The following is a 46,124-nucleotide window of genomic DNA, read 5'->3' as shown; positions in this document are numbered from 1 at the left end:
ATCACGTGCAGAGCGACCGACGGATCCGGCCCGTAGTCCATCACTCGCTCGGGCGGCGCGAGTTCCCATGTCTTTTAAAATTATTTAAACCCATAAACGCCACTATAAAACCCGCTTCTAGTCGGGGGGTTTTATCGTTGTACCGATCGGCGCAAGCGCGCGAACGCCTCCGCAAACCGCCGACCGGGGTTACCGGCTCCGCTCCAGACCGCGGCTGCGGCTGAGTTCCTGTTCCCGGGCCCGCTGGACCGCGGGTGTGCGGTCCGGGCGGTTGCGGGCCGCTTCGCTGGCGGGACCCGCCTGGCCCACCTCGACCAGCATCCGGGCCGCCGCCAGTTCCGGGGCGATCCCGATCTTGGCCAAATGCGCGGCCAATGCGGCCCGGCGCTCCACCGAGTCGTAACTCACCGCGGTGGCGGTACCGGTCAGCTGTTCGGATCTCTCCGTGAATCGTTCCAGCGTGACGCGGTCCTTCTCCAGCTGCACCCCGCGGTAACCGCTCGTTTCCCGTTGCGGGACGGAGGAGCCGGGTTTGACTTCGGCCGCCGCCCGCGAAATGGTCTGGGCCAATGCGAGGTTGCGTGGATCCTTGGACTTGGCGTCGCGCGCCTCGCGGATCTGCAGTTCCCGGGCCTCTTTCACCCGTGCCTCGGTGAGCTTCACGCGGGCCTCGGCCTCACGCTGACCGCGTTCCCGGGTTTTCAACGCGACGAGGGTCGCGATCTGCAACATCGTCTTCATCATGGCCGCGGTTTCCCGGCCGATATCGTCGATATCCTCGGACATGGCTGCTCCCGATACTGCGGTGGTCACTATGGGTGTTCATGGTGCCCGGCGGCAGCGGGTGCCGCGCCGGGCGGATCGGGATTCGCCACCCGACCCGCGAACGGTCCGCCGGGATCCGCTCTCCGGAAGATCCCGCCGGCAGCGCACCGGCCCGAACGGCGACCGATGAGCGCGACATGGTCACGCGCACTCCCGCTTTCGAGATTACCCGAGAGACAGGGGCACAGTCTGTACTACGTAACGCCGACCAGCATATATCTACGGGATCGCCGCGGGGGCGAACCCGCCCGGCCGATCTCAGTCGATCCGTACCGAATTCAGCGTCACGGACTGGTTCGGTTTGCCGTCGCCCGGACCGTTGGATTCGTCCTGGCCGATCCCGGCGATAGTATCCAGCGTGGCCAGACCGGCCTCGTCTACAGTGCCGAAGATCGTGTAGTTGGGCGGCAGCATCGAATCGCCGTAGACGATGAAGAACTGGCTACCGTTGGTGCCCGGTCCGGCGTTCGCCATGGCCAGCACACCGCGCTTGTAGCTGATCGGCTCCGACAGGGCCGGATCGTTCGGCGGGTACTGGTCGGTGGGGTACTCGTTGTCGAACTGATATCCCGGCCCGCCGGTACCGGTGCCGGTCGGATCGCCACACTGCAGGACCTTCAGCCCCTCGCCCTGGGTGAGGCGATGGCAGTCCGTACCGTCGAAATAGCCCTGGCCCGCCAGGCTGGCAAAACTGTTCACGGTGCACGGCGATTCGGCATTGTTCAGCGTCAGCCCGAGCGGGCCGTGGTTGGTATCCACACTGAGGCTCAGCGTCGCGTTGGCGTCGCCGGTCTGGATACCCTCTGCGCGCGGTTTCTCCACCGGTTTGGCCGCCGGCTCGGGGGTGGCGTTGTAGACGCAATTCACACTGGCCGGTTTCGCGGCCGCGGGTGGCGGCGGTGCGGCGCCCGGCGTGCTGGACAGCGAGGCGTCGGGTGTCTGCGAGGCGGCGGAGTCGGCGTTGTCCTCTCCTCGGGTCAGGAAATACACACCGGTCACCGCGGCGATCACCACGACGACACCGAGCGCGGATCCGGCGATGGTGAGTTGCTTACGCTTGCGCGCGCGTTCGGCCCGGTTGGCGAGCTGTCGTTCCAGCTTGCGTTTCGCCGCAGCTCGGCGCTGTTCGTTGCTCGGCACTACCACGTTCCTCCCGTGCGGCGGCCGGGCCCGGGCCCGGCCGGTCGCTTCTGGTCTGTTGGTTCCGGGACTAGAGTCTGCCATCTCCGGCTGTGGGCCCCCGGATATCACCCGGGACTCCCCGCGCGGGCGCCGTGGCCGCCGTAACCGGTTGGACGCGACCGGGCCGGGTGGTGGAAACTGGTTCACCGTGACCAAGACCAGCAGCTTCTCCGCCCCGAAGGGGGTGCCGGATTATGTCCCGCCCGGTTCGGCCGAGTTCGTCGCGGTACGCGACGGCCTGCTCCGCGCCGCCCGACTCGCCGGGTACGGGCATATCGAGCTGCCGATCTTCGAGGACACCGAACTGTTCGCGCGCGGCGTCGGCGAGTCCACCGATGTGGTGAGCAAGGAGATGTTCACCTTCTCCGACCGCAGCGAACGCAGCGTGACCCTGCGGCCGGAAGGCACCGCCGGAGTGATGCGCGCGGTGATCGAACACGGCCTGGACCGTGGTCAGCTACCGGTGAAACTGAGCTACGCGGGCCCGTTCTTCCGCTACGAACGACCCCAGAAGGGCCGCTACCGGCAGTTGCAGCAGGTCGGGGTGGAAGCCATCGGCGTCGACGATCCCGCGCTGGACGCGGAAGTCATCGCGGTGGCCGATGCCGGGTTCCGCGGGCTGGGTCTCACCGGGTTCCGGCTCGAGATCACCTCGCTCGGCGACGAGACCTGCCGCCCGCAGTACCGCGAGCGGTTACAGGAATTCCTCTTCGGTCTCGATCTCGACGCCGAGACCCGGCGCCGCGCCGAGATCAACCCGCTGCGCGTACTCGACGACAAACGACCCGAAGTGCGCGAGATGACCGCCGACGCCCCGCTGATGCTGGATCACCTGTCCGAATCGGCGAAGAACCACTTCGACCGGGTTCTCGCCCACCTGGACGCGCTCGGCGTGCCGTATGTGCTGAACCCGCGGATGGTGCGCGGACTGGACTACTACACGAAAACGACCTTCGAATTCGTGCACGACGGCCTCGGTGCGCAATCCGGGATCGGCGGGGGCGGCCGCTACGACGGTCTGATGGCGGAGCTGGGCGGGCAGGCGCTGTCCGGTATCGGCTTCGGGCTCGGGGTGGACCGCACCGTCCTGGCGCTCGCCGCCGAAGGGGTCGGCGCGGGCGATCCGGCACGCTGCGAGGTATTCGGGGTTCCGCTCGGGGACGCCGCGAAACAGCGGATGGTGGTGCTGGCCGGCGAACTCCGGGCCGCCGGTGTGAGCGTAGACCTGGTCTACGGCGACCGCGGAGTCAAGGGGGCCATGAAGGCCGCCGACCGGTCGGGTGCCCGCTACACCTTGATCCTCGGTGACCGCGATCTGGCCGAGCAGACCATCGGGCTGAAGGATATGCGCACGGGCGACCAGCGGCAGGTCCCGCTGGCGGATATCGTCGCCACGCTGTCCGACCGCCCGTAGTACTCTGCGGGCGACCCCCTGCCCCTCGGACCGAAAAGCGCCGCCGTGACCGATTCGCCCCCGCCCGACGACGACCAGCGAATCGGGCTGGACCTGGTAGCACCCGAGATGTACGCGCCTGTCCTTCGCCGCTTGGCATTGGTTGCGGTATGTCTCGCCCTGGTTGCCGGTCTCGTGGCCGGATTGTTTCTGGATCCGGTCACCGGAGTCGTGGCAGCTCTCGTGGTGGCCGTGCCGGCCGCCGGATATGTTCTGGCGGTCCGGCGACGCCGCCTGTGGCTGGCCGGGAACACGCTGAACGCCCGTACGCTGTGGCGGACCCGGCAGCTACGGGTTCCCGCCGTGACCGGTGTCGAATTGCTGGTCCACCCCGGCCGTCTCAGCCGGGTGATCCTGCGGCTGACGGCAGGTCCGGATCGTCAACTGGTACCGCTGGCCATGTACACCGACGCGGGCAGCGGCCGTGAACTGCATATCCTGGGCCTGCGCCGGCTGGCCGACGCCTTGTCCCGCAGCGAACTCGCGGCCGGTGTCGCGGTCGCCGACCTGCTGGTGCACCAGTTACGCGCCGAAGCCCGTGATGCCGCCCTTCCGGAGCGTCCCCTGTACCGGGCGGTCGCTGCGGCCCGCGCCAAGGACTACGTAGCCCAGATCGTGCTCACCGACGAGGAGATCGTCGCACTGTACTGATATGAGCCCGAGGAAGCCACCGTGACGATCTGCGGTGGCCGGCGGACCGCTGCAGGTTCCCGGAATGGGCAAGAGCGAGCGATGCCGAAGTAATCGCTCGGATCACCGAACACCCGGAGCAGCCCGCGCACCGGCCGGTATCGCCTACTGCTCTGGCGGCAACGCCCCGCACGAGCGTGGGGCCCCGGTACGCCGGATCCGGATCAGCGCCCGGTTCCCGGACACGGAGCGAGGCGACGAGCTGTGTCCACCGTCGCGAACGGTGTGAGCGGCATAGTCGACGAGGAAGCTCCGCCGAGGCGCCGCGGCAACGAAACTCGCACCGACCACGCAATCCCGCACAGCCAGGTTTTCTCCCGGACCGCCGATAACCCGATGCGCCGGGCCGGCCATCGGTGTCGTCCATACGGACGAAACCGCCGAGTGACCCGGCAGCAGAGTCGTGATTCCGCAGATCGCCCGCCATAGTGCGACTCGTCCTTGTTCGGGCAGGGCCGATTGCGCCGATCAGACCGTCCAGGTCTCCGGCCCGGTGAGCAGACGCTGTAGCGCGTCGGGACCGACCGGGTTCTTCTCCTGGGCGGCTGTGCTCTGCGCCCGGACGCCGTCGTCGTAGGTCGGTCGCCGCACGGCCCGGAAGATACCGGTGACCACGTGGTCGAGATCTTGGTCGGAAAGGCGCGACAGGGCGTAGGCGTATTCGGGGTCGTCGCGGTGGGCGTCGTGGACGACGATATCGTCCTCCGCGACCTCCGTCGCCGGTGCCACGGCCAGCCCGAAACCTCGCTGTACCACGGCGTATTCGCCGTCGGCGCCGAAACGCAGGGGTTCGCCGTGCCGGAGCGGTATCAGGCGGGACTCGCTGTCGCCGCGCCGCAGCACATCGAAGGAACCGTCGTTGAAGATGGGGCAGTCCTGCAGGATCTCCACGAACGAGGTACCGCGGTGTTCGGCAGCCGCGCGCAGCACCTCGGTGAGTCCCGCACGGTCGGAGTCCAGAGCGCGGGCGGCGAACGTCGCTTCCGCGCCGAGAGCGACCGACAGCGTGTTGAACGGATGATCGACCGAGCCCATGGGCGTCGATTTGGTGACCTTGCCGGCTTCGGACGTGGGGGAGTACTGGCCCTTGGTGAGACCGTAGATCCGGTTGTTGAACAGCAGGATGGTCATGTTCACATTGCGGCGCAGGGCGTGGATCAGGTGGTTTCCGCCGATGGAGAGCGCGTCCCCGTCTCCGGTGACCACCCAGACCGACAGATCCGGACGGGTCACCGCCAGGCCGGTGGCGATAGCGGGTGCCCGGCCGTGGATCGAGTGGATCCCGTAGGCGTCGAGGTAGTAGGGGAATCGGCTGGAGCAGCCGATCCCGGAGACGAACATGAGGTTCTCCCGGCGCAGGCCGAGTTCGGCCAGGAACCCGCGCACCGTGGCGAGGATGACATAGTCACCGCAGCCGGGGCACCAGCGCACTTCCTGGTCGGAGGTGTAGTCCTTGGCCTTCTGGGGGCCGTCTGCGGTCGGCACGCCGGTCAGTCCCGAGACCGGCGTGATGCCGAGGTCCGCCCCGGCCGGCGAGGTTTCGATGATGGTCATGCTGTGCCTTTCGCGCATGATCGAGGGCCATTTGTGGTCCGCTCCGCCACCGCATCCGGGCCTGATCCGATCATGCGGTGTCCCCGTTCCTCCGATAGGTCGCTCGAGCTCGGGCGGTGAATGCCTTGCTCTGCTCCAGTTCGGCCAGTGTGCCGTCCAGGGCCGCGTCGATCACGCCGACCAGTTCCTGGGCGGAGAATGCCGTTCCCGCCACCTTCGTCCATGGTTGCACGTCCACGAGGTACTTCGCCCGCAGCAGCCAGGCCAGCTGTCCGCCGTTCATCTCGGGCGCCACCACGGTGTCGTATCGGCGCAGGATATCGCCGAGATCCGGTGGAAGCGGGTTGAGATGGCGCAGATGCAGCTGGGCGACCCGCGCGCCACGGCGGCGGACACGGCGGCAGGCCTCGCCGATCGGCCCGTAGGAGCTGCCCCAGCCGGCGAGCAGGACCCGTGCCGCGCCGTCCGGGTCGTCGACCTCGGCCGGCGGCACCGAGATACCGTCGATCTTGGCCTGGCGCAGCCGCACCATCAGCTCGTGGTTGGCCGGATCGTAGGAGATGTCACCGCTGCCGTCGGCCTTCTCCAGGCCACCGATCCGGTGGGCCCGGCCGGCGGTCCCCGGTACCGCCAAGGGTCGGGCGAGGGTTTCCGGGTCGCGGGCATAGGGCTGGAACTCACCGTCGCCGGCGGGCTCGAACGCTGGGTCGATAGGTTCGAGTTCGCTCACTTCGGGGATGGCCCACGGCTCGGAACCGTTGGCGATCGCCCCGTCGGACAGCAGGAGAACGGGCGTCCGGTACGTGAGCGCGATCCGGGCCGCCTCCACCGCGGCGGCGAAACAGTCGGCCGGTGAGCGCGGCGCCAGCACGGCGACCGGGGATTCGCCGTTGCGGCCGTACAGTGCCTGCAGCAGATCGGCCTGCTCGGTCTTGGTCGGCAAACCGGTGGACGGGCCCCCGCGCTGGACGTCGACGATCACCAGCGGCAGTTCGGTCATCACCGCGAGCCCGATTGTTTCGCTCTTGAGCGCCAGCCCCGGCCCCGATGTGCTGGTGACCCCGAGGGCACCACCTATCGCGGCGCCCAGGGCGGCACCGATCCCGGCGATCTCGTCCTCGGCCTGGAAGGTGGTGACACCGAAGTTCTTGTGCTTGCTCAGCTCGTGCAGGATGTCGGAGGCCGGTGTGATCGGGTAGGTGCCGAGGAACAGCGGGATACCCGCCAGCGACCCGGCGGTGATCAGGCCGTATGCCAGCGCGGTGTTCCCGGTGATCTGCCGGTAGGTGCCCGCGGGCAGGGCGGCCGGGGCGACCCGGTAGGTGGTGGCGAAGGCCTCGGTGGTTTCGCCGTAGTTCCAACCCGCCCGGAAGGCGAGGATATTGGCCTCGGCGATTTCGGGTTTCTTCGCGAACTTCTCCCGCAGGAACTTCTCGGTACCGCCGATCGGCCGCCCGTACATCCAGGACAGCAGGCCGAGGGCGAACATGTTCTTCGCCCGCTGGCCGTCCTTCTTGCCGACACCGGCCGATTCGGTGGCGGCCAGGGTCAGCGAGGTCATCGGTACCTGGTGCACGACGAAATCCGTCAGGTCCTCGCCGGTCAGCGGATCGGCGGCGTAGCCGACCTTGGTGAGGTTGCGTTTGGTGAATTCGTCGGTGTTGACGATGAGGGTGCCGCCGCGGGGTAACTCGGCCAGATTGGCCTTCAGCGCCGCCGGGTTCATCGCGACCAGCACATCCGGCTGATCGCCGGCGGTGAGAATATCGTGGTCGGCGATCTGGATCTGGAACGACGACACACCCGGCAGGGTGCCCTGCGGGGCCCGGATCTCGGCCGGGAAGTTGGGCTGGGTGGCCAGATCGTTGCCGAACGCCGCGGCCTCGTGGGTGAACCGGTCGCCGGTGAGCTGCATACCGTCACCGGAATCGCCCGCGAACCGGATGACGACGCGATCCAGTACCGCTGCGCCGGAGGAATTCTCGGCCGGCGCGGCATCGGACGGGGCGATGTTGTCGGGGTGCGAAACCATACGCGTGCTTCACTTCCTCGTCGAAATGAGCTACCAGCCGCCAACCTACCCCTGCCGGGGGCCGCCGCGCCGAGAAAGTGCGCGTCCGGTGCGCCGCGGGCGCGGTCCGGTGAGGTGGTCCGGAGGCGGCGGCCGGCCAGGCGGTGAGGCAAAACCGCAGATAGCGGGCTTGTCGAGCAGTCTGTTGCGTGGTGATCGCGTCGAGACACCCGCCCGGACCCCTGTCCGGGCGGTTGTCCGGCGGAATCGACGACATCACCGCGCGAATGCGCCGTGCGTGTGCTTCGCGTCCGGGGAAACCGGCACCGGCCTGCCGAACCCGCCGCACAGGTTCAGGCGAACAGCTCGAGCTGCGGCGTAGCGGCGGGCTCCGGTACCGGACGAGCCTCGGCGGGGCGCGGTTCTGCCGGGTACAAGCCGTGCTCGCGCAGCAGCGGATCGACCCGCTCCCGGAGCCACGATGCGTATTCGGGTGCGACCGTCGCACCGCGCCGGTAGAGCTGGCGGTATCGGCGCAGCAGCGCGGGGTGGGTTTCGGCGAGCCAGCCCAGGAACCAGCCACGCGTACTACCGCGCAGATGCAGGGGAAGCAACGCCGCCGACTCTGCTCCGGCGGCGGCGAGTTCGCCGAACAGTTCGTCCAGCTGGGCCCGGCCGTCGGTGAGATACGGGATCACCGGCGCCACCATCACATCGACGGCGAAACCGGCATCACCGCAGGCGCGGACCAGGTCGAGACGGGCTCGCGGTGCGGGTGTGCCGGGTTCCAGGCCACGCTGCAACTCCGGGTCCAGCAGGGCCAGCGAGATCCCGATATGTACCGGGACCTCGCGCGCGGCCAGGCTCAGCAGCGGCAGATCGCGGTGCAGCAGGGTGCCTTTGGTGAGGATCGAGAACGGCGTACCGGAATCGGTCAGGGCCCTGATGATTCCGGGCATCAGCCGATATCGGCCCTCGGCGCGCTGGTAAGGGTCGGTGTTGGTGCCCAACGCGACCTGCTCCCGATGCCAGGAACGGCGGGTGAGCTCGCGTCGCAGTACCGCCGCGATATTCGTTTTCACCACGATCTGGGTGTCGAAATCCGTTCCGGCGTCGAGTTCGAGGTATTCGTGCGATCCGCGGGCGAAGCAGTAGCGGCAGGCGTGCGAACATCCCCGCATCGGGTTGATCGTCCACTGGAACGGTAGATTCGACTGCTCGGGAACCTTGTTCAGTGCGCTTTTGCAGAGCACCTCGTGAAAGGTGATGCCCTCGAATTCGGGAGTCTGTACGGTGCGGGCGAATCCGGCCCGGCCGAGGCCGGGCAGTGCGCCGTCGTCGGCGTCCAGGGTCTGGTTCTGCCACCGCACGCGACCAGTCGAACACGCGTTCTAACTACTGTCAAGCAGTCGGGGTGAAATCCGGTAACGGGGCGTGTGGGTCGGCGAAGAAGGCCACCAGATCGCGCACGGTATCGTCGATCGGCCGGGGCCGATACCCCAGTTCACGGGTGGCTTTACCGTGGTCGACCAGCGGCGCCGAAACCAGTGCGCCGAGCGCCGCCTTGGAGACGACATCGGTACCCAGGCGTTTGCCGATCGGCTCCATCACCGGAATGAGGCCCGCGACCAGTTTCGGTGAGATGGAGAAGCGCGGCCCCTTCTTCCCGCCGTGCCGGGCCGCCATCCGGCAGAGCTCGAGCATGGAGATCATCTCGCCGCCGAGCAGGTAGTTCTCCCCGGTGCGGCCGTGTTCCCCGGCGAGCAGCAGGCCGCGCGCCACATCCCGGACATCGACCAGGTCGAAGCCGCCGTCGATCATGGCGGGAATGCGCCCGCGGGCGGCGTCGCGCAGGGAACGGTTGATCCGGGAGAGCGGAGTTCCGTGGTCGGCGGGCCCGAATACGCCGGTGGGGTTGCAGAGAACCGCGTCCAGGCCGGACTCGATCACCTTGCGGAGTTCGATCTCGCCGGCCCATTTGGACCGGTCGTAGACGGGCAGGCCGGTGTCGGTGGAGCGCAGGGTGGTCTCGTCGATCGAACCGCCGCAGCTGTACTGGTCGAAGGCGTGGATCGAGCTGGCGTGCACGAACCGGCGGGCGCCGACCGCGTGGGCTGCCTCGGCCACCACGCGTACACCCTCGGTGTTCACGCGCCAGGCGAGATCGTTCTTGTCCGCCAGGGTGATCACCGCGACCAGGTGGTACACCACCTCGGCGCCGTCGAGGGCCGCCCGCATGGATGCCGGATCCAGGACATCGGCGCTCACCCAGGTGACGTTCGGCGTGCCGGATTGCCGAGGTGCCACCCGGTCGATGGCGGTGATCTCGTCGCCGCGCTCGGCGAGCAACGGGAGCAGATTCGTACCCAGGTAGCCGGCTGCGCCGGTCACTGCGACCTTCATGCGGACGAGAATATAGAACTCGTTCTAATTTGCAACCTGTTCTAGTTTTGTGCCGGGGTTGGGTCTCGTCGGTGACCGGCGAGGTGGGCTATATTCGGGCGGCAACCATTTGATGCCGCAGGGGCGCGTGTCGTTGTGGCACACGAGAAGTTTCACGCGGTAGCGATGATGTTCACGATGAACCAGGGGGGAGCCCGATGAGTAATACCTCGGTGGAAACCGAAGCGCTGCGGGTATTCGGTACCACGAACGCCGGTATCGGCACGGAGATCGCCGGCGTCGCCAATATCGACGCCCTGCGCAACGTCGCCGCGCTGACGCCGGTGTTCGGTCTGATCGGCGCCGACTACCTGGCCATGTTCGCCGCCGCTCAAGTACTGCAGACCCGCGATATCAACGACCTCGCGGCCAAGTACCAGCATCTGTCCCAGGCCGCGTTCTCCTCGGCGATCGGCTACGACCTCACCGACGACGGCACCGCCGGTGCGCTCGGTGCGGTGGGAGGCGCGCTGTGAAACCGCTCGACACCGGCGCCGGAACCGCCGGCCTCATCGCTCCCGAGTTGCAGCACGCCGTTCCCTCCGGCAGCCCTGTGACCGCGGCCCCGGCGACCACACCGGATCCCGGTGCGGCGATCCAGGATATTCCGCTGGGTCAGCTTCCGGAGGGGGAAGCACCGGTCGAATCACCCGAGTTCGTGCTCTCGCAGCGGGTTTCCGAGGACGCGCCCGCGACCGCCGGAATGCCGGGCGGGATGCCGGGACTTTCCGGGCTCGCCGGCGAGGCGCCGGAGGCCCAGGACATCCTGTCGGGCGCCGTCGACGACGTGTCCGCGCAAGCGGACCATGTACTGGGTGTCGTGAACCAGGCGGCGGCCCCCGTGATCGATACGGCCCAGGGCCTCCTCGGTCAGGCGGCAGCGGCCGCCGGCGTCGGCGCGCCCGCCGGTGCCGCGGCGGGCGTTCCCGCCGCCGCGGCCCCCGCACTGCCGTCCGACCCGGTGGGCGCCCTGCTCAACGGCGCCGCACTGCCGGCGCTGCCCGGAATCGACGTGCTGTTCGCGCCGATTCGCGATCTGCTCAGCAGTTTCGGAACCGGTGTCATCGGCGCACTGGATCCCACCGCCATCCTCAGCCAGGCGTCCCAGGTCATCGAGGTGGCGATGGGTGTGGGTAAGAGCAGCCTGTCCGCCATGGGCCAGTCGTGGGAGAGCGAGGCCGCCCAGACCGCTCAGACGGCCGGGCAGGAAGCCAACAATTCCGGTGTGCAGACCAGCCAGCGCGGGTTCGATATCTCGGCGATGACGCAGGCCGCGGCCGCGGTGGTGCAGCAGGGCAACGCGCAGCTCACCACCATTGCCGCGTCCTTCCTTACCCAGGCCACAGCGCTCGCACCGGTGGTGATGACCCCGCCCGCGCAGACCGCGCTCATCGCGTCGGCCACCGAACACCTCGGCCAGGCCGTCACGGTCACCAACATCACACGCGGGGACCTCGCGGGCCGGACCGCGGAACTGAGCGGTGTGGTGCAGCAGATGCTCGGTGTGGACGGCCAGCAGGCCGCGCAGGCCGCCCAGCAAGTGGCGCAGAGCGTCGGCGAACCGATGTTGCAGCAGGCGCAGAGCCTTGCCTCGGATCCGTCTGCCCTGGAGTCCGTGCTCGGTTCGACCGCCGGTGAGCCGGCCGCGACCACCGCAGCCGGGCTGAGTACCGGAAGTCCCGGTATGCCGGGGAGTCCCGGAATGCCGAGCGGGAGTCCGGGTCTGTCGACCGGTGGCACGCCGGGCGTCCCCGGTTCGCCGTCGGTGCCGGGCGTTCCCGGTGCGACCACGCCCCCGATCGGCAATGTGATGCGGCCGGGCATGCTGCCCACCGGGATGACCCCTGCGGCCACCACTCCCGCGTCCAGTGGCTTCATGGGCGGTGGTGCACCGGGTGCGGCCGGTCAGCGCAACAACGACGAGGAACACGGCCGGACCGTCGAGTCGTATCGCAGCGCGACCGGTAACGACGACCTCACCGGTCCGCTGGGTGAATCGGCGCCGGAGGTCATCGGAGCGGTCGATCCCGACGAGGACGCCGGCTACGACAGCCAGTTCTGATCCACCGGGTCAGCGCGAGCTGTCCGGGTTGTTCAGATCGGTGGCCGAATGGGTATCGCAGGCCCGCACCTCACCCGTGCGGTATCCGGCGAGGAACCACTTCTGCCGTTGTTCGCCCGCGCCGTGCGTCCATACCTCCGGGTTCACCCGGCCCTGCGCCGCCTGCTGGATCCGGTCGTCGCCGACCGCTGCCGCCGCGGACAGGGCGTCGCGGATATCGGCATCGTCGAGCGGTTGCAGCAGCGGTGTGTTCGAACCCGGTGCGGGTGTGCGGTCGGCGTAATGAGCCCAGATGCCGGCGTAACAGTCGGCCTGCAACTCGGTGCGTACCGCCCCCGATTCCGGGCCCTGCGGATCCCGCTGGGCCCGGCCGATATCACCGAGCAGGGTCTGGATGTGGTGGCCGAACTCGTGCGCGACGACGTACTCCTGCGCCAGCGGTCCGCCTGCGGCCCCGAAACGGTCCACGAGCTCCTGGAAGAACCCGACGTCGAAATACGCGGTCCGGTCGGCCGGGCAATAGAACGGGCCGACCTCGCTGGTGGCATACCCGCACCCGGTGGACACCGAGCCGGTGAACAGGCGCAGGCCGGGTTGTTCGTATGTGACACCGGTCTGGCTGGGCAGTTGCTCCGCCCAGACGGCGTCGAGGCTCTGTGCGGTGAGCACGACCCGGCAGTCCACATAGGTGTTGGCGTCGGCTCCGGTCCGGCAATGCTGGGGAGTGCCGGCCGTGACCTCCCGCTGCCCCGTGTCCTGAGTGCCGGTGAACCGGCCGAGCACCGACCCGGGATCGCCTCCCATGAGCAGGGCGACGACCAGCACGATCAGCCCGCCCGCACCGCCGCCGAGGGCCAGCCTGCCGCCGCGGCCGGGACCGCCGCCGGAGGAGGCGCGGCCGGGGTCGATCTGCACGCGTTCGTTGAAAGTCATGCGAGCATCCCGTCTGAGAACGTATTTGCTGCGACTTTGCTGGTGCTGGCAATATATCCGTTTCAGCCCGCCCGCCGGGGCACACTACGATGGCAACCGCATCCGGTGGCCGTCCCGGTGTGCTCCGAACGTCGAAAGGAATCCCGTGCTGCGCACCCACTTGGCCGGTTCGTTGCGAGGCGAACAGGCCGGTCAGACCGTGACCCTCTCCGGTTGGGTGGCGCGGCGGCGTGACCACGGTGGCGTGATCTTCATCGATCTGCGTGATGCCTCCGGTGTGGCGCAGGCGGTCTTCCGGGAGGGTCCGGCGGCCGAGCAAGCGCACCGGCTACGGGCCGAGTACTGCGTTCGGATCGTCGGTGTGGTCGAAGAGCGGCCCGAGGGCAACGAGAACCCCGAATTGCCGACCGGCGCCGTCGAGGTGAACGTCAAAGAACTCGAGGTCCTCAACGAGAGTGCCCCGCTGCCGTTCCAGCTCGACGAGCAGCCCGGCGAGGAGGCCCGGCTCCGGTACCGATACCTCGATCTGCGCCGCGAGGGCCCGGCCCATGCCATCCGCCTGCGGTCGAGAGTGAACGCCGCCGCGCGCGCGGTGCTGGCCCGGCACGAATTCGTCGAAGTGGAAACCCCGACCCTGACCCGTTCGACGCCCGAGGGCGCGCGCGATTTCCTGGTACCGGCGCGTCTGCAGCCCGGGAGTTTCTACGCGTTGCCGCAGAGCCCGCAGCTGTTCAAACAGCTACTGATGGTGGGCGGTATCGAACGCTACTTCCAGATCGCGCGCTGCTACCGCGACGAAGATTTCCGGGCCGACCGCCAGCCCGAATTCACTCAGCTCGACCTCGAGATGAGCTTCGTGCGCCAGGAGGATGTGATCCTGCTGGCCGAGGACATCCTGGTGGCGCTGTGGGAACTCATCGGCTATCGGATCCCGACCCCTATCCCGCATATGACCTATGCCGAGGCGATGCGCCGGTTCGGCAGCGATAAGCCGGATCTGCGTTTCGGGGTGGAGATCACCGAATGCACCGAATACTTCGCCGAGACACCGTTCCGGGTATTCCAGGCGCCCTATGTCGGTGCCGTCGTCATGCCCGGCGGGGCGAGCCAGCCGCGCCGCCAGCTCGATGCCTGGCAGGACTGGGCCAAACAGCGCGGCGCCAAAGGACTGGCATATGTGCTGGTCGGTGACGACGGCACGCTCGGCGGCCCGGTCGCCAAGAACCTCAGCGAGGCCGAACGGGAAGGGCTGGCCGTACATGTGGGCGCCCAGCCGGGGGACTGCGTGTTCTTCGCGGCCGGACCGGCCAAGGCTCAGCGTGCCCTGCTCGGTGCGGCGCGGTCGGAGATCGCGCAGCGGGTCGGGCTGATCGACGAGAATGCGTGGTCGTTCGTCTGGATCGTGGATGCCCCACTGTTCGAACCCGCCGCCGACGCCACCGCCAGCGGCGATGTGGCGCTGGGACATTCGTCGTGGACGGCGGTGCACCATGCCTTCACTTCGCCGAAGCCGGAGTCGATCGACACCTTCGACACCGATCCCGGTTCCGCCCTCGCCTACGCCTACGACATCGTCTGCAACGGTAACGAGATCGGCGGCGGCAGCATCCGTATCCACCGCAAGGATGTGCAGGAACGGGTCTTCCAGGTGATGGGGATCAGCGAGGCCGAGGCACAGGAGAAGTTCGGCTTCCTGCTGGATGCCTTCGCCTTCGGTGCCCCGCCGCACGGCGGTATCGCCTTCGGCTGGGACCGCATAGTCGCGCTGCTCGCCGGTCTCGACTCGATCCGCGAGGTCATCGCCTTCCCCAAGACCGGCGGTGGGGTGGACCCGCTCACCGATGCGCCCGCCCCCATCACGGCGCAGCAGCGCAAGGAAGCAGGGCTGGACGCCCGGCCGCAGAACAAGGGCAAGGCCGATACCAACGGTGCGACCGGGGCCGCGGTCACCGAGGCGGGCGCCGGCTAGACAGCACGGATGCGACGTCCGGCCACTGATGTCATCGACGGTGGCCGGACACGCCCGTGCGGTAGCGGACTAGTCCGTCGCGGGGGCCGACGGAAGGCAGAGGTCCGGTTCGTCAGACGGGCGATACCGGGCCACCGGTGAGGGTGCGGTACGCGTAGGTGACCGCGATCGCCGCCACCGGGCCGGCCACCAGGAGGCCGAACCCGCAGGCGAGCAGACCGAGACAGGTGACCACGACGACGGTCAGCACCAGCAGGAACACCCGCCACGGATCCCGCAGTGCCAGCAGGAAACTGGATTTGATCGCCTCGACCGGAGTCTGCCCCTGGTCGATGGCGAAATGCAGCGAGAACATACAGCCGATACCGACCAGCATTCCCGGAATCAGGCACAGCGCGGAGGCGAGGGTGGTGGCCAGGAAGGCCAGTAACGCGGTCAGGAACGCGTTACCCAGGTTGCCGATATAGAAATACGAGCCGAAACCCGGCCGGTAGCCGTCGGCTTCGTACAGCGCGCCGCGTACCAGGGCGGCCTGGAGTACCCAGAGCCCGGCCATGACGACGGCGAAAAGCACCAGCAGCGCCGTCGCCGACCGTGGTTCGGTGATCCGAACCACCAGAAAGAACAGCAGGTAGATGATGAAGCCGAGTGAGGTCGCCGCGATCCAGGGGCCCGGATTGAGGCGAAACTTCTCGAGCCCGTAGCTGAGCGCGTGCCCGACATCGAGCCGTCCGGGGATTCCGGTGCCGAGCGCCTGATAGCCGTAGACCGGTGTCTCCGGCCCGGGACCCGTGCCGGGTGGGCCGTAGACGGGCCGACCGCCGGCCGGATCGGGAACGGTCCCGTCCGGCTGAGGCCGTTCCGTCGCCGCGGGCTGTGCGGGACCATCGGTGACCGTGCGGGCCGCGGGATCGGTGCCGGGGCCCGCGGTGGTAACCGGTTTCTCCATTCCGGGCGGGCCACTCCGGCCCGGGTCGTGGACGACACCCCCGGGGAAATCGGCGGTCCGCGGGCTGCCCGCGGCCGGGCCGCCCTCCGCCGTCGGCCGCGGTTCGCCGGGAGTGGGCTGCCTGCCTGCCGTGTCCGGGGCACCGGGGGAGTCGGGGGTGGAACTCGGTGTGTCGGTCACGCTGGCATACCTTTCGGCTCAACGGGTTTCCGGTGCGGCGCACAGCAGTTCAGATCGAGAAAACCCGACCTGCGCAGCGCTGTCAAGCAGGCCGGAAATACGCCGGAGAACACGCCTGACACGCCGGGCGACACGGAAAGGTTGTGCAACCGGTCGCTAGAAGTGACCGAATGCGAGTAACTTGAGATGCGATGACTGCACTACTGGCCGAACGAGCCACCGAAGTCGTATCCGCAGCACAGCAGTTGCTCACAAAGCGCATGGGTGCTCCGGTGAAGCTGAGCGATCCCACCGAACTCAGTGGCAGCGGACGGACGACCGTCCTACGGGTCCGGGTCGCGGAGAACGCTTTCTCCCTACCGCGCACCTTGATCGTCAAGCAGGTGCGTGGTGCCGTCGCGGACCCCAAGAACGTGACGATCATGCCGGGTGTCGCCAGCGTCGATTCGGCCTTCCTCCGGGAAGCGGTGTCCTATCAGTTCACCACCGCGCTGAGCCGTGGCGAACGGCCGGGCGCGTACCTGATCGCGCACAGCCTGCCCGACCGGTTGCTCGTGCTGAGCGATCTGGGGGAGAACACCAAACTCACCGATGTGCTGCGCTCCGGCGCCGAACCGGCCGCCCAGAACGCGATGATGGCGTTCGCGCAGGCGCTCGGCCGCATGCACGCCGCCACCGTGGGGCGGGAACTCGATTTCGTCGCACTGCTCCGCCGGGTCGACGTGCTGCACCGGGTGGACGGTATCGCCCAGCAGGCCGAAACCGCCGTCACGGAGGTGCCCGGGTTGCTGCGGCGCGAACTCGGTATCGAGGTACCCGACGAGGTGGCCGAACAGGTCGCCCACGGGGCCCGGCTGTTCGGGGGCGGCCGGTTCCGGGCGTTCAGCCCCTCGGACCTGTGCCCGGACAATGTGATCATCAACGACGAGGGCGCCCGCATCCTCGACTACGAATGGGGCGGTTTCCGCGATGCCACCCTCGATATCGCGTACGCGCTGGTGTCCTTCCCCGGTTGCCTGTGCGATATCGAACTGTCCCGCGAACTGGCCACCCAGATGGTGGAGGCCTGGCGGGCCGAGGTGGTCGGCGTATGGCCGGCCCTCGCCGACGACGACCTGCTCGCCGAGAAGATCCTCGAGGCGCGACTGATCTGGGTCTGGCTCAGCACGTACTGGTTCCTGCCGGCGGATCACACCCGGATCGCGGCGGCCCGCGAACACGGGTTGTCGGTGCCGCGATCGGACGCTCTGCTCAACCGGTGGGCCGGTCTCGCCGAGGATGCGCGGTGCCTCGGCAACGACGCCGTCGGCGATTTCGCCGAAGGCGTCTGCGCCTTGCTCGACGAACACCTCAGCTGATCTGTGCTTCTGCACCGCCGGGTGTGGTGTCCTGCTACGGTCCTGCGCGGGAGCGGGTGTCGGGGGTGGGCGGTACGGTCGCAGCCATGAGTGAGTCAGGCATGGTGGCGGTAGCGGAGCGCAACCACGCAGGGCCGTCGCTCGTGCCGCACAAGGACACGGAATGAGCGACGGCCTGTTCGATATGCCCGGCGCGGAACCGGGCGCACCGGATTTCGCGGGGCCGGATCGGGCCGGCCGGATCGGCGATACCCGCGCACCACTTGCGGTGCGGATGCGCCCGGCTTCCTTGGACGAGGTGGTCGGGCAGCAGCACCTGCTCGGTCCCGGTTCACCGCTACGCCGCCTCGTCGAGGGCTCGGGGGCGGCGTCGGTTCTGCTCTATGGGCCCCCGGGAACGGGCAAGACCACCCTGGCCTCGCTGATCTCGTATGCCACCGGGCGCCGGTTCGAGGCGCTGTCCGCACTGTCGGCGGGTGTCAAGGAAGTGCGCGCGGTGATCGATGTGGCCAGGCGGCGGCTCACCGCGGGTGAGCAGACCGTGTTGTTCATCGACGAGGTGCATCGGTTCTCCAAAACCCAGCAGGACGCACTGCTGGCCGCGGTCGAGAACCGGATCGTGCTGCTGGTGGGCGCGACCACGGAGAACCCGTCGTTCTCGGTGGTGGCGCCGTTGCTGTCCCGGTCACTGGTGCTGCAGCTGCATTCACTGACGGCCGACGATATCCGGACCGTGCTGACCCGCGCTCTGACCGACCCGCGCGGGCTGGACGGTCAGTTCACCGTCACCGACGAAGCGATCGACCATATCGTCCGGATCGCCGGAGGCGATGCCCGGCGCGCGCTCACCGCCCTGGAGGCTTCCGCGGAATCCTCGCTCGACGGCCGGATCGACCTCGACCTGGTCGCCGCCAGCGTGGACAAGGCCGCTGTCCGCTACGACCGGGCCGGTGATCAGCACTACGACGTGATCAGCGCGTTCATCAAATCCATTCGCGGCTCCGACGTGGATGCCGCGCTGCACTACCTCGCCCGGATGTTGACCGCGGGAGAGGACCCGCGATTCATCGCCCGGCGCCTGATGATCCACGCCAGCGAAGATATCGGGATGGCGGACCCCAGTGCGCTGCAGACCGCGACCGCCGCGGCGCAGGTGGTGCAGCTGGTCGGGTTGCCGGAGGCCCGGCTGGCGCTGGCCCAGGCCACCATCCATCTGGCCACGGCCCCGAAATCGGGCGCGGTGGTGGCGGCCATCGGCGCGGCCATGGCCGATGTGGCGGCCGGTAAGGCAGGCGCGGTGCCGCCGCACCTGCGCGACGGCCACTACTCCGGCGCCGCGGCGCTCGGCAACGCGCAGGGCTACCGGTACCCGCACGACGATCCGGACGGCGTGCTCGCCCAGCAGTACCCGCCGGACGAACTGGTCGGGGTGGACTACTACCATCCGACCGATCACGGCAACGAGCGGACCGTGGGCCCCCGGGTGAGTACCCTGCGCCGGATAGTCCGCGGTTTACGGAGCCAGAACGGACGTAGCCGGACGTAGCGTCCCGCAGCGCCGCGCCGGATTCGAACAACCGGGGTGGTACGCCTAACCCGGCTCGGTGATAATTCACGTGCACCGCCCCGGTAGGCTGGATATCTGTGCAGACCCACGAGATCAGACGGCGATTCCTGGACCATTTCGTTCGTGCCGGGCATACGGAGGTGCCCAGTGCATCGCTGATTCTCGACGACCCGAACCTGCTGTTCGTGAACGCGGGCATGGTGCAGTTCAAACCGTATTTCCTCGGTCAGCAGACGCCGCCGTATCCGCGCGCGACCAGTGTGCAGAAATGCGTGCGCACCGGTGATATCGAGGAAGTCGGCGTCACCACGCGGCACAACACCTTCTTCCAGATGGCCGGCAATTTCTCCTTCGGCGATTACTTCAAGGAAGGCGCGATCCGCTTCGCCTGGGAACTGATCACCAAATCCCAGGAGGACGGCGGTTACGGGTTCGATCCCGAACGCATCTGGGTCACCGCGTACGAGGCCGATCCGGAGGCCGCCGAACTGTGGCGCAAGGTGGCCGGTATCCCCGACGAGCGGATCCAGTTCCGCGACGGCAAGGACAACTACTGGGATATGGGTGTGCCCGGTCCCGGTGGGCCCTGCTCCGAGATCTACTACGACCGTGGCCCCGAATACGGGCGCGACGGCGGGCCGGTCGCCGACGAGGACCGCTACCTGGAGATCTGGAACCTGGTCTTCATGCAGGACATCCGTGGTGAGCAGAGCCCCAAACTCGGGCATCCGCCGGTGGGCGTGCTGCCGAAGAAGAATATCGACACCGGAATGGGTATCGAGCGCATCGCGCTGCTGCTCCAGGGCGTGGACAACGTCTACGAAACCGATCTGCTTCGCCCGATCATCGACAAGGCCGAGGAGCTCACGGGCCGGTCCTACGGTGTCGAACACGCCGACGATGTGCGCTTCCGGGTCATCGCCGACCATGCGCGCACCTCCGCGATGCTGATTGCCGACGGTGTCAACCCGGGCAACGACGGCCGCGGTTACGTGCTGCGGCGACTGCTGCGCCGGATCGTGCGCTCGGCCCGGTTGCTGGGCGCCGAACAACCGGTGATGAGCCAGTTCATGCGGGTGGTGAGCGAGCTGATGGCTCCGTCCTATCCCGAACTGGCCACCGATTTCGCGCGAATCGAAACCGTCGCGGTCGGGGAGGAGACGGCATTCCGTAAGACGCTGGCCACCGGGTCGCGGCTGTTCGACGAAACCGTCGAGGAAGTCAAGGCTGCCACTCCGGCCGGTAAGACCGGCAGGATCTCCGGTGCCGACGCCTTCACCCTGCACGACACCTACGGTTTCCCGATCGACCTCACCCTCGAGATGGCGTCCGAAGCCGGGCTGTCCGTGGACGAGGCGGGCTTCCGGTCGCTGATGGCCGAACAGCGGCAGCGGGCCAAGGAAGACGCGCATGCCCGGAAGCACGCCCATGCCGACCTGTCCGTCTACAAGGAACTGGTCGACCGGGGTGATACCGAGTTCACCGGATTCGACGAGCTCACCTCCGAGGCGCGGGTACTCGCGCTCATCGGCGACGGTGTCCGGGTGCCGACCGCGGTCGCCGGTACCGATATCGAGGTGATCCTGGACCGCAGCCCGCTCTACGCCGAAGCGGGCGGTCAGATCGCCGATCGGGGCACGATCACCGCCGCGGGTACCAAACTCACCGTCAACGATGTGCAGAAGATCGCGAAGAAGCTCTGGGTACACCGGTGCACGGTGGAGCAGGGCCAGATCACCGAGGGCGATGTGGTGCTCGCTCAGGTGGATCCTGCCTGGCGGCGCGGTGCCACCCAGGGCCATTCCGGTACCCATATGGTCCACGCCGCGCTGCGGCAGGTACTCGGCCCCAACGCGGTGCAGGCCGGTTCGATGAACAAGCCCGGCTATCTGCGGTTCGATTTCAACTGGCAGGGCCAGCTCTCCGAACAGCAGAAGGCCGATATCGAAGCGGTGTCCAACGACGGTGTCGGTGCCGACTATCCGGTGAACACCTTCGTCACCGAGCTGCCGAAGGCACGCGAAATGGGGGCGCTGGCCCTGTTCGGCGAGAACTATGGTGACCGGGTGCGGGTGGTGGAGATGGGCGGACCGTTCTCCATGGAGCTGTGCGGTGGCACGCATGTGGGGCATTCCTCGCAGATCGGTCCGATCACAGTGCTCGGGGAGTCGTCGGTCGGTTCGGGTGTGCGCCGTGTGGAGGCGTTCGTCGGGCTGGACTCCTACCGGCACCTGGCGAAGGAGCGGGCGCTGCTGGCCGGTGTCGCCTCCATGCTGAAGGTGCCCTCCGACGAAGTTCCGGGACGGGTGGAACAACTTGTGGACCGGCTGAAGGTCGCCGAGAAGGAACTCGAGCGGACCAAGGTCGCGGCGGTGCTGTCCTCCGCCGGTTCGTATGCCGATGCGGCGCAGCGGATCGGTGAAGTACTGCTGGTGGCCGCGGCCGCGCCGGAGGGCGTCGCGGCCGGCGATCTGCGTACCCTGGCCACCGATATCCGCGGCCGGCTGGGCTCCACCCCCGCCATTGTGGTGTTGCTCGGAAATAACGAGGGCAAGGTGCCGTTCGTCGTCACCGTGAACAAGGCGGCCCAGGAACTCGGTTTCGCCGCCGGCGCGCTGGTCGGTGTCTTCGGTCCGAGTATCTCCGGCCGCGGTGGCGGTAAGCCCGAGATGGCCCAGGGCGCGGGTTCGGACCCCTCGGGTATCGAGGCGGGCCTGGCGGCGGTCCGGGACCATATCGGCGCACACGCCGGCTGATGGCGGCTGCTTCCGGCGCGGATACCCCGGTCGACCGGCCGCACCCCGATTCCGACCCCGGCCGCGGCCGGCGGCTGGGTATCGACGTGGGCAGCGTCCGGATCGGGGTGGCGGCCAGTGATCCCGACGGCGTTCTCGCCACCCCGGTGGAGACCGTGCCCCGGGCCGGTTCACCGGGCCGCCGGTCCGGACGCAATCCCGGAGGTGCCGCCGCCGGTGGAAAACAGGCCACCGGCGCGGATATCGCGCGGATCGCCGCGATCGCGGCCGAATACGAGGCGGTGGAGATCATCGTCGGGCTGCCGCGCACACTGCGCGGCGAAAGCGGGACCGCGGCACGGCTGGCCGTCGAGTTCGCCGGAAAGTTGCGCGACTCGCTGCCCGAAGTGCCGATCCGCCTTTCCGACGAACGTTTGACTACGGTGTCTGCTGCACGCGCTCTGCGGGACAGCGGTGTCCGAGCACGCGGACAGCGGCAGGTGATCGACCAGGCGGCTGCCGTTTCGATCCTGCAGAGCTGGTTGGACGAACGGAGTTCGATGATGAGGTCGGCCGAGGACGCGGAACGGACCGCGTTGTTCGGAGACGATGAATGACGGATCGGTGGGCGCAGGCGGAAGCGCGGTTCCGGCAGCGTGAGGCCGAGCGGCGATATCGTCGCGACGACAAGGCCTGGGAGAGATCCCGCCGGTCGGCCGCCACGCCGGTAGCCGACGATCCCGAATGGGACGATGAGCCGGACGCCGGCTGGGACCCCTACGAGGACGACGACACCGCGGTCATTCCCCGCTACGTCGACGAGGACGAGTACATCGACGACGAGGACGATTACGACGCCGCCGAGCCCGAGCCGCGACCGCGGTCCCGGGCGCGCACCCGCGCCGGTGCCCGGCCGGCGCCCCGACGTGGTGGCCGGGCCGCCGCCCGCCGGGCCCGTGAGCAACAGGGCGGGGGCCGCCGGAAGCTGCTGTGGGCGGCCGCCGCGGTCGTGCTCGTCCTGATACTCGGTGCCGGTGTGTACAAACTCGTCAATCGCTACACCCCGCCGGAGGATTTCGCCGGGCCGGGTGGCGCACCGGTGGTCGTCCATGTCGCGGCCGGCGATACGGCCACCGAGATAGCCACCGCCATGGCGGAGGCCGGTGTGGTGGCCAGTTCGGCCGCCTTCTACGAGGCGGCGGTACAGAACGACGGTATGAGTTCGGTACAGCCCGGTTACTACGCCATTCCCGAGCGGAGCCCGGGCCGCGACGCCGTCGCGGCGCTGGTATCCCCGGAGGCTCGCGTGGGCAATCTGGTCATCTCCGAAGGCCGGCAGTTGCACGATCAGCACGACGTGAACACCGGCGCGCGCAAGGAAGGCATCTACACCAAGATCGCCGCCGCCAGTTGTGTCGGCGGCGACGCCGAACGCCGATGCGTCACCTACGAACAACTCGAAGAGGCCGGCGCCGGTACCGATCTGGCCGCCCTCGGGGTGCCGGAATGGGCGATGGATGCCGTCCGGAAGGTACCCGACCGGCGACGTCAGCTCGAGGGTTTGATCGCCGCGGGGAGCTGGGATTTCGACCCCAACAGCACCGCTCAGGAGATCCTGCGGAAACTGGTCAGCGAAAGTGCGGCGAGCTACGAGTCCACCGGGCTGCTCGAATCCGGGAGCGCCAACGGGCTGAGTCCCTACGAAACGCTGATCGGGGCCTCCCTGGTGGAACGTGAAGCGCTGCCGCAGGATATGAGCAAGGTGGCCCGGGTGATCGTGAACCGGCTCGATATCGGCCAGCCGTTGCAGTTCGACTCCACGGTCAACTACGCGCTCGACAAAACCGAGGTCGCCACGACCGACGCCGATCGCGCGCAGACCACCCCGTGGAACACCTATGCCATGGCCGGGCTGCCCGCCACCCCGATCGCCGCTCCCTCGATCGGGGCGCTGGAGGCGATGGAGAAACCCGAGCCGGGTGACTGGCTGTACTTCGTCACGGTGGACAAGGAAGGCACCACGTTGTTCACCAAGAGCTACGGCGAGCATCTGGAGAACATCGAATTGGCAATGGAAAGCGGGATTCTCGACAGTGGGCGCTGAAACCGGCCCGGGTATCGGGTCGCCGGTGCATTCGGCAACGGAGGGCACCGGCGCGACAGTGGGCTCCGGATCGGCCGTGGCCGGTCGGCGGCGGGCGGCGGTACTCGGCAGTCCCATCACCCATTCCCGCTCTCCGCAGTTGCATCTGGCCGCCTACCGGGCGCTCGGTCTGGACTGGTCCTACGACCGGATCGAATGCACCGCGGCCGAGCTGCCGCGGCTGGTGGACGGATTCGGCCCGGACTGGATCGGCCTGTCGGTGACCATGCCGGGCAAGGAAGCCGCGCTGGCATACGCGAACGAACGCACCGAACGAGCGGTGCTCGTCGGGTCGGCCAACACCCTGGTCCGGACCGAGTCGGGGTGGCGTGCGGACTGCACCGACGTGGACGGTGTGCTGGGCGCGCTGCGGGGCGGCGGTGTGACCGAGTTGTCCGAAGCGGTGGTTCTCGGCGCCGGCGGAACCGCCAGGCCGGCGCTGCTGGCGCTGACCGGACTCGGTGCCCGGCGGGTCACCGTCGTGGCGCGGGACGCGGGCCGGGCAGCGGGTGCGCGCGAACTCGCCGCGCAACTCGGTGCGGATACCGAAGTGATCGGCTTCGATTCACCCGAGCTGGCGCGCCGCTGCGCGGCGGCCGGCGCGGTGGTCAGCACTGTCCCGTATCAGGCGGCGGCCGGTGTCGCCGGCGCGGTGGCGGCGGCGCCCGTGGTACTCGATGTCCTGTACGACCCGTGGCCGACACCGCTGGCGGAAGCGGTGGCGGCGGCCGGTCACACCGTGATCGGTGGCCTGCAGATGTTGCTGGAACAGGCCTACGGGCAGGTCGAGCAGTTCACCGGTAAACCCGCCCCGCGGGCGGCGATGGCGGCAGCGGTGTCCGACCTGGGCTGATCGCCCGGTGGGCCGCCGTTTGCCACCGATATTCTGCAACCGGTTCTAGCTTTGTGCTCGAGCGGGTTATGGTGATCGGCATGACTGCGTGGTTGTTGCGGGCACTGGCGCTCGGCGGACTGGCCGTCGTGCTGCGAGTACTCCTCGGGTTCGCGATGGGGTTCGTCCCGACCTATGGGGTGTGGCTGCGGCTGCTCTGCCTGGTGGTGTTGATCGGGGCCGCGGTCGCGTGGGGCATGGCGGACGGCCGGGCCGACCGGCGCGCCAACCCCAACCCGGAACGCGGCGCCGATCTGACGATCCTGTGGCTGCAGGCGGCGGTGGCCGGCGGTATCGGCTGCGGTCTCGTGTCCTGGCTGCTGGACTTCGTTCCGCGGGTCGATCTCGGCGACGCCGGCCTGCTCTTCGAGGCGACCGCCGCCTCCGCATTCATCGTGTTGCTGATCTTCGTCCCAGCCCTTGTCGGTGTGGCCGTGGGCCGGAAGCGGGCGCGCGGAGGACGAGGCGGGACGGCCGATACCGCGGGATTCCGGCCGGCCGGCTCAGCGGCCTGAGACCGACCGGTCGCCGGGCTGGAAGAGTCCGACCACATAGGCGTTCGCGACAGCCGGCGCAGCCGCACGCCTCCGGTCTGTCCCGTAATCTGCCGGTCTCAGAGCAGGATTGCGCTGCCACCACTGGACCCGGACCCGGCGACCGCCGAGTACGCGGCGGCGAGCAGTGCGGGATCCGGGCCCTCGAGCCGGCCCGGTTTGGCCAGCCCATCCAGCACGACGAACCGCAGCACCCCAGAGCGGGTCTTCTTATCGGTCTGCATACCCTCCAACAGCTGGGGCAAGGCATCCGGATCGTAGGTGGTGGGCAGGCCCACGCTTTCCAGAATGCGGCGATGGCGGTCGGCGGTGGCATCGTCGAGGCGACCGGCCAACCTGCCCAATTCGGCGGCGAAGACCAGGCCGACCGCTACCGCCGCACCGTGGCGCCAGCGGTAGCGTTCCCGGCGTTCGATGGCATGGCCGAGGGTGTGGCCGTAGTTGAGAATTTCCCGCAGGGCCGATTCCTTGAGGTCGGCGGCGACCACCTCCGCCTTGACCGCGACGGCGCGCCGGATCAGCTCCGGCAGCACCTCGCCGGTCGGGTCGAGCGCGGCCTGCGGATCGCGTTCGATCAGATCGAGGATCACCGGATCGGCGATGAAACCGGCTTTGATGATCTCGGCCATACCGGCGACGATCTCGTTGCGCGGCACCGTTTCCAGGGTCACCAGATCGACCAGAACGGCCGACGGTTCATGGAAGCAGCCCACCAGGTTCTTACCGGCCTCGGTGTTGATCCCTGTCTTACCGCCCACCGCGGCATCCACCATCGCCAGCAGGGTGGTGGGCACATGTACGATCTTCACCCCGCGCATCCACGTCGCCGCGACGAAACCGGCGAGATCGGTGGCCGCACCGCCGCCGAGGCTGATCACCACATCGCTGCGGGTCAGGCCGATCCGGCCGAGCACCTCCCAGCAGAATCCGGCGACCGCGAGTTCCTTGCCCGCCTCCGCGTCGGGAATCTCGATCCGATGTGCGTCCAGCCCGGCCTCGGCCAGCGACGCGCGCACCACCTCGGCGGTTTCGACCAGTGACGGCTGATGGAAGAGGGCGACGGTGCGCACCCCGCCGGCGCCGGTCACGGTCTCGACGAGATCACCGAGCAAACCGCGGCCGATGATCACCGGATAGGGCTGTGCGGTGCGGACCTCGATACGCGTCGGTTCTGTCACCTGGGCTGCTCCGTTCCTGTCTTTGCCTGCTCGGTATGGGTGTGCTCGGCCTGTTCACGTTGTTGCCTGCGGGCCCGCGCGCGTCTGGCCCGCGCCCGCCGGGAGCGGCCGGGCGTGCGCAGACCGGTATCGGTGGATTCGGTCCGGCCCGCCGGTGTGCCGGGCGTATCCGAACCCTTGCCTTCCGCCGGCTCCGCCCGCCCGGCGTTGTTCTCCGTTACGGCGTCCTCCGTCGCGGTGTGCACGGGGGAGGTCCCGGCTGTCTTCTGCTGTGCGGCGGCCGCCCGCCGGGCCCGTGCCCGGGCGCGGCGCCGTGCCCGCGACCGGCTTGTACGCTGCGGGGTCGTGCCGGCGGGGAGCCCGGTCTCCGCTGTTTCGGGATGAACCGGTTCGAGGCCGAGCTTGCCCATGATCGCGCGGACGACCCGGCCCGGACTGCGCCCGTCGGTGCGTACCCGCACCGAGGCGACTTCACGATAGAGCGGTCGCCGCAGGCGCATGAGCTCCCGGTATTTCGCGCCCGGATCGGCACCGCCGAGCAGCGGCCGGGTGTTCGTGGCACCGGTGCGGCGCAAGCCCTCGGCGATACTGATCTCCAGATACACCACCGTGCACTCCCGCAGCAGGGCCCGGGTGCTTTCGGACAGCACCGCGCCACCACCGAGGGAGACGACACCTCGTCGGGTGTGCAGCGCCCGGCTCACCACCTCTTCTTCGAGGCGGCGGAAAGCGGGTTCGCCGTCGGCGGCGAAGATCTCGGGGATGCTGCGTCCGGCGGCCTCCTCGATACCGGCGTCGGTGTCGTAGAGTTCCACGCCCAGTTCGCGGGCGAGTTTGCGGCCGATCGTCGTCTTACCCGCGCCCGGCGGCCCGATCAGCACCACCCGCGGGCCGTGCGGATCGGTGTGCGCGGACATTACGCCGGGTCGGCGACGTGTTCGCCCGGGCTCAGGTGCGGGCGAGCGCTGATCCGCTTCACGTAGCCGTCGAGGTTGCTCACCGTTTCGGCGATCGAATCTCCGCCGAACTTCTCCAGTACCGCCTGGGCCACCACCAGCGCGACCATGGATTCGGCCACGACCCCGGCCGCCGGAACCGCGCAGACATCGGAGCGCTGGTGGATCGCCGAGGCTTCTGCACCGGTGGCCATATCGACGGTGGACAGCGCGCGCGGCACGGTGGAAATGGGTTTCATCGCCGCCCGCACCCGCAGCGCCTCGCCGTTGGTCATCCCGCCCTCGAGACCGCCCGCGCGGTTGGTCGAGCGCAGCACACCGTCGGGACCCGGCCGCATCTCGTCGTGAGCCTGGCTGCCCCGGCGGCGCGCCGTCTCGAAACCGTCGCCGACCTCGACACCCTTGATGGCCTGGATTCCCATGAGCGCGGCCGCGAGCCGCGAATCCAGCCGGTTCTCCCCGCTGGTGAACGAGCCCAAGCCGATCGGCAGCCCGTCGACGACCACCTCGACGACCCCGCCCAGGGTGTCGCCGTCCTTCTTCGCGGCCTCGATCTCGGCGATCATGGCCGCCTCGGCGGCGGTATCGAAGGCCCGCACCGGGCTTTCATCGATCGCGGCCAGATCGCCCGCGGTGGGCACCACCCCGGTGGTGTTCGCCGCGGTGCCGATGGCGACCACGTGCGAAATCACCTCGACCCCGAGCGCCTGGCGCAGGAATGCCCGCGCCACCGTGCCGGCCGCGACCCGGGCCGCGGTTTCCCGGGCGCTGGCCCGTTCCAGCACCGGGCGGGCGTCCTCGAAACCGTATTTCAGCATCCCCGAATAGTCGGCGTGGCCCGGGCGGGGCCGGGTGAGCGGCGTGTTGCGGGCGAGATCGGCGAGTTCCGCCTCGTCCACCGGATCGGCCGACATCACGATGGTCCATTTGGGCCATTCCGAATTGGCGACCTCGATGGCGACCGGACCGCCCATGGTGCGCCCGTGCCGGACGCCGCCGATCACGGTGACCTTGTCGGCCTCGAACTTCATGCGGGCGCCGCGACCGTAACCGAGCCGGCGGCGCGCCAGCTGTGCAGAGATCTCCGTCGAGGTCACCTCGACTCCGGCGACCATTCCTTCCAGAAGGGCGACGAGAGCGGGTCCGTGGGATTCTCCAGCAGTTATCCAGCGCAGCACGCCGACCATCTTCCCATGTCGGCGCCGCGCCCGGGGCAGGCGGTCGGCGGTGTTCATCGGGGCTGCCGCGCGCGGCTGTATCGGATTGCCGGATGATCACCACAGGGCCAGGCCCAGAAGTGTCGCGGCACACATGGAGGGCCCGTGTGGTACGGCGGCGATCGGGCCGCCGGGGGAGCGCGCATGTGCCGGAACAGGTAGGCATCCGGGCGTCCGGGCGTTGCGGAACCGCGGTGCGGTGATGCGGTGCCCGAGCACCAGTCCGGTCGCGGCCGCGGCAGTGAACAGCGGTGCCGCGAGAGCCGACCAGATCCAGACCTGCGCACCACCGAGCGCGGCCGCGGCGCCGAGTCCCACCGCGAGTTTCACATCCCCGGCACCCAGCGCCGCGGGCCGTAGTAGATGCACAACCAGATAAGGAACGGCCAGCAGCGCCGCGCCGCGGAGCGCGGCGCCCAGGTGCCCGGCCGATGCCGCGTACGCCAGCACGCCCAGCGACCCCGTAACGGTGAGCGGATTCGGCAGTCGCCGGGTTCGGATATCGAAGCCGGCCAGCAACCCGCACCAGCCGGTCAGAACGAAGAAAAAGAGTGCCGTCACACCGTTCACGATTCCGGTGATATCGGCCCGGCGGGCGGCTCCACGGCAATCTGTGGACAACCGAAGCCGCGGTCGCGCACTGTGAATACGGTGTCTTCCGGATCGTGTTCGCCGAGATCGCTCCGGCCGGGCCTGTGTGGCGCGTGGGGGTCGGCGGTACTTTTGTCCCATGTCTGCTGATTCCGGCCGTGGTACCCAGGAGCGGCCCGATTACGCCGCGCGGCGGGGCCTGCTGCGCAACCTGCTGGTCGAGAACGAGATCGACGGCCTACTGGTCACCGACCTGGTGAACATCCGCTACCTGACGGGCTTCACCGGTTCCAACGCCGCGCTGCTGGTGCATTCGTGGGATGCGGCAGGTGCGGAGGATCGCACCGTGATCGCCACGGACGGCCGCTACGACACCCAGGTGGCCGAGCAGGTTCCCGATCTGCGGGCCGAGATCGCCCGCGCGGTCGCCCGGCGGGTCGTGGAACTGGCCGGAGAGTGGCAGTTCGGCCGATTGGGCTACGAAAGTCATATCGTCACCGTTGATCAGCACCGCGGTCTCGTCGAGCTCGCAACGGGACTCGATTTCGTCGCCACTCCGGGGCTGACGGAGCAGTTGCGCATGGTCAAGGACGACTACGAGGTGGACCGTTTGCGTGCGGCCTGCACGGTCGGCGACGAGGCGCTGGCCGCGCTGCTGGAGACCGGGAGACTCCGGCCGGGGCGCACCGAACGTCAGGTCGCCCGGGATCTCGAATGGGCCATGTTCGAACGTGGCGCCGCCGGGATCGCCTTCGAGACCATCGTCGCCGCCGGGGCGAATTCCGCGATTCCGCATCATCGGCCCACCGACGCCGTACTGGCCCACGGCGATTTCGTGAAGCTGGATTTCGGCGCTGTCGTGGACGGCTACCACTCCGATATGACCCGCACCTTCGTGCTCGGTGAACCCGAGGACTGGCAACGCGAGGTCTACGACCTGGTGTATGCCGCGCAGCGTGCCGGCCGCGAAGCGTTACGACCCGGTATCCCGTGTGCCGATGTCGACGCCGCCGCCCGGGAGGTGATCGCCGCGGCCGGGCACGGTTCGTTGTTCGTGCACGGATTGGGGCACGGGGTGGGGCTGCGTATCCACGAAGCGCCCGGCATCGCGAAAACGGGCACGGGTACACTGCTGTCTGGCGTGGCGGTGACCGTCGAACCAGGTGTGTACTTTCCCGGCCGCGGCGGGGTCCGGATCGAGGACACGCTCGTGGTGCGCGAAGGGGGCCCCGAACTGCTCACCAACACCAGCAAAGACCTGACCGTCGTCGGATGACGCCGGTCGCCCGAGAACCGAGGAGACCCGAACACAGTGGCGGACACCAGCGACTTCAAGAACGGCCTCGTGCTGAAGATCGACGGTAATCTCCAGCAGATCGTCGAATTCCAGCACGTCAAGCCGGGTAAAGGTCCTGCCTTCGTGCGAACCAAACTGAAGAACGTGCTGTCCGGCAAGATCGTCGACAAGACCTTCAACGCCGGTGTGAAGGTGGAAACCGCCACCGTCGACCGCCGGGATATGACCTACCTGTACCACGACGGTTCGGACTACGTGTTCATGGACGGCGAAACCTTCGACCAGCTCTCCATCGCCGAGCCGACCATCGGTGAACAGGCTCGCTTCCTGCTGGAGAACATGACCGTACAGGTCGCCATGCACGAGGGCGCGCCGCTGTACGTGGAACTGCCGGTCACCGCGGAGCTCGAGGTCACCCATACCGATATCGGCCTGCAGGGTGATCGCTCCACCGGCGGTACCAAACCGGCCACCGTGGAGACCGGCGCCGAGGTCCAGGTCCCGCTGTTCATCAACACCGGTGACAAACTCCGTATCGACACCCGCGACGGCAGCTACCTGGGCCGAGTCAACTCCTGACCGTGGCCGACCAGCCCGCGGACAAGAAGTCCGCCTACAAGAAACTCGGCGCCCGCCACAAGGCCCGGCGCCGCGCGGTGGACCTGCTGTTCGAGGCCGAGGCCCGCGATATCGACCCGTCAGATCTGGCCGATGAGCGGATCGAGCTCGCGGCGCGGGATCAGGCGGTGGCTCCGGTCCACGCCTACACCCGCACCCTGGTCGACGGTATCGCCGAGGAGCTCGACCGGGTCGACGGCACCATCGAGTCCTATCTGCACGACTGGACACTGTCCCGGCTGCCCGCGGTGGACCGGGCGATCCTGCGTGTGGCCGTATGGGAACTGTTGTATGCCACCGACGTTCCGCCGATCGTCGCGGTGGACGAGGCGGTGGAGTTGGCCAAGGAGTTGTCCACCGACGATTCCCCCGGATTCGTCAACGGGGTGCTGGGCCAGGTGGTACTGGTGGCGCCGCAGATCCGCGCCGCCGCCTCCGCGACCCGGTCGGCCGAACCGGAAACAGATGACTGACGTGCGCAAATACCTGGTTCTGGCGTTTCGGACCCCCGCGTACGACCCGGCGGTCGGCGAACCGCACCGGCAGTTCTTGGGGGAGCTCCGCACCCGGGGCATGTTGCAGGAAAGCGGGCCGTTCACCGACGGCACCGGAGGCGCCTACATCGTGCTCGCGGAATCTCGCGCGGCCGCCGAGGCGGTGGTGTTCACCGACCCACTGCACACCACCGGCGCCGCCGGGCTGACGGTGTACGAATGGGAGATCACCGGCTGACCGGTCGTCGGCCCGGAGTGAGAGAACGATAGGCTATTTCTCGCAACGTCCCTGATATCGAGGAGTGCGGACGATGACCGAGAAGGCCACCATTCTGCCGGTCGGCGGTTGCACCGTCACGCAGGCCTGGGAAATCTTCGACAGCCTGCCGGCGGCGCCGGTGGCCGAGGTGACGACCGGCCGCTGGCGCGGCGGCGAATTGCCCACCGGCCATCCGATGGACGGCACTCTGACCGAATCCGGTTGGTACGGTAAACAATTCGACGCCGCTGATGAGGTGCACCCGCTGCTGTTCACCGACGAGCGTGGCACCGTGTTCGCAGTGGATCCGCGCCGGGTTCCGTTATCGCTGGCCGGGAAGATACCGGCGCACTGGCTGCGGCCCGTGCGGAACAGGTTGCGCACGCTGGCTCCGCTGTTGCGTACCCGGAAGCCGACGGCGCGGCTACGCGATATCGAATATCGGGGTGTGGTGAGTGCCGCCATGGTCTACGACCATCTGCCCATCATCGACCATTTCCGGCGGGTCGACGACGAGACCTTGCTCGGTGTGATGGATATGCGCGGGCTGCCCGCGCCCTATTTCTTCGTGCTGCGCCGCTGAGGTGATCAGCGCGCAAACGCGTCCGGCGACAGGATCACCTTGCCGAGGGGAATCCGCGATTCGAGCAGTTCATGTGCTTCGGCTGCCTGATCGAGTCGCAATATCGTCTCGACCGGCGGGGTGAGCGCCGGGAGCCGCGAGAGGATCGCGGAGCGGGCCTGCCCCACCCGTTCCAGCCAGGCCGGCCCGGCACAGCCGAGGAAAGTCAGGCCGCGGGCGATCAGATCGCCCGCCGTGACCTGGGCGGGTGCGCCGGAGAGCCAGCCGTAGCCGAGCATCCGGCCGGAGCCGGGTGTCATGGTGTCGAGCAGTGTTGTGGCCGAGTCGCCACCGAAGGAATCGAAGACGATATCGACGGTGTCGGTGAGATTGTCGCGCAACTCCTCGGGCCAGCGCGGGCTGCTGTGGTCGATCACCTGATCGGCACCCAGCTCGCGGGCGCGGGCGATCTTGGCCGGATTGCCCGCTGTGGCGATCACCCGGGCCGCGCCGAATTCCCGGGCCAGCTGTACGAGATAGCTGCCCACCCCGGTTGCCCCGACTTCCACCAGTACGGTCTCCGTCCCGGTGAGTGCCGCCGCGTCCAGCAATGTCAGGGCGACCGAACCGCTCATCACCGCCGCTGCCGCGTCCGCGGTGGCAACCCCGTCGGGTATGGGGGTCAGCGTGGTGGTTCGCGCGCGGACGAATTCGGCGTACCCGCCGGTTCCGTCGGTTTCGGCGGTGACGCGGCGACCGAGCAGGGCCGGTTCCACGCCATCGCCCACGGCGACGACCTCACCTGCTGCCTGGAACCCGAAGACGACGGGCGGCGGCGCGGGCATGGGCACCGAGCCGGAGCGCAACATGGTTTCCGGGTACAGGACCGGAATCGCTTCGGCCCGGATCAGTACCTCGCCCGCTGCGGGTTGTGGTTTCGGCACCTCCCGGGCGACCAGGACCTCCGGTCCGCCGATACCTGTCATTACGATTGCCTGCATTGGTATTCCCTAACTTGACTAACGGTCCAGTTTTGCCCTCGCAACGATATGGACCGTTGGTCAAGTTGTCAACGAAGGCGGTGTCATGGCCCCGAAGGAACGTGCGGACGCGGCGCGCAATCGGCGCGCCATCCTCGACGCGACCGCCGCTCTCCTCGCCGAACACGGTGCCGAAGCCGTGACCATGGATCGGGTCGCGGCGGCTGCGGGGGTGGGTAAAGGCACCATCTTTCACCGCTTCGGCAACAGGGCCGGGCTACTGCACGAGATGGTGGCCGAAAGTGCGCTGACGCTGATGGCGCGGGTGACCGACGGCCCGCCTCCGCTGGGGCCGGGAGCCCCCGCACCCGAACGGCTACTCGCCTTTTTCGAGGCCATGGCCTGGATGGTGATCGACAACCTGGAACTGATGGTGATCTACCGGACCGAACCCCCGCATCCGCGTACGGAGGAATTCCACCTGTTCTGGCGAAAGCACATCACGACCTTGCTCGCCGAGGCGCGGCCGGATCTGGATGCCGAGGTTGTCGGCCGGTTACTGCTGGACGGTCTGGCCGGCGCGACCGTGCCCGACCTGTCTCGCGCCGGAGATGTCGATCGTCTGCTGGCGGCGGTCCGGGAACTGGTGGGGTCGGTGCTGCGCGCTCCGTAGTGGCACGGAGGCCACCGAAAAGCCGTTGCCGGCCCAGGCTGTTCGTGCTTTTCTGGGCCACGTACGCGAGGTGCTCTGGAGGTGGTATGACCGCGCGGAACAGCCGGCCGCGCCGGGTCGCGGCCACCGATGACCAGCTGAAGCTGCATCGGCGTGTCATGGTGCTCGACGGGCGGGTGCACACCGTGATCACCCTGCGTCCCGGTACCGATTTCCGGTTCTCCACCAACCGGTTCCACGACACCTGGCATATTTTGTCGGACTGGCGCGGCGCCCGGGTGCTGGCCCGGTTGCTGTGGGGGCTGTCGTATCAGCGGCGGTCCGGCACGTTGGTGGTGATCGATACGCGGCACTTGGATCCGAACCCGTTCGACGGTGCCCCTGCCGATCCGATCGTCCTGGTGCCCACCGACCGTACGGTGTTCACGCGCCGGTCGGCTGCGGCATTGAGTCGCAGGCTGCCGCTACGCGATCGGCCGGACGGTACGGTGCGCTGGCAGACCTTCGGGCTCGATCCCGCGGTGTCCGAGGTGGCGGCATGGCGGGAAAGGTTGTTCGCCGGCGCTGCCGAGCACTGGGCGCCGCCGCGGGGCCGATGCCGAGTCGATCGATACGGCCGCATGCTCGTCCTTGCGGGCTCCGCCGAATGGCTGCGCGATTGGGCCGTGGGTATCGCGCGGTTGGGTGACTGTTCCTGCGCGGATATGGATTACACGTATCTCGACGAAGGTGTCGACGGCGAGGTGCAGATATTCCGGCAGTACCGTCGCATGGTCGGGGCAGCACGGCAAGCGCGGGCGGAGCTCTGTGGAACGGCCGGTGCGCGGTCGCGGTCGGCCGAGTCTCTCCAATCCCGAATCTGGTCCCGTGCCGCGGAAATTCGCCGCCGCGGTCTTCCTGCCCTGTCCGGGCGGGGAGAGCGGATCACCGTACCCCGCGCGGGCGGAACTGGATACTGATCCGGGGTCCGGTTGCCCGCCGCGATTTCGGTACGGCATGTTCCCAGGTGCGCTGGCACGAGCCGCCCATGACGAACAGGTCGCCGTGGCCCGGCCGGAACCGCAGGCTGGGGCCACCGGTGCGGGGTCGTAGCAGGAGTGGGCGTGGCGCCCCGAGCGTGAGGATGGCGACCATGGTGTCCTGTACGGCACCGCGGCCCAGGGTGTCGCCGTGCCAGGCAACACTGTCGCGGCCGTCGCGGTAGTAGCACAGCCCCGCCGTCCGGAACGGTTCGCCGAGTTCGGTGCGGTAGTGCTCGCTCAACGCATCGCGTGCCTGGGCGAGGATCGGGTCGGGTAGAGGTGTGGATTCGCCGTAGAAACACAGCAGCCTCGGTACGTCGACGACGCGGTCGTACATCGGCCGTTGTTCCTCGCGCCACGGAACCTCCGTGACGAGGCGGTCGAAGAGTTCATCGGCGCCGCGTAGCCAGCCGGGCCGCAGGTCGACCCATGCGCCGTCGGTCAGCTGCGTCCGGTGGATATTCGTCAGCGGTTCGAGTTCGATCGCGCCGAAGCCGTCGAGCAGCGATGCCTGAAAGGGTGCCGGCATGGATCCAGCATAGACGATATGCGAACGTATGTTCGATTGGGTCGGTGGTGTAGCCGATTTCCGTTGTTGTCGGCCGGGCTGCTCGGGGCGACGATCGAACAGCCGGCCGGGGCGCTGTCCCGGACCGGCGGGCGGTGTCACTGCTGGACAGTCCGGCGGTTTCGTATGCCTGTTCCCCCGGAGTGTTTCCGTTCGCGGCGCCGGTACGCTCGCGCCGTTCGGACCGGCCGGGGTGATTGCCGTGGTAGTGACGGTGTCGGCGAGCGTCGACCGCGCTCTCGGCGAGGTAGCGCCGCTGTATGTGCAGGAGCCGGGCCGAGTGTGGATCGTGGAATCAGTTCCTGCGCAGAATATCCTGGGCGACAGCGACAGCCGCCTGAAAGCATTCGTCGTCCGACAGCGGGAGATCGCCCATCATCGCGGTGCTCCAGCTGATCGCCAGCAGTGCCTGCCGGGCATGGAAGACGTCCAGGGGGGCGCGCTCGGGTTCGGTCATCAGATCGGCGATCACCCGGAACTGATAGCGCAGGCTCGCACCGAAACCCAATTCCCGGAAAGCGGGCTGGTTTTCGTGCATGAACCGCACCATGTCCCGGCCGGTGCTGTGCAGCAGGGCTCCGTAGCGGTCGAGGATCTCCGTGGTGCGGGCGGGGCCGGGTGGGGTGGCCTCGGCCCAGGTGATCAATTCGTCGATACCGCGCCGGACATCGTCGGAGACGCTGGCGACGATATCTTCCTTCGTCCGGAAGTGGTAATACAGCGCGGCTTTGGTGACGCCGAGATGTTCGGCGATCTGACGCAGCGAGGTCTTCTCGTAGCCCTGTTCGGAGAACAGTTCCATCGCCACCGCGCGGATGCGGTCGCGGGTATCGCTGCGCCGGCCGGCCAACAGTGTCTCCTCGTATTCGACGGTCCGCGTGGGGCCCGAGAGTCTTAGTGCTCGACGGTCTGCCGCAGGAGCCTAATGGGACCGCGGCGTCGATACCCATCGGCCGATCGAAGCGGCCGGAATTCGGGCGGCAGAGTCGGCAGCATGGTTAACTAGCCGGGCGACAAGTAAGTAATGGAGGAGGGTCGCCGATGACCGGAACATCCGCACCGATCCCGACCGCCGGAGTCGCGATGACCGCACTCGGGGTCGCGCTGATCCGGGTCCGGGAGTCCGCACGGCCCGACCGGCTGTATGCGGATCCATTGGCCGAGGTCTTCGTCGCCGCTGCCCGGCCGGGATTCGACGACGCCCGCTGGGCGCGCCTGGAAACACTGGCCGAGCAGTTCTACGAAGGCCGCACGCTCGCGGTCAAAGCCGTGGACGAGCACGTCCAGGAGGCAGCCGGGGTGCAGTGTCCGCAGATCGTCCTGCTCGGGGCAGGTCTGGACACCCGGGCTTTCCGTCTCGACCTCCCGCACGAAACCGTGTTCTTCGAGGTGGACCTTCCCGAACTCTTCGACTTCAAGGAACCGGTCCTGGCCGCCCACCGGGCGCATCCGGTCTGTGCTCGTCACACGGTCGCCGCTGATCTGTGCGGCGACTGGGAGCGGGTCCTGCTCGACCAGGGTTTCCGCGCCGATCTGCCGACCGCCTGGGTCGACGAGGGTGTGCTCGGCTATATCCCGCGCACGTCGGCTTATGCGGTGGCCGAGAAGGTGACCCGGCTCTCGGCACCGGGGAGCAGGTTCGGGATCGGTCGGTTCCAGGTCGACGCGGCCGCACCGCAGTACCGCGCATTGCGCGAACTGGTCCGGGAGGCACCGGAGGAGCCACCGGTGAACGGACTGGGGCCCGACGCCGAGTCGTGGTTCGCCACGCACGGCTGGAGGACGACGTTTCGCGCCTGGGACGATCTCGTCGCACCCTACGGTCGGCCGGATGCCATAGGAGGTGACCCGGCCGTCGGCCATGTGGTGGCAGTCCGCGAATGATTGTCGCGCGATCCGGGTAACGGTGATCACACCGGCCGGCGCTGAGGCGGTGAGTGGCCGCACTCACAACCGGTTCAGCGTCCTCACCTGGTGAAAAGTGCCGTCGACGGGCTGATAGGCTGCTCGGCGTAAGACATCCTTTAACGGACCGTCCGGTGAGGCGGGGAAGGAGGTCGGTATGGCTGTGCCCGAAGAACGGGCCGCCACGTCCGGCGCTGCCGAGACGGCGCCACCCGTTGAGCGGCATACGCCGGAATGGGTGGCGGCGGGACGGGAACTGTTGTCTCCCTCCGATGTCGGCCGGACCGTCGCGCGGATCGCGCATCAGATCATCGAACGCACGGCCCTCGATTCCGGCGACCCCGGCACACCGCGTGTGGTACTCATCGGGATCCCGACCCGGGGGACGACGCTGGCCGCGCGGCTCACCGACAAGATCGAGGAATTCTCCGGTGTGCGCCCGGCGCTCGGATCGCTCGATATCACGCTCTACCGCGACGACCTGCGCACCAAACCGCACCGCCCGCTGGAACGGACCTCGGTACCCGAGGGCGGGGTGGAAGACGCATTGGTGGTCCTGGTCGACGATGTGCTCTTCTCCGGCCGCACCGTGCGGTCCGCGCTCGACGCGCTACGCGATCTGGGCCGGCCACGCGCCGTCCAACTCGCCGTTCTCGTCGACCGGGGACATCGCGAACTGCCGATTCGCGCCGATTTCGTCGGTAAGAACGTGCCCACCGCGCGCACGGAGGACGTCTCGGTGCTGCTGAGCGAACACGACGGCCGCGACGGCGTCTTCCTGCATCAGGGGGAGGGACAGTGAGACATCTGCTGACGGTGACCGACCTCGACCGCGATGCCGCCACCGCCCTGCTCGACGAGGCGGAACGGTTCGAGCAGGCGCTACTCGGCCGGGAAGTGCACAAACTGCCCACCTTGCGCGGCCGCACGGTGATGACGGTGTTCTTCGAGAACTCGACCAGGACACGCGTCTCGTTCGAGGTCGCGGGGAAGTGGATGAGCGCCGATGTGATCAATGTCAGCGCGAGCAGTTCGTCGGTCGCCAAGGGGGAATCCTTGCGCGATACCGCGCTCACCCTGCACGCCGCCGGGGCCGACGCCCTCATCGTGCGGCATCCCGCCTCGGGTGCGGCGCATCAGATCGCGCACTGGTTCGAGGACTGGTCGCGGCGGTCGGGCAGTGCGGTCCCGGCGGTGATCAACGCCGGTGACGGTATGCACGAACATCCCACGCAGGCCCTGCTCGATGCGCTGACCCTGCGGCAGCGGCTCGGCGATATCGCCGGGCGCCGGGTGGTGATCGTCGGCGATATCCTGCACAGCCGGGTCGCGCGGTCCAATGCCTTCCTGCTGTCCACACTGGGCGCGGAAGTGGTGCTGGTGGCACCGCGCACGCTCCTTCCGGTGGGGGTCGAGGACTGGCCGGTGCGGGTCTCGGTGGATCTGGATTCCGAGCTTCCCGGCGCGGACGCGGTGCTCATGCTGCGGGTCCAGGCGGAACGGATGAACGGCGGATTCTTCCCGTCGGCGCGGGAGTACGCCGTGCGCTACGGACTGTCCGAACGGCGGGTCGCGCTGCTCGACGAGCACGCCGTGGTGCTGCATCCCGGGCCGATGCTGCGCGGTATGGAGATCGCGTCGTCGGTGGCGGATTCGCCGCGCGCCGCGGTATTGCAACAGGTGACGAATGGAGTCCATATGCGTATGGCGGTGCTGTTCCGCCTGCTGGTCGGTGTCCAGGAGGCCGCGGCGTGAGTGCGTCAGGCCCGGAGGAGGCAGCGGAGCGTAACCACGGAGGGCCCGCGCGCACGCCCGATGGACACAGCGTGAGTGCGTCAGGCCCGGAGGAGGCAGCGGAGCGTAACCACGGAGGGCCCGCGCGCACGCCCGATAAGCACAGCGTGAGCGACAGCGTTCTGATCACCGGTGTACGACTTTACGGTGAGGGCGACCCGGTCGATGTGCTGATCGCCGATGGGGTGATCCGGGAGATCGGGACCGGACTGCGCGCGGACGACGCCGAAATCGTCGCCGGGGACGGCCGGGTACTGCTGCCCGGGTTCGTGGATCTGCATACGCATCTGCGCGAGCCGGGCCGGGAAGACACCGAGACCATCGAATCCGGATCGGCCGCCGCGGCACTCGGCGGATACACCGCGGTTTTCGCCATGGCCAACACTTCGCCGGTGGCCGATTCCCAGGTGATCACCGACCATGTGTGGCGGCGCGGTCAGGAGGTCGGGCTCGTCGATGTGTACCCGGTGGGTGCGGTCACGGTCGGCCTCGCGGGCGAGCAGCTCGCGGAGATGGGCACCATGGCCGCCGGTGCCGGCGCGGTCCGGATGTTCTCCGACGACGGGCACTGCGTCCACGATCCGCTGATCATGCGGCGGGCCCTCGAATACGCGCGTTCGCTGGATGTGCTGATCGCCCAGCACGCGGAGGAGCCGCGGCTGACCCGCGGTGCGGTCGCGCACGAGGGGCCGACGGCCGCGCGGCTGGGTCTGGCCGGTTGGCCGCGGGCCGCGGAGGAATCCATCGTGGCCCGGGATGCGCTGCTGGCCCGGGACGCCGGCGCGCGGGTGCATATCTGCCATGCGTCGACCGCGGGCACGGTCGAACTGGTGAAATGGGCCAAGGAGCAGGGGATCGCCGTCACCGCCGAGGTCACCCCGCATCATCTGCTGCTCACCGACGCCCGGCTGGAAACCTATGACGCCGTGAACAAGGTGAACCCACCGTTGCGTGAGGGCTCGGATACCGAGGCATTACGGCAGGCGCTGGCCGCCGGGATCGTCGACTGTGTCGCCACCGATCACGCACCCCATGCCGAACAGGACAAATGCTGCGAATTCGCGGCGGCCCGTCCCGGCATGCTCGGATTGCAGACCGCGCTGTCGATCGTGGTGGAGACCATGGTGCGACCGGGTCTGCTGGATTGGCGCGGCGTAGCGCGCGTGATGAGCGAACGGCCGGCCGAAATCGTCGGTCTCGACGATCAGGGGCGGCCGATCGAAGTGGGCGAACCGGCCAACCTCGTACTTGTCGACCCGGACGCGGCCTGGACGGTCGACGGCGAACATCTCGCCAGTATCGCGAGCAATACGCCCTATCAGTCGATGACGTTGCCCGGACGGGTCACCACCACACTGCTGCGCGGCCGGATCACCGCCCGCGACGGTGTTGCGGCCACGCCCGGCACACCGGTGGGAGGCCGCTGATGGAACGGGCACTCTGGGTGATCCTGTGCGTACTGCTGTGGGTGCTGGCGGTCTATCTGATGTACCGGGGCTGGCGCAATCGCGCCGCCCGGCAGCAGGACCGGATCGGCGAACTGCCGCCGGTACCGGCCGAAACCGGGCCGCAGGTATTGGCACCCACTACCGGTCTCTACCTGGGCAGCACCATGGCGCCGAGCTGGCAGGACCGGATAGCGGTCGGCGATCTGGGCTACCGGGCGACAGCGGAACTGACCCGTTACGAGCACGGAATACTGCTGGAACGCGAGGGCGCCACCACGATCTGGATACCGGAGGAATCCATCACCGCCATCCGGACCGAACGCGGGCACGCGGGCAAGGTGATGACCGAAGGCGGTGTCCTGGTGATCCGCTGGACCCTGCCGACCGGAACCGAAATCGATACCGGGTTCCGGGGCGACGACAAATCGGTGTATCCGGCCTGGGCGCGGGCAACGACGGGAGATGACGAATGACGAGTACGACAGCAGCCGCGGCCCTGGTCCTCGAGGACGGGCGGATCTTCCGCGGCACCGCCTACGGCGCGGTCGGGCAGACCCTCGGCGAAGCGGTGTTCTGCACCGCCATGACCGGCTATCAGGAAACCCTCACCGATCCGAGCTACCACCGGCAGATCGTGGTGGCCACGGCCCCGCAGATCGGGAACACCGGCTGGAACGACGAGGACGACGAATCGCAACAGATCTGGGTCGCCGGCTACGCCGTGCGCGACCCCGCCCGCAGGCACTCCAACTGGCGCGCCACCGGCACCCTGCCCGGACAGCTGGAACAGCAGAACATCGTCGGTATCGCCGGGATCGACACCCGCGCGGTGGTGCGGCACCTGCGTAGCCGCGGATCGATGAAGGCCGGTATCTTCTCCGGCTCCGCGCTCGCCGAACCCGCGGAGTTGCTCGCCAGGGTCACCGGGCAGCCGTCGATGCTCGGCGCCGACCTGGCCGGTGAGGTCAGCACCGACGAGATCTACACCGTCGAACCCGAGGGCGAGCCCCGGTTCACGGTGGTCGCGGTGGACCTCGGCATCAAATCCAACACTCCGCGGATGTTCGCGCAGCGTGGTATGCGGGTGCATGTGGTGCCGTCTTCGACGAGCCTGGACAAGATCCTGGAACTGAAACCGGACGGCGCGTTCTTGTCCAACGGTCCCGGCGATCCGGCCACCGCCGATACCGCGGTCGCGCTCACCCAGGGAATCCTGGACAAGGGGCTGCCGCTGTTCGGTATCTGCTTCGGCAACCAGATCCTGGGCCGCGCGCTCGGCCGGGGCACCTACAAGATGAAGTTCGGGCACCGAGGGATCAATATCCCGGTCGTCGAGCACGAGACCGGCCGCATCTCCATCACCGCGCAGAACCACGGGTTCGCGCTGGAAGGTGAACGCGGCGAACAGTTCGACACCCCGTTCGGCAAGGCCGAGGTCAGCCACGTCTGCGCCAACGACGGCACGGTGGAAGGGGTGCGACTGGTGGACGGTCGCGCCTTCTCCGTGCAATACCACCCGGAAGCGGCCGCCGGGCCCCATGACGCCGCGTACTTGTTCGACCGGTTCGCCGGTCTGATGAAGGGAGCCTGATGCCTCGCCGTACCGATCTCGAACATATTCTGGTCATCGGATCGGGCCCGATCGTCATCGGTCAGGCGTGCGAGTTCGACTACTCGGGCACCCAGGCCTGCCGGGTACTGCGCTCGGAGGGCCTGCGGGTCTCGCTGGTGAACTCCAACCCGGCGACCATCATGACCGACCCGGAATTCGCCGATTCCACCTACGTGGAGCCGATCACCCCGGAATTCGTCGAAAAGGTCATCGAGAAGGAACGCCCCGACGCCCTGCTGGCCACTCTCGGCGGGCAGACCGCGCTGAACACCGCCGTCGCCCTGCACGAGCGCGGCGTCCTGGCGAAGTACGGGGTCGAGCTGATCGGCGCCGATTTCGACGCCATCCAGCGCGGTGAAGACCGGCAGAAGTTCAAGGACATCGTGGCGAGCGTCGGCGGCGAAAGCGCGCGCTCCCAGGTCTGTTACACCATGGACGAGGTCCGGGAGACCGTCGCCGAACTGGGCTTTCCGGTGGTTGTGCGGCCGTCGTTCACCATGGGCGGGCTCGGCTCCGGGATGGCCTACAACGACGAGGACCTCGACCGGATCGCCGGCGGTGGCCTCGCCGCCTCGCCCACCGCGAACGTCCTCATCGAGGAATCCATCCTGGGCTGGAAGGAATACGAGCTCGAGCTGATGCGCGACGGCCGCGACAACGTCGTGATCGTCTGCTCGATCGAGAACGTGGACCCGATGGGCGTGCACACCGGCGATTCGATGACGGTGGCCCCGGCCCTGACCCTCACAGACCGCGAATACCAGAAGATGCGTGATCTCGGTATCGCCATCCTGCGCGAGGTCGGCGTGGATACCGGCGGTTGCAATATCCAGTTCGCGGTGAACCCCACCGACGGCCGGCTCATCGTGATCGAGATGAACCCCCGCGTTTCGCGGTCCTCGGCGCTGGCGTCCAAGGCCACCGGTTTCCCGATCGCGAAGATCGCGGCGAAACTCGCCATCGGCTACACGCTGGACGAGATCGTCAACGACATCACCAAGGAAACCCCGGCCTGTTTCGAACCCACCCTCGACTACGTGGTGGTCAAGGCGCCGCGGTTCGCGTTCGAGAAGTTCCCGGGTGCCGACCCGACCCTCACCACCACCATGAAATCGGTGGGCGAGGCCATGTCGCTGGGGCGTAACTTCGCCGAAGCGCTCGGTAAGGTGCTGCGCTCGCTGGAAACCAAGGCGACCGGTTTCTGGACCGCCGAGGACGGAAAGTGGGCGCCGGCCTCCGCGGATCAGGCCGATATCGATGCCGCGATCGAGGCGATCCTGACAGATCTGCGGACCCCCACCGAAGGCCGCATCTATCAGGTGGAGCGGGCCCTGCGGTTCGGGGCGAGTATCGAAGCGGTCGCCGAGGCCTCCGGTATCGACCCGTGGTTCGTCGCCGAGATCGCCGGGCTGGTGGATCTGCGCCGCGAACTGCTCGATACCGCGGTGCTCGACGAGGCGCTGTTGCGCCGGGCCAAGTACCACGGCCTGTCCGACCGGCAGATCGCCGCGCTGCGGCCGGAACTGGCCGGTGAGGGCGGAGTGCGCGCGCTGCGCCACCGGCTCGGGGTGCGCCCGGTGTTCAAAACCGTGGATACCTGCGCTGCCGAATTCGAGGCCAAGACGCCGTACCACTACTCGGCCTACGAGCTCGACCCGGAAGCCGAATCCGAAGTCGCCCCGCAGCCGGATCGGGAGAAGGTGATCATCCTCGGGTCCGGCCCGAACCGGATCGGGCAGGGGATCGAGTTCGACTACTCCTGTGTGCACGCCGCGCAGACGCTGTCGGCCGCCGGCTACGAAACGGTGATGGTCAATTGCAACCCGGAGACCGTCTCCACCGACTACGACACCGCCGACCGGCTTTACTTCGAACCGCTGACCTTCGAAGACGTGCTCGAGGTGTACCACGCGGAATCCGAATCGGGCACGGTCGCAGGTGTGATCGTGCAGCTCGGCGGCCAGACCCCGCTGGGTCTGGCGCAGCGACTCACCACCGCCGGAGTCCCGGTGGTGGGCACCAGTGCCGCTGCCATCGACCTCGCCGAGGACCGCGGGGAATTCGGTGACGTCCTGGTCGCGGCCGGGCTGCCCGCTCCCAAGTACGGCACCGCTACCACTTTCGAGCACGCCCGCAAGATCGCCGCCGAAATCGGCTACCCCGTGCTGGTCCGGCCCTCGTATGTACTCGGCGGCCGCGGTATGGAGATCGTCTACGACGAGGATTCGCTCGAAGGCTACATCTCCCGCGCCACCGAACTCAGCCCGGAACATCCGGTGCTGGTGGACCGCTTCCTCGAGGACGCCATCGAGATCGATGTCGACGCGCTCTGCGACGGCGACGAGGTGTTCCTCGGCGGGGTCATGGAACATATCGAGGAAGCCGGTATCCACTCCGGTGACTCGGCCTGCGCGCTTCCGCCGATCACGCTGGGCCGCAGCGATATCGAAGCGGTGCGTCGCTCCACCATCGCACTGGCCAAGGGAATCGGTGTCAAAGGCCTGCTGAATGTGCAGTACGCGCTCAAGGACGACGTCCTCTATGTGCTCGAGGCCAATCCGCGCGCCAGCCGCACCGTCCCGTTCGTCTCCAAGGCCACCGCGGTACCGCTGGCCAAGGCGGCGGCCCGGATCATGCTGGGCGCCACCATCGCCGACCTGCGCGCCGAGGGCATGCTGCCCGACGGCGACGGCGGGCACGTCCCGATGGACGCACCGGTCGCGGTGAAAGAGGCGGTGCTGCAGTTCCACCGGTTCCGTGCTCCGGACGGCAGCCAGGTCGATTCCCTGCTCTCGCCGGAGATGAAATCCACCGGCGAGGTGATGGGCATCGACGCCGATTTCGGGACGGCGTTCGCCAAGAGCCAGTCCGCGGCCTACGGTTCGCTGCCGACCGAGGGCACCGTTTTCGTCTCGATCGCCAACCGCGACAAACGCGCGATGGTGTTCCCGGTGAAACGGCTGCACGACCTCGGCTTCCGTATTCTGGCGACCACCGGGACCGCGGAAATGCTGCGGCGCAACGGGATCCCTTGCGAGGAGGTGCGCAAGCACTCCGATCCGGTCCCGGCGGCCGATAACGACCAGGTGCCGGCGGCGTCCATCGTGGAGCAGATCCGCGACGGCGAAGTCGATATGGTCATCAATACGCCCTACGGCAATTCCGGACCCCGCGTGGACGGTTACGAGATCCGCAGCGCCGCGGTGGGTGTGAGCATTCCCTGTATCACCACCGTGCAGGGCGCCGCGGCGGCCGTCCAGGGGATCGAGGCCAGTATCGCCGGTGGCCTCGGTGTGCGCTCCCTGCAGGAACTGCATTCGGCGTTGCGTGGCTGAGGGCGCGGCGATGACTACCACCTTCGGCGCGCGTCTGGCTGCGGCCACGCGCCCGCACCGCCCCAAATGAGTCGGGATAGACCCGCAAACCCCCCAGCGGGACGCCAGGGGCCGGC

At 68.3% G+C, this 46,124-nt stretch carries 40 protein-coding genes and 1 pseudogene; 26 read left to right on the top strand and 15 right to left on the bottom strand.

Annotated elements, in window-relative coordinates:
- Positions 1-189 precede the first annotated feature (189 nt).
- Positions 190-786, bottom strand: coding sequence for a hypothetical protein (locus tag QH195_RS21345; protein ID WP_280436736.1), 597 nt, complete (start codon positions 784-786; stop codon positions 190-192).
- Positions 787-1,083: 297 nt separating this feature from the next.
- The gene (locus QH195_RS21340) at positions 1,084-1,965 is read right to left on the bottom strand and encodes a peptidylprolyl isomerase (RefSeq protein ID WP_280436735.1); all 882 of its coding nucleotides are present in this window, start codon (positions 1,963-1,965) and stop codon (positions 1,084-1,086) included.
- A gap of 190 nt (positions 1,966-2,155) precedes the next feature.
- Between QH195_RS21340 and hisS the strand changes: the two genes are divergently transcribed.
- Together hisS and QH195_RS21330 are read left to right on the top strand one after the other, a co-directional pair.
- On the top strand, positions 2,156-3,421 hold the full coding sequence (gene hisS, locus QH195_RS21335) for a histidine--tRNA ligase (protein WP_280425216.1): 1,266 nt from the start codon (positions 2,156-2,158) through the stop codon (positions 3,419-3,421).
- 45 nt (positions 3,422-3,466) lie between these two features.
- On the top strand, positions 3,467-4,111 hold the full coding sequence (locus QH195_RS21330) for a hypothetical protein (RefSeq protein ID WP_280425217.1): 645 nt from the start codon (positions 3,467-3,469) through the stop codon (positions 4,109-4,111).
- A gap of 507 nt (positions 4,112-4,618) precedes the next feature.
- Here the strand turns inward: QH195_RS21330 and QH195_RS21325 are convergent.
- From QH195_RS21325 to QH195_RS21310, 4 genes are all read right to left on the bottom strand, one after another.
- Complete coding sequence (locus QH195_RS21325; RefSeq protein ID WP_280436734.1) at positions 4,619-5,704, bottom strand: 2-oxoacid:ferredoxin oxidoreductase subunit beta; 1,086 nt, start codon at positions 5,702-5,704, stop codon at positions 4,619-4,621.
- A 70-nt stretch (positions 5,705-5,774) separates the two neighbouring features.
- A complete protein-coding gene (locus tag QH195_RS21320) occupies positions 5,775-7,736 on the bottom strand; it encodes a 2-oxoacid:acceptor oxidoreductase subunit alpha (RefSeq protein ID WP_280436733.1) in 1,962 nt (653 codons plus the stop codon).
- A gap of 332 nt (positions 7,737-8,068) precedes the next feature.
- Positions 8,069-9,085, bottom strand: coding sequence for an Rv2578c family radical SAM protein (locus QH195_RS21315; protein WP_280436732.1), 1,017 nt, complete (start codon positions 9,083-9,085; stop codon positions 8,069-8,071).
- 31 nt (positions 9,086-9,116) lie between these two features.
- A complete protein-coding gene (locus QH195_RS21310) occupies positions 9,117-10,118 on the bottom strand; it encodes an NAD-dependent epimerase/dehydratase family protein (RefSeq protein WP_280436731.1) in 1,002 nt (333 codons plus the stop codon).
- A 197-nt stretch (positions 10,119-10,315) separates the two neighbouring features.
- Here QH195_RS21310 and QH195_RS21305 point away from each other — a divergent pair, with 197 nt between their 5' ends.
- A complete protein-coding gene (locus QH195_RS21305; protein ID WP_280425222.1) occupies positions 10,316-10,633 on the top strand; it encodes a type VII secretion target in 318 nt (105 codons plus the stop codon).
- Complete coding sequence (locus tag QH195_RS21300; protein ID WP_280436730.1) at positions 10,630-12,219, top strand: hypothetical protein; 1,590 nt, start codon at positions 10,630-10,632, stop codon at positions 12,217-12,219. Before QH195_RS21305 ends, QH195_RS21300 begins: the two co-directional genes overlap by 4 nt.
- 9 nt (positions 12,220-12,228) lie before the next feature.
- Here QH195_RS21300 and ypfJ read toward each other — a convergent pair whose 3' ends face one another.
- A complete protein-coding gene (gene ypfJ / locus QH195_RS21295) occupies positions 12,229-13,152 on the bottom strand; it encodes a KPN_02809 family neutral zinc metallopeptidase (protein WP_280436729.1) in 924 nt (307 codons plus the stop codon).
- A gap of 145 nt (positions 13,153-13,297) precedes the next feature.
- On the opposite strand from ypfJ, the gene aspS reads away from it, so the two are divergent.
- Positions 13,298-15,121, top strand: a complete 1,824-nt coding sequence (aspS, locus tag QH195_RS21290; RefSeq protein WP_280436728.1) for an aspartate--tRNA ligase — start codon at positions 13,298-13,300, stop codon at positions 15,119-15,121.
- A 112-nt stretch (positions 15,122-15,233) separates the two neighbouring features.
- Here aspS and QH195_RS21285 read toward each other — a convergent pair whose 3' ends face one another.
- Positions 15,234-16,250, bottom strand: a complete 1,017-nt coding sequence (locus tag QH195_RS21285) for a hypothetical protein (protein ID WP_280436727.1) — start codon at positions 16,248-16,250, stop codon at positions 15,234-15,236.
- A 191-nt stretch (positions 16,251-16,441) separates the two neighbouring features.
- Here QH195_RS21285 and QH195_RS21280 point away from each other — a divergent pair, with 191 nt between their 5' ends.
- The 7 genes from QH195_RS21280 (at position 16,442) to QH195_RS21250 (ending at position 25,460) form a co-directional block, all read left to right on the top strand.
- Positions 16,442-17,608, top strand: coding sequence for a phosphotransferase family protein (locus QH195_RS21280; protein WP_280425227.1), 1,167 nt, complete (start codon positions 16,442-16,444; stop codon positions 17,606-17,608).
- A 163-nt stretch (positions 17,609-17,771) separates the two neighbouring features.
- Positions 17,772-19,154, top strand: a complete 1,383-nt coding sequence (locus QH195_RS21275; RefSeq protein ID WP_280436726.1) for a replication-associated recombination protein A — start codon at positions 17,772-17,774, stop codon at positions 19,152-19,154.
- Positions 19,155-19,252: 98 nt separating this feature from the next.
- On the top strand, positions 19,253-21,931 hold the full coding sequence (gene alaS, locus QH195_RS21270; protein ID WP_280436725.1) for an alanine--tRNA ligase: 2,679 nt from the start codon (positions 19,253-19,255) through the stop codon (positions 21,929-21,931).
- A complete protein-coding gene (ruvX, locus tag QH195_RS21265) occupies positions 21,931-22,527 on the top strand; it encodes a Holliday junction resolvase RuvX (protein ID WP_280425230.1) in 597 nt (198 codons plus the stop codon). The genes alaS and ruvX overlap by 1 nt, the downstream gene beginning before the upstream one ends.
- The gene (gene mltG, locus QH195_RS21260; protein ID WP_280436724.1) at positions 22,524-24,014 is read left to right on the top strand and encodes an endolytic transglycosylase MltG; all 1,491 of its coding nucleotides are present in this window, start codon (positions 22,524-22,526) and stop codon (positions 24,012-24,014) included. The genes ruvX and mltG overlap by 4 nt, the downstream gene beginning before the upstream one ends.
- Before the next feature lie 76 nt (positions 24,015-24,090).
- Positions 24,091-24,906, top strand: coding sequence for a shikimate dehydrogenase (locus QH195_RS21255; RefSeq protein WP_280436738.1), 816 nt, complete (start codon positions 24,091-24,093; stop codon positions 24,904-24,906).
- A gap of 80 nt (positions 24,907-24,986) precedes the next feature.
- Entirely contained in the window at positions 24,987-25,460 is a 474-nt protein-coding gene (locus tag QH195_RS21250) for a B-4DMT family transporter (protein ID WP_280436723.1), read from the top strand.
- Positions 25,461-25,558: 98 nt separating this feature from the next.
- Here the strand turns inward: QH195_RS21250 and aroB are convergent, their stop codons facing one another.
- From aroB to QH195_RS21230, 4 genes and pseudogenes are all read right to left on the bottom strand, one after another.
- Positions 25,559-26,677: a 3-dehydroquinate synthase gene (aroB, locus tag QH195_RS21245; RefSeq protein WP_280423478.1), complete on the bottom strand. Its 1,119-nt coding sequence runs from the start codon at positions 26,675-26,677 to the stop codon at positions 25,559-25,561.
- Positions 26,678-27,075: 398 nt separating this feature from the next.
- A pseudogene (locus QH195_RS21240) lies at positions 27,076-27,594 on the bottom strand (shikimate kinase); the annotation flags it as partial.
- Positions 27,594-28,820 carry a chorismate synthase gene (gene aroC / locus QH195_RS21235; RefSeq protein WP_280436737.1) on the bottom strand — a complete coding sequence of 409 codons (1,227 nt, stop codon included), beginning with the start codon at positions 28,818-28,820 and terminating at the stop codon, positions 27,594-27,596. The pseudogene QH195_RS21240 and the gene aroC, both read right to left, overlap by 1 nt.
- A gap of 87 nt (positions 28,821-28,907) precedes the next feature.
- Positions 28,908-29,411, bottom strand: coding sequence for a prepilin peptidase (locus tag QH195_RS21230; RefSeq protein ID WP_280436722.1), 504 nt, complete (start codon positions 29,409-29,411; stop codon positions 28,908-28,910).
- A gap of 169 nt (positions 29,412-29,580) precedes the next feature.
- Here QH195_RS21230 and QH195_RS21225 point away from each other — a divergent pair, with 169 nt between their 5' ends.
- The 5 genes from QH195_RS21225 to QH195_RS21205 all read left to right on the top strand — a co-directional run bounded on the left by QH195_RS21225 (position 29,581) and on the right by QH195_RS21205 (position 32,692).
- A complete protein-coding gene (locus tag QH195_RS21225; protein WP_280423480.1) occupies positions 29,581-30,717 on the top strand; it encodes a M24 family metallopeptidase in 1,137 nt (378 codons plus the stop codon).
- A 36-nt stretch (positions 30,718-30,753) separates the two neighbouring features.
- A complete protein-coding gene (gene efp, locus QH195_RS21220) occupies positions 30,754-31,317 on the top strand; it encodes an elongation factor P (protein WP_033241602.1) in 564 nt (187 codons plus the stop codon).
- 2 nt (positions 31,318-31,319) lie between these two features.
- On the top strand, positions 31,320-31,829 hold the full coding sequence (gene nusB / locus QH195_RS21215) for a transcription antitermination factor NusB (protein ID WP_280423481.1): 510 nt from the start codon (positions 31,320-31,322) through the stop codon (positions 31,827-31,829).
- A complete protein-coding gene (locus QH195_RS21210) occupies positions 31,822-32,088 on the top strand; it encodes a YciI family protein (RefSeq protein WP_280436721.1) in 267 nt (88 codons plus the stop codon). Before nusB ends, QH195_RS21210 begins: the two co-directional genes overlap by 8 nt.
- Before the next feature lie 73 nt (positions 32,089-32,161).
- Positions 32,162-32,692, top strand: a complete 531-nt coding sequence (locus QH195_RS21205) for a DUF4334 domain-containing protein (protein WP_280423483.1) — start codon at positions 32,162-32,164, stop codon at positions 32,690-32,692.
- Positions 32,693-32,697: 5 nt separating this feature from the next.
- Here the strand turns inward: QH195_RS21205 and QH195_RS21200 are convergent, their stop codons facing one another.
- Positions 32,698-33,672 (bottom strand): quinone oxidoreductase family protein, encoded by a 975-nt coding sequence (locus tag QH195_RS21200; protein ID WP_280436720.1) that lies wholly within the window; start codon positions 33,670-33,672, stop codon positions 32,698-32,700.
- Positions 33,673-33,757: 85 nt separating this feature from the next.
- Between QH195_RS21200 and QH195_RS21195 the strand changes: the two genes are divergently transcribed.
- The gene (locus QH195_RS21195; RefSeq protein WP_280436719.1) at positions 33,758-34,324 is read left to right on the top strand and encodes a TetR/AcrR family transcriptional regulator; all 567 of its coding nucleotides are present in this window, start codon (positions 33,758-33,760) and stop codon (positions 34,322-34,324) included.
- Positions 34,325-34,410: 86 nt separating this feature from the next.
- Positions 34,411-35,283 (top strand): hypothetical protein, encoded by an 873-nt coding sequence (locus QH195_RS21190; RefSeq protein WP_280436718.1) that lies wholly within the window; start codon positions 34,411-34,413, stop codon positions 35,281-35,283.
- On the opposite strand, the gene QH195_RS21185 is transcribed toward QH195_RS21190, so the two are convergent.
- Together QH195_RS21185 and QH195_RS21180 are read right to left on the bottom strand one after the other, a co-directional pair.
- On the bottom strand, positions 35,249-35,875 hold the full coding sequence (locus QH195_RS21185; protein WP_280436717.1) for an alpha-ketoglutarate-dependent dioxygenase AlkB family protein: 627 nt from the start codon (positions 35,873-35,875) through the stop codon (positions 35,249-35,251). The genes QH195_RS21190 and QH195_RS21185 overlap by 35 nt on opposite strands.
- 334 nt (positions 35,876-36,209) lie before the next feature.
- The gene (locus QH195_RS21180; RefSeq protein WP_280436716.1) at positions 36,210-36,764 is read right to left on the bottom strand and encodes a TetR/AcrR family transcriptional regulator; all 555 of its coding nucleotides are present in this window, start codon (positions 36,762-36,764) and stop codon (positions 36,210-36,212) included.
- A gap of 191 nt (positions 36,765-36,955) precedes the next feature.
- Here QH195_RS21180 and QH195_RS21175 point away from each other — a divergent pair, with 191 nt between their 5' ends.
- The 7 genes from QH195_RS21175 to carB all read left to right on the top strand — a co-directional run bounded on the left by QH195_RS21175 (position 36,956) and on the right by carB (position 46,008).
- On the top strand, positions 36,956-37,798 hold the full coding sequence (locus QH195_RS21175) for an SAM-dependent methyltransferase (protein WP_280436715.1): 843 nt from the start codon (positions 36,956-36,958) through the stop codon (positions 37,796-37,798).
- A 178-nt stretch (positions 37,799-37,976) separates the two neighbouring features.
- Positions 37,977-38,621: a bifunctional pyr operon transcriptional regulator/uracil phosphoribosyltransferase PyrR gene (gene pyrR / locus QH195_RS21170; RefSeq protein ID WP_280423490.1), complete on the top strand. Its 645-nt coding sequence runs from the start codon at positions 37,977-37,979 to the stop codon at positions 38,619-38,621.
- Positions 38,618-39,574, top strand: coding sequence for an aspartate carbamoyltransferase catalytic subunit (locus QH195_RS21165; protein ID WP_280436714.1), 957 nt, complete (start codon positions 38,618-38,620; stop codon positions 39,572-39,574). Before pyrR ends, QH195_RS21165 begins: the two co-directional genes overlap by 4 nt.
- Positions 39,575-39,720: 146 nt before the next feature.
- Positions 39,721-41,040 (top strand): dihydroorotase, encoded by a 1,320-nt coding sequence (locus QH195_RS21160; RefSeq protein ID WP_280436713.1) that lies wholly within the window; start codon positions 39,721-39,723, stop codon positions 41,038-41,040.
- Complete coding sequence (locus tag QH195_RS21155; protein ID WP_280436712.1) at positions 41,040-41,534, top strand: transporter; 495 nt, start codon at positions 41,040-41,042, stop codon at positions 41,532-41,534. Before QH195_RS21160 ends, QH195_RS21155 begins: the two co-directional genes overlap by 1 nt.
- A complete protein-coding gene (gene carA / locus QH195_RS21150) occupies positions 41,531-42,652 on the top strand; it encodes a glutamine-hydrolyzing carbamoyl-phosphate synthase small subunit (protein WP_280436711.1) in 1,122 nt (373 codons plus the stop codon). The genes QH195_RS21155 and carA overlap by 4 nt, the downstream gene beginning before the upstream one ends.
- Positions 42,652-46,008 carry a carbamoyl-phosphate synthase large subunit gene (gene carB, locus QH195_RS21145; RefSeq protein ID WP_280436710.1) on the top strand — a complete coding sequence of 1,119 codons (3,357 nt, stop codon included), beginning with the start codon at positions 42,652-42,654 and terminating at the stop codon, positions 46,006-46,008. The genes carA and carB overlap by 1 nt, the downstream gene beginning before the upstream one ends.
- The last annotated feature ends 116 nt before the right edge of the window (positions 46,009-46,124 follow it).

The sequence above is a fragment of the Nocardia carnea genome, from assembly GCF_029868855.1.
GTDB classification, from domain to species: domain Bacteria; phylum Actinomycetota; class Actinomycetes; order Mycobacteriales; family Mycobacteriaceae; genus Nocardia; species Nocardia carnea_A.
The sequence above is the reverse complement of the archived record's forward strand: the minus strand, read 5'-3'. Positions and strand labels throughout refer to the sequence as shown.

Bases quoted from the DNA above. Each gene is read 5' to 3' on its own strand.
- QH195_RS21345 (WP_280436736.1), bottom strand. From the start codon at position 786: ATGTCCGAGGATATCGACGATATCGGCCGGGAAACCGCGGCCATGATG.
- QH195_RS21325 (WP_280436734.1), bottom strand. From the start codon at position 5,704: ATGACCATCATCGAAACCTCGCCGGCCGGGGCGGACCTCGGCATCACG.
- QH195_RS21320 (WP_280436733.1), bottom strand. From the start codon at position 7,736: ATGGTTTCGCACCCCGACAACATCGCCCCGTCCGATGCCGCGCCGGCC.
- QH195_RS21310 (WP_280436731.1), bottom strand. From the start codon at position 10,118: ATGAAGGTCGCAGTGACCGGCGCAGCCGGCTACCTGGGTACGAATCTG.
- QH195_RS21305 (WP_280425222.1), top strand. From the start codon at position 10,316: ATGAGTAATACCTCGGTGGAAACCGAAGCGCTGCGGGTATTCGGTACC.
- ypfJ (WP_280436729.1), bottom strand. From the start codon at position 13,152: ATGACTTTCAACGAACGCGTGCAGATCGACCCCGGCCGCGCCTCCTCC.
- QH195_RS21280 (WP_280425227.1), top strand. From the start codon at position 16,442: ATGACTGCACTACTGGCCGAACGAGCCACCGAAGTCGTATCCGCAGCA.
- QH195_RS21275 (WP_280436726.1), top strand. From the start codon at position 17,772: ATGAGCGACGGCCTGTTCGATATGCCCGGCGCGGAACCGGGCGCACCG.
- ruvX (WP_280425230.1), top strand. From the start codon at position 21,931: ATGGCGGCTGCTTCCGGCGCGGATACCCCGGTCGACCGGCCGCACCCC.
- mltG (WP_280436724.1), top strand. From the start codon at position 22,524: ATGACGGATCGGTGGGCGCAGGCGGAAGCGCGGTTCCGGCAGCGTGAG.
- QH195_RS21250 (WP_280436723.1), top strand. From the start codon at position 24,987: ATGACTGCGTGGTTGTTGCGGGCACTGGCGCTCGGCGGACTGGCCGTC.
- aroC (WP_280436737.1), bottom strand. From the start codon at position 28,820: ATGGTCGGCGTGCTGCGCTGGATAACTGCTGGAGAATCCCACGGACCC.
- QH195_RS21225 (WP_280423480.1), top strand. From the start codon at position 29,581: ATGTCTGCTGATTCCGGCCGTGGTACCCAGGAGCGGCCCGATTACGCC.
- QH195_RS21210 (WP_280436721.1), top strand. From the start codon at position 31,822: ATGACTGACGTGCGCAAATACCTGGTTCTGGCGTTTCGGACCCCCGCG.
- QH195_RS21205 (WP_280423483.1), top strand. From the start codon at position 32,162: ATGACCGAGAAGGCCACCATTCTGCCGGTCGGCGGTTGCACCGTCACG.
- QH195_RS21200 (WP_280436720.1), bottom strand. From the start codon at position 33,672: ATGCAGGCAATCGTAATGACAGGTATCGGCGGACCGGAGGTCCTGGTC.
- QH195_RS21195 (WP_280436719.1), top strand. From the start codon at position 33,758: ATGGCCCCGAAGGAACGTGCGGACGCGGCGCGCAATCGGCGCGCCATC.
- QH195_RS21190 (WP_280436718.1), top strand. From the start codon at position 34,411: ATGACCGCGCGGAACAGCCGGCCGCGCCGGGTCGCGGCCACCGATGAC.
- QH195_RS21185 (WP_280436717.1), bottom strand. From the start codon at position 35,875: ATGCCGGCACCCTTTCAGGCATCGCTGCTCGACGGCTTCGGCGCGATC.
- QH195_RS21175 (WP_280436715.1), top strand. From the start codon at position 36,956: ATGACCGGAACATCCGCACCGATCCCGACCGCCGGAGTCGCGATGACC.
- pyrR (WP_280423490.1), top strand. From the start codon at position 37,977: ATGGCTGTGCCCGAAGAACGGGCCGCCACGTCCGGCGCTGCCGAGACG.
- QH195_RS21155 (WP_280436712.1), top strand. From the start codon at position 41,040: ATGGAACGGGCACTCTGGGTGATCCTGTGCGTACTGCTGTGGGTGCTG.
- carA (WP_280436711.1), top strand. From the start codon at position 41,531: ATGACGAGTACGACAGCAGCCGCGGCCCTGGTCCTCGAGGACGGGCGG.
- carB (WP_280436710.1), top strand. From the start codon at position 42,652: ATGCCTCGCCGTACCGATCTCGAACATATTCTGGTCATCGGATCGGGC.